The sequence below is a fragment of the Corallococcus sp. BB11-1 genome, assembly GCF_026626625.1.
GTDB lineage: Bacteria > Myxococcota > Myxococcia > Myxococcales > Myxococcaceae > Corallococcus > Corallococcus soli.
The window spans coordinates 114,456-168,252 of sequence record NZ_JAPNJY010000016.1; the positions used below are offsets into that span (position 1 = coordinate 114,456).

64 protein-coding genes (2 of these 64 only partly in view) are annotated in these 53,797 nt (G+C 69.3%); 22 read left to right on the forward strand and 42 right to left on the reverse strand.

The genetic code is table 11. The annotated features are described in order from the left end of the window. From secY to OV207_RS13810, 27 genes are all read right to left on the reverse strand, one after another. On the reverse strand, positions 1–9 hold the beginning of the coding sequence (gene secY / locus OV207_RS13680) for a preprotein translocase subunit SecY (protein WP_193430066.1). Its footprint begins 1,338 nt before the window's first position; 9 of the gene's 1,347 nt are visible here — the first part of the coding sequence; the start codon lies at positions 7–9; its stop codon lies beyond the left edge, outside the window. A gap of 131 nt (positions 10–140) precedes the next feature. Beyond that, positions 141–668 (reverse strand): 50S ribosomal protein L15, encoded by a 528-nt coding sequence (gene rplO, locus OV207_RS13685; protein ID WP_193430067.1) that lies wholly within the window; start codon positions 666–668, stop codon positions 141–143. A gap of 17 nt (positions 669–685) precedes the next feature. Continuing rightward, the gene (gene rpmD, locus OV207_RS13690) at positions 686–955 is read right to left on the reverse strand and encodes a 50S ribosomal protein L30 (protein ID WP_193430068.1); all 270 of its coding nucleotides are present in this window, start codon (positions 953–955) and stop codon (positions 686–688) included. A 2-nt stretch (positions 956–957) separates the two neighbouring features. After that, a complete protein-coding gene (rpsE, locus tag OV207_RS13695) occupies positions 958–1,479 on the reverse strand; it encodes a 30S ribosomal protein S5 (protein ID WP_014395877.1) in 522 nt (173 codons plus the stop codon). Between the two features lie 22 nt (positions 1,480–1,501). Further along, a complete protein-coding gene (gene rplR / locus OV207_RS13700; RefSeq protein ID WP_120532359.1) occupies positions 1,502–1,855 on the reverse strand; it encodes a 50S ribosomal protein L18 in 354 nt (117 codons plus the stop codon). 108 nt (positions 1,856–1,963) lie between these two features. Further along, a complete protein-coding gene (gene rplF, locus OV207_RS13705; protein ID WP_193430069.1) occupies positions 1,964–2,530 on the reverse strand; it encodes a 50S ribosomal protein L6 in 567 nt (188 codons plus the stop codon). 64 nt (positions 2,531–2,594) lie between these two features. Further along, complete coding sequence (gene rpsH / locus OV207_RS13710; protein WP_120532361.1) at positions 2,595–2,993, reverse strand: 30S ribosomal protein S8; 399 nt, start codon at positions 2,991–2,993, stop codon at positions 2,595–2,597. Positions 2,994–3,161: 168 nt separating this feature from the next. After that, a complete protein-coding gene (locus OV207_RS13715; RefSeq protein WP_014395873.1) occupies positions 3,162–3,347 on the reverse strand; it encodes a type Z 30S ribosomal protein S14 in 186 nt (61 codons plus the stop codon). Between the two features lie 26 nt (positions 3,348–3,373). Further along, a complete protein-coding gene (gene rplE, locus OV207_RS13720; RefSeq protein WP_120532362.1) occupies positions 3,374–4,030 on the reverse strand; it encodes a 50S ribosomal protein L5 in 657 nt (218 codons plus the stop codon). Positions 4,031–4,206: 176 nt separating this feature from the next. After that, positions 4,207–4,536: a 50S ribosomal protein L24 gene (rplX, locus tag OV207_RS13725; protein WP_120532363.1), complete on the reverse strand. Its 330-nt coding sequence runs from the start codon at positions 4,534–4,536 to the stop codon at positions 4,207–4,209. A 42-nt stretch (positions 4,537–4,578) separates the two neighbouring features. Beyond that, positions 4,579–4,947: a 50S ribosomal protein L14 gene (rplN, locus tag OV207_RS13730; RefSeq protein WP_014395870.1), complete on the reverse strand. Its 369-nt coding sequence runs from the start codon at positions 4,945–4,947 to the stop codon at positions 4,579–4,581. A 65-nt stretch (positions 4,948–5,012) separates the two neighbouring features. Continuing rightward, positions 5,013–5,327, reverse strand: a complete 315-nt coding sequence (gene rpsQ / locus OV207_RS13735) for a 30S ribosomal protein S17 (RefSeq protein ID WP_014395869.1) — start codon at positions 5,325–5,327, stop codon at positions 5,013–5,015. A gap of 97 nt (positions 5,328–5,424) precedes the next feature. Continuing rightward, complete coding sequence (rpmC, locus tag OV207_RS13740; protein ID WP_120532365.1) at positions 5,425–5,631, reverse strand: 50S ribosomal protein L29; 207 nt, start codon at positions 5,629–5,631, stop codon at positions 5,425–5,427. Between the two features lie 66 nt (positions 5,632–5,697). Then, positions 5,698–6,117 (reverse strand): 50S ribosomal protein L16, encoded by a 420-nt coding sequence (rplP, locus tag OV207_RS13745; protein WP_120543255.1) that lies wholly within the window; start codon positions 6,115–6,117, stop codon positions 5,698–5,700. A 63-nt stretch (positions 6,118–6,180) separates the two neighbouring features. Beyond that, positions 6,181–6,843, reverse strand: a complete 663-nt coding sequence (rpsC, locus tag OV207_RS13750) for a 30S ribosomal protein S3 (RefSeq protein WP_193430070.1) — start codon at positions 6,841–6,843, stop codon at positions 6,181–6,183. Between the two features lie 41 nt (positions 6,844–6,884). Then, positions 6,885–7,229: a 50S ribosomal protein L22 gene (gene rplV / locus OV207_RS13755; RefSeq protein ID WP_120532368.1), complete on the reverse strand. Its 345-nt coding sequence runs from the start codon at positions 7,227–7,229 to the stop codon at positions 6,885–6,887. A 35-nt stretch (positions 7,230–7,264) separates the two neighbouring features. Beyond that, the gene (gene rpsS / locus OV207_RS13760; protein WP_014395864.1) at positions 7,265–7,552 is read right to left on the reverse strand and encodes a 30S ribosomal protein S19; all 288 of its coding nucleotides are present in this window, start codon (positions 7,550–7,552) and stop codon (positions 7,265–7,267) included. A gap of 13 nt (positions 7,553–7,565) precedes the next feature. Beyond that, positions 7,566–8,411 carry a 50S ribosomal protein L2 gene (gene rplB / locus OV207_RS13765; protein ID WP_120532369.1) on the reverse strand — a complete coding sequence of 282 codons (846 nt, stop codon included), beginning with the start codon at positions 8,409–8,411 and terminating at the stop codon, positions 7,566–7,568. Positions 8,412–8,451: 40 nt separating this feature from the next. Then, complete coding sequence (locus OV207_RS13770) at positions 8,452–8,745, reverse strand: 50S ribosomal protein L23 (protein ID WP_120532370.1); 294 nt, start codon at positions 8,743–8,745, stop codon at positions 8,452–8,454. After that, the gene (rplD, locus tag OV207_RS13775; protein WP_193430071.1) at positions 8,742–9,365 is read right to left on the reverse strand and encodes a 50S ribosomal protein L4; all 624 of its coding nucleotides are present in this window, start codon (positions 9,363–9,365) and stop codon (positions 8,742–8,744) included. Before rplD ends, OV207_RS13770 begins: the two co-directional genes overlap by 4 nt. Before the next feature lie 51 nt (positions 9,366–9,416). After that, entirely contained in the window at positions 9,417–9,725 is a 309-nt protein-coding gene (gene rpsJ / locus OV207_RS13780) for a 30S ribosomal protein S10 (RefSeq protein ID WP_002633608.1), read from the reverse strand. 193 nt (positions 9,726–9,918) lie between these two features. Next, a complete protein-coding gene (gene tuf / locus OV207_RS13785; protein ID WP_267555691.1) occupies positions 9,919–11,109 on the reverse strand; it encodes an elongation factor Tu in 1,191 nt (396 codons plus the stop codon). A 139-nt stretch (positions 11,110–11,248) separates the two neighbouring features. Further along, entirely contained in the window at positions 11,249–13,324 is a 2,076-nt protein-coding gene (gene fusA, locus OV207_RS13790) for an elongation factor G (protein ID WP_267555693.1), read from the reverse strand. 152 nt (positions 13,325–13,476) lie between these two features. Further along, positions 13,477–13,947, reverse strand: a complete 471-nt coding sequence (gene rpsG / locus OV207_RS13795; protein ID WP_014395858.1) for a 30S ribosomal protein S7 — start codon at positions 13,945–13,947, stop codon at positions 13,477–13,479. A gap of 155 nt (positions 13,948–14,102) precedes the next feature. Beyond that, complete coding sequence (gene rpsL / locus OV207_RS13800) at positions 14,103–14,474, reverse strand: 30S ribosomal protein S12 (RefSeq protein WP_014395857.1); 372 nt, start codon at positions 14,472–14,474, stop codon at positions 14,103–14,105. Between the two features lie 220 nt (positions 14,475–14,694). Then, entirely contained in the window at positions 14,695–15,189 is a 495-nt protein-coding gene (gene rimI, locus OV207_RS13805) for a ribosomal protein S18-alanine N-acetyltransferase (protein WP_193430639.1), read from the reverse strand. Beyond that, on the reverse strand, positions 15,186–15,905 hold the full coding sequence (locus OV207_RS13810) for a hypothetical protein (RefSeq protein ID WP_267555705.1): 720 nt from the start codon (positions 15,903–15,905) through the stop codon (positions 15,186–15,188). Before OV207_RS13810 ends, rimI begins: the two co-directional genes overlap by 4 nt. Before the next feature lie 117 nt (positions 15,906–16,022). Here OV207_RS13810 and OV207_RS13815 point away from each other — a divergent pair, with 117 nt between their 5' ends. The 7 genes from OV207_RS13815 to OV207_RS13845 all read left to right on the forward strand — a co-directional run bounded on the left by OV207_RS13815 (position 16,023) and on the right by OV207_RS13845 (position 26,830). Further along, entirely contained in the window at positions 16,023–17,204 is a 1,182-nt protein-coding gene (locus OV207_RS13815) for a J domain-containing protein (protein WP_267555707.1), read from the forward strand. A 99-nt stretch (positions 17,205–17,303) separates the two neighbouring features. Further along, positions 17,304–18,032 (forward strand): HEAT repeat domain-containing protein, encoded by a 729-nt coding sequence (locus OV207_RS13820; RefSeq protein WP_267555709.1) that lies wholly within the window; start codon positions 17,304–17,306, stop codon positions 18,030–18,032. 114 nt (positions 18,033–18,146) lie between these two features. Then, positions 18,147–19,850, forward strand: a complete 1,704-nt coding sequence (locus tag OV207_RS13825) for a hybrid sensor histidine kinase/response regulator (protein ID WP_193430642.1) — start codon at positions 18,147–18,149, stop codon at positions 19,848–19,850. Positions 19,851–19,924: 74 nt separating this feature from the next. Next, a complete protein-coding gene (argS, locus tag OV207_RS13830; RefSeq protein WP_267555712.1) occupies positions 19,925–21,646 on the forward strand; it encodes an arginine--tRNA ligase in 1,722 nt (573 codons plus the stop codon). Positions 21,647–21,660: 14 nt separating this feature from the next. Further along, positions 21,661–24,216: a 1-acyl-sn-glycerol-3-phosphate acyltransferase gene (locus OV207_RS13835; protein ID WP_267555714.1), complete on the forward strand. Its 2,556-nt coding sequence runs from the start codon at positions 21,661–21,663 to the stop codon at positions 24,214–24,216. A gap of 79 nt (positions 24,217–24,295) precedes the next feature. After that, a complete protein-coding gene (locus tag OV207_RS13840) occupies positions 24,296–25,474 on the forward strand; it encodes a type II CAAX endopeptidase family protein (RefSeq protein WP_267555716.1) in 1,179 nt (392 codons plus the stop codon). Between the two features lie 108 nt (positions 25,475–25,582). Next, complete coding sequence (locus tag OV207_RS13845; RefSeq protein WP_267555718.1) at positions 25,583–26,830, forward strand: glycosyltransferase family 87 protein; 1,248 nt, start codon at positions 25,583–25,585, stop codon at positions 26,828–26,830. 76 nt (positions 26,831–26,906) lie between these two features. Here the strand turns inward: OV207_RS13845 and OV207_RS13850 are convergent, their stop codons facing one another. From OV207_RS13850 to OV207_RS13860, 3 genes are all read right to left on the reverse strand, one after another. Further along, a complete protein-coding gene (locus OV207_RS13850; RefSeq protein WP_193430646.1) occupies positions 26,907–27,122 on the reverse strand; it encodes a DUF5818 domain-containing protein in 216 nt (71 codons plus the stop codon). Further along, positions 27,119–28,933 (reverse strand): S8 family serine peptidase, encoded by a 1,815-nt coding sequence (locus OV207_RS13855; protein ID WP_267555720.1) that lies wholly within the window; start codon positions 28,931–28,933, stop codon positions 27,119–27,121. The genes OV207_RS13850 and OV207_RS13855 overlap by 4 nt, the downstream gene beginning before the upstream one ends. 156 nt (positions 28,934–29,089) lie before the next feature. Further along, complete coding sequence (locus OV207_RS13860) at positions 29,090–29,734, reverse strand: serine aminopeptidase domain-containing protein (RefSeq protein WP_267555722.1); 645 nt, start codon at positions 29,732–29,734, stop codon at positions 29,090–29,092. Positions 29,735–29,920: 186 nt separating this feature from the next. Here OV207_RS13860 and OV207_RS13865 point away from each other — a divergent pair, with 186 nt between their 5' ends. Genes OV207_RS13865 through OV207_RS13875 form a run of 3 tightly spaced genes read left to right on the forward strand, consistent with a single transcriptional unit; the run spans position 29,921 to position 31,840 of the window. Then, positions 29,921–30,871 (forward strand): hypothetical protein, encoded by a 951-nt coding sequence (locus tag OV207_RS13865; protein WP_193430649.1) that lies wholly within the window; start codon positions 29,921–29,923, stop codon positions 30,869–30,871. 29 nt (positions 30,872–30,900) lie between these two features. After that, on the forward strand, positions 30,901–31,326 hold the full coding sequence (locus OV207_RS13870) for a hypothetical protein (protein WP_267555725.1): 426 nt from the start codon (positions 30,901–30,903) through the stop codon (positions 31,324–31,326). Between the two features lie 7 nt (positions 31,327–31,333). Then, a complete protein-coding gene (locus OV207_RS13875; RefSeq protein ID WP_227028140.1) occupies positions 31,334–31,840 on the forward strand; it encodes a hypothetical protein in 507 nt (168 codons plus the stop codon). A 53-nt stretch (positions 31,841–31,893) separates the two neighbouring features. Here the strand turns inward: OV207_RS13875 and OV207_RS13880 are convergent, their stop codons facing one another. Genes OV207_RS13880 through OV207_RS13890 form a run of 3 tightly spaced genes read right to left on the reverse strand, consistent with a single transcriptional unit; the run spans position 31,894 to position 35,083 of the window. Next, a complete protein-coding gene (locus OV207_RS13880) occupies positions 31,894–33,090 on the reverse strand; it encodes a class I SAM-dependent rRNA methyltransferase (RefSeq protein ID WP_120537576.1) in 1,197 nt (398 codons plus the stop codon). Further along, positions 33,087–33,923 (reverse strand): HAD-IIB family hydrolase, encoded by an 837-nt coding sequence (locus tag OV207_RS13885; RefSeq protein WP_267555730.1) that lies wholly within the window; start codon positions 33,921–33,923, stop codon positions 33,087–33,089. The genes OV207_RS13880 and OV207_RS13885 overlap by 4 nt, the downstream gene beginning before the upstream one ends. Before the next feature lie 11 nt (positions 33,924–33,934). Beyond that, complete coding sequence (locus OV207_RS13890; RefSeq protein WP_193430652.1) at positions 33,935–35,083, reverse strand: hypothetical protein; 1,149 nt, start codon at positions 35,081–35,083, stop codon at positions 33,935–33,937. A gap of 88 nt (positions 35,084–35,171) precedes the next feature. On the opposite strand from OV207_RS13890, the gene OV207_RS13895 reads away from it, so the two are divergent. Genes OV207_RS13895 through OV207_RS13910 form a run of 4 tightly spaced genes read left to right on the forward strand, consistent with a single transcriptional unit; the run spans position 35,172 to position 37,650 of the window. Then, positions 35,172–36,116 (forward strand): magnesium transporter CorA family protein, encoded by a 945-nt coding sequence (locus OV207_RS13895; protein WP_193430653.1) that lies wholly within the window; start codon positions 35,172–35,174, stop codon positions 36,114–36,116. A 35-nt stretch (positions 36,117–36,151) separates the two neighbouring features. Beyond that, positions 36,152–36,937 carry an alpha/beta fold hydrolase gene (locus OV207_RS13900; protein WP_267555735.1) on the forward strand — a complete coding sequence of 262 codons (786 nt, stop codon included), beginning with the start codon at positions 36,152–36,154 and terminating at the stop codon, positions 36,935–36,937. Positions 36,938–36,981: 44 nt separating this feature from the next. Then, entirely contained in the window at positions 36,982–37,251 is a 270-nt protein-coding gene (locus OV207_RS13905) for a peroxidase (RefSeq protein ID WP_193430655.1), read from the forward strand. A gap of 60 nt (positions 37,252–37,311) precedes the next feature. Next, positions 37,312–37,650 carry a carboxymuconolactone decarboxylase family protein gene (locus tag OV207_RS13910; protein WP_267555738.1) on the forward strand — a complete coding sequence of 113 codons (339 nt, stop codon included), beginning with the start codon at positions 37,312–37,314 and terminating at the stop codon, positions 37,648–37,650. A gap of 61 nt (positions 37,651–37,711) precedes the next feature. Here OV207_RS13910 and OV207_RS13915 read toward each other — a convergent pair whose 3' ends face one another. The 4 genes from OV207_RS13915 to OV207_RS13930 all read right to left on the reverse strand — a co-directional run bounded on the left by OV207_RS13915 (position 37,712) and on the right by OV207_RS13930 (position 41,165). Next, positions 37,712–38,089, reverse strand: coding sequence for a hypothetical protein (locus tag OV207_RS13915; protein ID WP_193430656.1), 378 nt, complete (start codon positions 38,087–38,089; stop codon positions 37,712–37,714). 36 nt (positions 38,090–38,125) lie between these two features. After that, positions 38,126–39,133: a dipeptidase gene (locus OV207_RS13920; protein WP_267555741.1), complete on the reverse strand. Its 1,008-nt coding sequence runs from the start codon at positions 39,131–39,133 to the stop codon at positions 38,126–38,128. A 63-nt stretch (positions 39,134–39,196) separates the two neighbouring features. Next, positions 39,197–40,330, reverse strand: coding sequence for a serine/threonine-protein kinase (locus tag OV207_RS13925; protein ID WP_267555743.1), 1,134 nt, complete (start codon positions 40,328–40,330; stop codon positions 39,197–39,199). A gap of 211 nt (positions 40,331–40,541) precedes the next feature. After that, entirely contained in the window at positions 40,542–41,165 is a 624-nt protein-coding gene (locus tag OV207_RS13930) for a hypothetical protein (protein ID WP_267555745.1), read from the reverse strand. Positions 41,166–41,510: 345 nt separating this feature from the next. On the opposite strand from OV207_RS13930, the gene thiS reads away from it, so the two are divergent. The 6 genes from thiS to OV207_RS13960 are packed head-to-tail and all read left to right on the forward strand — an operon-like array spanning position 41,511 to position 46,289. After that, the gene (gene thiS, locus OV207_RS13935; protein WP_193430660.1) at positions 41,511–41,714 is read left to right on the forward strand and encodes a sulfur carrier protein ThiS; all 204 of its coding nucleotides are present in this window, start codon (positions 41,511–41,513) and stop codon (positions 41,712–41,714) included. Positions 41,715–41,740: 26 nt separating this feature from the next. Further along, positions 41,741–42,526 carry a thiazole synthase gene (locus tag OV207_RS13940; RefSeq protein ID WP_193430661.1) on the forward strand — a complete coding sequence of 262 codons (786 nt, stop codon included), beginning with the start codon at positions 41,741–41,743 and terminating at the stop codon, positions 42,524–42,526. Then, on the forward strand, positions 42,526–43,146 hold the full coding sequence (locus OV207_RS13945) for a thiamine phosphate synthase (RefSeq protein ID WP_267555747.1): 621 nt from the start codon (positions 42,526–42,528) through the stop codon (positions 43,144–43,146). The genes OV207_RS13940 and OV207_RS13945 overlap by 1 nt, the downstream gene beginning before the upstream one ends. 21 nt (positions 43,147–43,167) lie before the next feature. Further along, positions 43,168–44,211: a hypothetical protein gene (locus OV207_RS13950; RefSeq protein ID WP_267555748.1), complete on the forward strand. Its 1,044-nt coding sequence runs from the start codon at positions 43,168–43,170 to the stop codon at positions 44,209–44,211. Positions 44,212–44,217: 6 nt separating this feature from the next. After that, positions 44,218–45,108 (forward strand): DUF4129 domain-containing protein, encoded by an 891-nt coding sequence (locus OV207_RS13955; RefSeq protein ID WP_267555750.1) that lies wholly within the window; start codon positions 44,218–44,220, stop codon positions 45,106–45,108. Further along, positions 45,105–46,289, forward strand: coding sequence for a DUF4350 domain-containing protein (locus OV207_RS13960; RefSeq protein ID WP_267555752.1), 1,185 nt, complete (start codon positions 45,105–45,107; stop codon positions 46,287–46,289). Before OV207_RS13955 ends, OV207_RS13960 begins: the two co-directional genes overlap by 4 nt. A gap of 64 nt (positions 46,290–46,353) precedes the next feature. Here OV207_RS13960 and exoP read toward each other — a convergent pair whose 3' ends face one another. The 5 genes from exoP to exoL all read right to left on the reverse strand — a co-directional run bounded on the left by exoP (position 46,354) and on the right by exoL (position 52,135). Further along, positions 46,354–47,556, reverse strand: a complete 1,203-nt coding sequence (gene exoP, locus OV207_RS13965; RefSeq protein ID WP_267555753.1) for a spore coat polysaccharide biosynthesis glycosyltransferase ExoP — start codon at positions 47,554–47,556, stop codon at positions 46,354–46,356. Positions 47,557–47,634: 78 nt separating this feature from the next. Beyond that, positions 47,635–48,696 carry a glycosyltransferase family 4 protein gene (locus OV207_RS13970; RefSeq protein WP_267555754.1) on the reverse strand — a complete coding sequence of 354 codons (1,062 nt, stop codon included), beginning with the start codon at positions 48,694–48,696 and terminating at the stop codon, positions 47,635–47,637. Positions 48,697–48,727: 31 nt separating this feature from the next. After that, positions 48,728–49,258: a serine O-acetyltransferase gene (locus OV207_RS13975; protein WP_193430732.1), complete on the reverse strand. Its 531-nt coding sequence runs from the start codon at positions 49,256–49,258 to the stop codon at positions 48,728–48,730. Between the two features lie 103 nt (positions 49,259–49,361). Beyond that, positions 49,362–50,879, reverse strand: a complete 1,518-nt coding sequence (gene exoM, locus OV207_RS13980; RefSeq protein WP_267555756.1) for a spore coat polysaccharide flippase ExoM — start codon at positions 50,877–50,879, stop codon at positions 49,362–49,364. Beyond that, entirely contained in the window at positions 50,876–52,135 is a 1,260-nt protein-coding gene (exoL, locus tag OV207_RS13985) for a spore coat polysaccharide deacetylase ExoL (RefSeq protein ID WP_227028158.1), read from the reverse strand. Before exoL ends, exoM begins: the two co-directional genes overlap by 4 nt. 409 nt (positions 52,136–52,544) lie before the next feature. On the opposite strand from exoL, the gene ccmA reads away from it, so the two are divergent. Both ccmA and OV207_RS13995 read left to right on the forward strand, forming a co-directional pair. Continuing rightward, the gene (gene ccmA, locus OV207_RS13990; protein ID WP_267555758.1) at positions 52,545–53,204 is read left to right on the forward strand and encodes a heme ABC exporter ATP-binding protein CcmA; all 660 of its coding nucleotides are present in this window, start codon (positions 52,545–52,547) and stop codon (positions 53,202–53,204) included. Next, on the forward strand, positions 53,201–53,797 hold the 5' portion of the coding sequence (locus OV207_RS13995) for a heme exporter protein CcmB (RefSeq protein WP_193430671.1). Its footprint extends 102 nt past the window's final position; only the first 597 of its 699 coding nucleotides appear in the window; its start codon is at positions 53,201–53,203; the stop codon falls past the right edge of the window. The genes ccmA and OV207_RS13995 overlap by 4 nt, the downstream gene beginning before the upstream one ends.

Consider the following 53,797-nt stretch of genomic DNA (forward strand, 5'->3'; position numbering starts at 1 on the left):
CAAGGCCACGGGAAAGCCATCCTCTTCAAGAGGTTCTGCCAGCAACAACAAACGCCCCTCTCCGGTTCCGGAAAGGGGCGCGGAAGCCTACACAAGGCTGAAGGCGCGCACCACATCGCTGTGATGCACGCCTGTCACGCCTACGCCCGGGGCTGGCGAGGGGCCTTGACGCCCTTGCCGGAGTGGGCCTTCGCGGCCGACTCAGGCTTGTGCGCCACCAGCGGCAGCTCTTCCACGGAGCCACCGGCCTTCTCGATGTTCTCGCGAGCCGCCGCGGACACCTTGTTCACGCGCACGGTGAGCTTCTTGGCGAGCTCCCCGTGGGCCAGAACCTTCACACCGTCATAACGGCCCTTGACCAGGCCCGCCTGCTTCAATGCGGCCTCGTCCACCGTCGCGCCCGCGTCGAACACGTGCTCGAGGTCACCCAGGTTCACCACCGCGTACACGGTGCGATTGGGCGGGTTGAAGCCGAACTTCGGAAGGCGACGCTGCAGCGGGCTCTGACCGCCTTCGAAGCCTTCGAACCGCATGTTGCCGGAGCGGGCCTTCTGGCCCTTGCCACCGCGGCCTGCCGTCTTGCCGAGGCCGCTACCCTGGCCGCGACCGACGCGCTTCTTGCGGTGCCAGGAGCCCTCGGGACGCTTCAGGTTTGTCAGGATGCTCATGATTGGATCCTCGTTCCTCAGGCCTTGGCCTTGGCGGCCAGGCGCTCCAGGGCGCGGTCCCGGGCAACGATCTTCCGGGGCTTGCGACGCTTGGGCGCCGGGGCCTCCTGGCTGACCGTCTCCAGGGAGACCAGGTGCTTCACCTTGAACACCATGCCGCGCACCGCCGGGGTGTCCTTCAACAGCCGCTCGTCACCGAACTTCTTCAGACCGAGGCCACGGATGGTGGCCAGCATGTCCTCGGAAGAACCCGAGAAGCTCTTCATCAGCTTAACCTTGAGCGCCATGACTAGCCCCTCGCCTCGCCCGCGAGCTTCTGGGTTTCGACGTCCTTGCCACGCAGCCGCGCGACCTGCTCGGCGCTGCGCAGCAGCTTCAGGCCCGCCACCGTAGCCTTCAGCACGTTGTGCGGATTCCGGGAACCCTGGCTCTTCGTCAGGATGTTCCGGATACCCGCCGCCTCGAGGACCGCGCGCACCGCACCACCGGCGATGACGCCCGTACCTTCGCTGGCCGGCTTCAAGAGCACCCAGCCGGCACCGAAGTGCCCCAGGATCTCGTGCGGAATGGTGTGACCCATGCGCGGAACGCGGAACAGGTTCTTCTTCGCGTTCTCGCCGCCCTTGCGGATGGCTTCGGGGACTTCGTTGGCCTTGCCCAGGCCCACGCCCACGTGCCCGTTGCCATCGCCCACCACGACGAGCGCGGCGAACGAGAAACGACGGCCACCCTTAACCACCTTGGCCACGCGGTTGATGTTCACCACGCGGTCGGTCAGGTCCAGATCGTTCGGATTGATCGGAGTTGCCACTTGAGGAATTCCTTTCTGGTACCTAGAACTTCAGGCCGGCTTCGCGCGCGGCGTCGGCCACGGCAGCGATGCGCCCATGGTAGGGGAAGCCGTTGCGGTCGAAAACCACCGCGTCGACGTTGGCGGCCTTGCACTTCTCCGCGATGAGAGAACCCACCCGCTTGGCGTCGGACTTCTTGTCGCCCTCGTCCTTGCCCTTCAGCTCCTTGGACAGGGAGGAAGCATACGCCAACGTGCGGCCGGTGGAGTCATCCACCACCTGCGCGTAGATGTGCTTGAGGCTCTTGTACACCGTAAGCCGCGGGCGCTCGGTGGTTCCCGAGAGCTTCTTGCGGATGCGGTTCTTCCTCTTGAGACGCTGATCGACCTTGGACATGGCTGCTTCCTTTTCCGTCCGGCGGCGATGCGGCCTTCCACCGCCGGATGATTCCGCCTGGCCCCAGGGCCCGGCAGGGTTGAACTATTGGCGAAGACGGGGCGACGACTACGTCGTACCGGTCTTGCCCTCCTTGCGACGGATGCGCTCCTCGGAGTACTTGATGCCCTTGCCCTTGTAGGGCTCCGGCGGGCGCAGCGAGCGGATGTTGACCGCCGTGGCGCCCAGGGCTTCCTTGTCCGCCGAGCGGAGCGTCAGCCCCACCGTGGGAAGGCTGTCCTCGGTGCGCGAAGCCTTATCGACTTCGGCCGTCACGCCTTCCGGCAGGTTGAACACCACCGGGTGGGAGTAGCCGAGGGAGAAGTGGATCGCCTTGCCCTTCACTTCCGCGCGGAAACCAACGCCGCGGATGTCCAGGCGCCTCTCGAACCCCGTCGACACACCCTTCGCCGCGTTGGCGAGGATGGTGCGCGTCAGGCCGTGGAGGCTGCGAGCCTCGCGAGAGTCGTCCTCGCGCTGCACCGTCACCTGGCCGTCCTTCACCTCCACCTTCACCTTGGCGGGGAGCTTGACGGACAGCTTGCCCTTGGGCCCTTCGAAGTTGACCTGCTCGTTGGCGATGTTGACTTTCGTCTTGTCGCCAAGCTTGATCGCCAGTTTTCCAATCCGACTCATGATTGCCTCGTGCTCGGGTCGCCTGGGGCGCGCTCCTCGCGGGGCGCTACACCCAGACTCCTGGCTAGTAGACCTTGCAGAGCAGCTCGCCGCCGACCTTCTGCTTCCGGGCCTCGGTGTCCACCAGGATGCCGCGCGACGTGGAGAGGATGGAAATGCCCATGCCTCCCAGCACCTGCGGGATCTCGCGGACCGTCACGTAGCGGCGCAGACCAGGCTTCGACACGCGGTGGATACCGGTGATCGCCGGGCTGCGATCCGGGCCGTACTTCAGCTGGACGGAGATCTCGCTCTGCGGCGCGAGCTCGTGGATGGTGAAGTCACCGATGTAGCCCTCGTCCTTGAGGACCTTGATGACCTCGACCTTGAGCTTCGAGTGGGGGATGACGACCTTGTCGTGCCGCGCGCGCGAAGCATTGCGCAGGCGGGTCAGCATGTCGCCAACGGGATCATTGACCGGCATGAAACACCTTCCGAAGCGGCGTCCCCTTCAGGGCGACTCCGCGATCGCAACCACCCACGCCTGCCGGGCCCATCCCGGGGGTTCGCGGTGATCGCCACTGCCCTTCTACTTCGGCGGTGCACCACCCTACCCTCTTCAGGGCGGGGCTGGCACCGCGAATCCAGCGGTCTACCAGGACGACTTGGTGACGCCGGTGATCTCGCCGCGCAGCGCACGGTGGCGCAGGCAGATACGGCACATCTTGAACTTGCGCAGGAAGGCGCGAGGACGACCGCACAGACCACAGCGGTTGTACTGACGCACGGGGAACTTCAGCTTGCGCTTCGCCTGGGCAATCTTGGAGAGCTTGGCCATGATCGATGGGAGTCCTGAACTCGGTCCTACTGACGGAACGGCATGCCGAAGTGACGCATCAGCGCCAGTCCCTGCTCGTCGTTCGGGGCGGTGGTGACGAAGCTGATGTTGAGCCCCTTCACCTTCTCGATCTGATCGTAGTTGATTTCCGGGAAGATGATCTGCTCGCGCACTCCGAGCGTGTAGTTGCCCTTCCCGTCGAAGGCCTTCGGGGACACGCCCTTGAAGTCACGCACGCGCGGGAGCGCGACGGAGATCAGACGGTCCATGAACTCGAACATGCGGTCGCCGCGCAGCGTGACCGCAGCACCGATGGCCTGGCCCTGGCGCAGCTTGAAGTTCGCGATGGACTTGCGCGCACGCGTCACGACCGGCTTCTGACCGGTGATGGCGGCCAGCTGGTCCACCGCCGACTCCAGGATCTTGTTGTTGGCGAGCGCCTCGCCCAGACCCATGTTGACGACGATCTTCTCCAGCCGCGGCACTTCCATGGGGTTGTTGAGCCCCAGCTCCTTCATGAGCGACGGAACGCCTTCCTTGCGGAAACGATCCTTCAGACGCGCCGAGCGGGCCTTCAGGCCTTCCTCGATGTTCGCGGCGAAGCCGACCTTCTTGGCTTCTTCCTTGCGTCCGCGCTTCTTTTCCTTCTTGTCCTTCGGTTCGGCCTTCTTCTCGTCAGCCATTTTTCAATCCCCTGCTTCGGAACGCCGTTCTGAACCCAGCGCGCCCGATCAGTCCTTCTTCTGGAACCTGGAAACACCCGGAGAGGCCCACAATTTCAGCCCTCCAGGCGTGCACGCCCGCCTGCCCCACCGGAAGGTGGAGCAAGGGGCGCGCATACATGCCCGAACACGGACCCCTAGTCAATCAGGGCGTCACACTGCTTGCAGAACCGCTTGGAGGCTTCTCCCTCCTTGCGGATGCCGACGCGGGTCGGCTTGTCACACTTGGCGCACACCACCTGGACGTTCGAGAGCGCGATGGTACCCGGCTTCTCGATGATGCCGCCCTCGGGGCTCTGCGGCGTCTTGCGCATGTGGCGCTTGACCAGGCGCAGGCCCTCGACCGTCACGCGGCCCGCCTCCCGGTCGACCTTCAGCACCTTGCCGCGCTTCGTCGCCGGCGTCTTCTCCGAGCGCTCGGACCCGGAGATGACCTGGATCGTGTCACCGACTTTCAGCTTCTGCATGGCTTCCTCACTCTGGCTGTTCGCCGTCCGGCCTGCGTCCTCTTAGAGGACCTCGGGCGCCAGCGAGATGATCTTCATGAACTTACGGGCACGCAGCTCACGGGCCACCGGCCCAAAGATGCGCGTCCCGATGGGCTCCAGGTCCTTGTTGATGAGGACCGCCGAGTTGCCGTCGAACTTGATGTAGCTGCCATCCGCCCGACCCACCTCGCGACGGGTGCGGACGATGACGGCCTTGGCCACGTCACCCTTCTTCACCTTGGAGTTGGGCAGCGCCTCGCGGATCGACACGACAATGACGTCGCCGATGGAGGCGTACTTGCGCTTGGAGCCGCCGAGAACCTTGATGCAAAACACCTTCTTGGCGCCCGAGTTGTCGGCCACATCGAGCACACTCTGCATCTGAATCATGTGAAGTCTCCTCTTGCTCGAACCAGGCCGCCCGCTTCATGGCGTGCGGACCCGGTGTGGCCTACCTAGACGTTCTTGCTCTTCTCCAACACCTCGACCACGCGCCAACGCTTGTCCTTCGAAGCGGGCTTGGTCTCGGCGATGCGCACCCGGTCACCCTCGTTGATCGTGACCTTCTTCGGGTAGTCGTGATCCTCGACGTGCGCCTTGTACTTCTCGCGCAGGCTCATGATCTTCCCGTACTTCGGGTGGGGAGCGCGGCGCTGGACGGTGACGACCACCGTCTTCTGCATCTTGTTGGAGGTGACGATGCCCACGCGGGTCTTGGGACGACCCCGGGTGGAGGTCTCGGCAGCGGGCGTTTCGGTCGCTTCAGCCATGTTGGTTCTCACTGTCTGTCATGCACCCGGGCCCTCTGCCCGGATGGCCGCGGGCGCCCGGGTGAGCCCGGACGCCATCACGGATGCACTGCTACAACTACCCCGCCTTCGCGGCCCGGGCCTTCTCGCCCAGGACGGTGAGGATGCGGGCCAGATCGCGGCGATGCTGCACGCCCTCTGCAGGGCTGTCCAGCGAGCCGGTCCGGCGCTTCAGTCGATCCTGGACCAGCGTGTCGCGCAGTTCCTTCGCACGATTCTGCAGGTCATCCGTCGACAGGTCCTTCAGTTCCTTCGCAGTCGCCATCTTGTCTCCTCGGCGCGATGCGGACGCCCTCCCTGTTTCGAGGGGGGCGCCCGCCGCGGTGCGTGACTACAGCGAGAGGTCCTTGCGCTGCACGATCTTGGTGAGCAGCGGCAGCTTCGCCTGCGCCAGCTTCAGCGCCCCTCTGGCGATCTCGTTCGTCATGCCCTCCATCTCATAGAGGACGCGACCCGGCTTGACCACCGCGACGTAGTACTCCACGCCACCCTTTCCGGTACCCATTCGGGTCTCGGCGGGCTTCTTCGTGATGGGCTTGTCCGGGAAAATCCGGATCCAGATCTTGCCGCCGCGCTTCACGTGGCGGGTCATCGCGATACGGGCCGCCTCGATCTGTCGCGAGGTGATCCAGCCCGGCTGGAGGCTCACCAGGCCGAACTCACCATACGTGAGGTCGCTGCCCCGGTGGGCCGCGCCGCCCATGCGGCCCTTCTGCATCTTTCGGTATTTGGTTCGAGCAGGCTGAAGCATCGTCGCTGTCCTTCGTGCCTCACGGACAGGGCGGGTCTTTCAACCCGCCCTGCTGAGGGCGTCTTACCGGTTGGTGGGCATGGGGGCCTGGCCGCCCTTGCCCGGGAGGACCTCGCCCTTGCAGATCCAGACCTTGCAGCCAATCTTGCCGTAGGTCGTCTTGGCCTCGGCGAAGCCGAAGTCGATGTCGGCACGAAGGGTGTGCAGGGGCACGCGGCCCTCGCGGTACCACTCGTAGCGCGCCATCTCGGCGCCACCCAGGCGCCCCGAGCAGGCAATACGGATGCCCTTGGCCCCGAACTTCATCGCCGTCTGCAGCGCCTTCTTCATGGCGCGGCGGAACGCGATGCGGCGCTCGAGCTGCGTGGCGATGTTCTCCGCCACGAGCTGCGCGTCCGTCTCGGCCTTGCGGACCTCGACGATGTTCAGGAAGACCTCGTTCTTGGTGAACTGCTGCAGGTCCTTCTTGACGGTCTCGATGCCCGCGCCGCGCTTACCGATGACGATACCCGGTCGAGCGGTGTGGACGTTGACCTTCACCTTGTTGGCGGCGCGCTCAATCTCCACCTTGGAGACGCCCGCATGATTCAGTGACTTCTTCACGAACTCGCGGATGCGAATGTCCTCGTGGAGCCACTGGGCGTAGTTCTTGTGCTCGAACCACTTGGAGTCCCAGGTCTTGATGACGCCGAGCCGGAACCCGATCGGATGTACTTTCTGTCCCAAACTGATTCTCCTTGGTGCGTCCGGGCAGGGCCCGACGGGTCCTACTTCTTGGCGTCTGCCAACACGACGTGGACGTGGGCGGACTTCTTCTGGATGGGCGTCGCGCGCCCCATGGCGCGCGGCATAAACCGGCGCTGGGTGGCGGCCTGATCCACGGAGATGGTCTTGACGTAGAGGGTATCCACGTCGACCTGCCCCTTGGACAGATCCGTCGCGTTGGCGACGGCGCTCTTGATGAGCTTCTCCACCGGCCGCGCAGCAGCGCGCGGGGTGAACTTCAGGATGTTCAGGGCAGCCTCAACAGGCTTGCCCCGGATGAGCGCCGCGACGAGGGACAGCTTTCGCGGGCTCATGCGCAGGTGACGCAGATGTGCAGTCGACTCCATGGTCATCTCCTCAGGCTCTCAGGCGAACGAACGGGCTACTTGCCCGGGGCCTTGGCGACCTTCTTCTCCGCCGAGTGGCCACCGAAGGTACGCGTCGGGGCGAACTCGCCGAGCTTGTGGCCCACCATGTTCTCCGTGACGAACACCGGAATGAACTTCTTGCCGTTGTGCACGGCGAAGGTGTGACCCACGAACTCAGGGAGAATCGTGGAGCGCCGGGACCAGGTCTTGACGACCGCCTTCTTGTTCGCCGCGATCATCCCCTCGATCTTCTTGAGGAGGTGATCATCGACGAACGGACCCTTCTTGATCGAACGAGCCATGTTTCAAATCCTCTTACTGGCTGCGCGCGCCCTGACGGCGGCCGCTCACGATGAATTTGTCGGTGCGCTTGTTGGTGCGCGTGGTGAGGCCCTTGGTCTTCTTGCCCCACGGAGACACCGGGTGCGGGTTACCCTGGCCGGACTTGCCCTCGCCGCCACCGTGCGGGTGGTCAACGGGGTTCATCGCCAGACCGCGGACGGTGGGACGGATGCCCAGCCAGCGGCTCTTACCCGCCTTGCCGATGCGAATGATTTCGTGCTCGATGTTGCCCACCTGGCCCACGGTGGCACGGCACTCGATGAGCACCTTGCGCACGGCACCCGACGGCATGCGGACCTGGGCGTAGCGCTCTTCCTTCGCCATGAGCTGGCCGGAAGTGCCCGCGGAGCGGATGACCTGGGCGCCACGGCCCGGCTTCAGCTCCACGTTGTGGATGACCGTACCCACCGGGATGTTCTGCAGCGGGAGGCTGTTGCCAGGCCGGATGTCGGAGGAGGCGCCGGCGAAGACGGTGTCGCCCACGCTCAGGCCGACGGGGGCCAGGATGTAGCGCTTCTCGCCGTCCGCGTAGTGCAGGAGGGCGATGTTCGCGGTGCGGTTCGGGTCGTACTCGACAGCGACGACCTTGGCCGGCACGCCGTCCTTGTCCCGGCGCTTGAAGTCGATGGTGCGGTAACGACGCTTGTGACCGCCACCCTGGTGACGACGGGTGATGTGCCCGTGAACGTTGCGGCCACCCGAGCGCTTCAGCGGCTCGGTGAGGGCCTTCTCGGGCGAGTCCTTGGTGATGTCCGCGAAGTCGGACACCGTCATCAGACGGCGGGCGGCGCTGGTCGGCTTGTACTTCTTGATGCCCATGGTGTGTTCCTCGTCTCAGGCTGATCTGTCGCCAGTGGCGTCAGACCGCCCCCCCTTCGAAGAGTTCGATCTTGTCACCTTCCTTGAGGGTGACGACCGCCTTCTTGAAGTTGGGGCGCTGGCCGATGCTCTTGCCCACCCGCTTCGTCTTGCCGCGCACGATGTTGGTGTTGACACCCTCGACCGTGACCTTGAACAGGGCCTGCACCGCGCGGGACACGTCGTGCTTCGTGGCCTTGCGGTCCACGATGAACGAGTACTGGCGGAACTTCTCGCGGGCCTTGTCCAGCTTCTCCGTGATGAGCGGACCCTTGATGACGTCGTTCAGATTCATGACAGGGACCCCTCAAGCGCCTTCGCGGCCGCGGAAGTCAGGACGAGGTGCGAGTGCTTGAGCACGGACTCGAGGTTGAACCCCTCGGGCGGCAGCACGTCGAACTTCGCCAGGTTGCGCACGCTGCGGTGCAGGTTGGTGTTGCCGCGCTCGTCGATGACCAGCGCGTTCTGGAGCTTCAGCCGGCGGGTGAGGACCTCGAAGGCCTGCTTGGACTTCGGGGCATCCAGCTTGAACCCGTCCAGGATGATGAGCTGCTTCTCCTTGGCGCGCAGGGACAGGACGGCGCGCAGCGCCCCCCGACGAACCTTGCGCGGCGGACGGTAGAAGTAGTCACGCGCCTTCGGAGCCATCGCCTTGCCGCCGCCCACCCAGTGGGAAGCGCGGATGGAACCCTGACGGGCCCGGCCGGTGCCCTTCTGCTTCCAGGGCTTCTTGCCGCCACCGCTGACGAGCGAGGTGTTCTTCACCCCGACCGTACCCCGGCGCCGGTTGATCTGCTGCATCTTCGCCACCTCGTAGAACAGGTGGCTGTTCTGCTCGGCACCAAAGATGTCGTCGGAGAGTTCGATCTCCGAAACCTTCTTCAAATCCAGGTCGACTACGTCAAACTTCGCCATGGCACTTTCCTCGGGGGTCAGAGTGAAACCACTCCGACGCCATCCCGCTTCCTAGGACTTGATCTCGACGTCAACGCCGGCAGACAGATCCAGCTTCATCAGCGCATCCAGCGTCTGCTGGGTCGGCTCAAGGATATCGAGCAGGCGCTTGTGCGTGCGGATCTCGAACTGCTCGCGGCTCTTCTTGTCCACGTGCGGCGACCGCAGCACGGTGAACTTGTTGATGCGCGTCGGCAGGGGGATCGGACCGGCCACCTTGGCGCCCGTGCGCTTGGCCGTCTCGACGATCTCCCCAGCACTCTGGTCCAGGAGCTTCGAGTCGTACGCCTTCAACCGGATGCGGATCTTCTGTGTCGCCATTCGAAAGAACCTCTTTGAACGACCTCTGAACCGAGAGGCGGTACGCCCGTCAACGCCTGGATTTCAGAGAACCGTTTCTTCGGAACGAAGGGGCGCGGTGTGTACCACCACACCCCGTGGGTTGCAACTGGATTCCCACCTGCCCTCCGGGAGCGCCCTGTTGGGCCTTCCGGAGAGCCTGGTGGCCTGAGTGCTACGCGATGATTTCCGCAACGACGCCCGCGCCCACCGTACGGCCGCCCTCACGAACGGCGAACCGCAGCTCCTTCTCCATGGCCACCGGGGTGATGAGTTCCACCTCGATCGCGATGTTGTCGCCCGGCATCACCATCTCGACGTTGTCCGGCAGCTTCACCGTCCCCGTCACGTCCGTCGTGCGGAAGTAGAACTGCGGGCGGTAGCCCTTGAAGAACGGGGTGTGGCGCCCACCCTCTTCCTTCGACAGCACGTAGATCTGCGCCTTGAACTTCGTGTGCGGCGTGATGGAGCCCGGCTTCGCCAGCACCTGGCCACGCTCCATGTCCTCGCGCTTGAGGCCGCGGACCAGCGCGCCGATGTTGTCGCCCGCGCGGCCCTCGTCCAGCAGCTTGCGGAACATCTCCACGCCCGTCACCACCGTCTTCTGCGTCGCGCGCAGGCCGACGACTTCGACTTCCTCGCCCACCTTGATGATGCCGCGCTCGACGCGGCCCGTCGCCACCGTGCCACGGCCGGCGATGGAGAAGACGTCTTCCACCGGCATCAGGAAGGGCTTGTCCGTCGCGCGCTGCGGCGTCGGGATGTAGCTGTCCACCGCCTCCATCAGCTTCAGGATGGCCGGCTCGCCGATGTCGCTGGTGTCACCCTCGAGCGCCTTGAGCGCCGAGCCGGGGATGATGGGGATGCTGTCGCCGGGGAACTCGTACTTCTTGAGCAGGTCCCGCACTTCCATCTCCACGAGCTCGCGCAGCTCGGGGTCGTCCAGCATGTCCACCTTGTTCAGGAAGACGACGATGTAGGGCACGCCGACCTGGCGCGCCAGCAGGATGTGCTCGCGCGTCTGCGGCATCGGGCCGTCCGCCGCGGAGACCACCAGGATGGCGCCGTCCATCTGCGCCGCTCCGGTAATCATGTTCTTCACGTAGTCCGCGTGCCCCGGACAGTCGACGTGCGCGTAGTGGCGGTTCTTCGTCTTGTACTCCACGTGCGCCGTGGAGATGGTGATGCCGCGCTCCCGCTCTTCCGGCGCCTTGTCAATCTGGTCGTACGCCATGAACGTGGCGCCGCCCGTCTTGGCGAGCACCTTCGTGATGGCGGCGGTCAGCGACGTCTTGCCGTGGTCCACGTGCCCAATCGTTCCGATGTTCACGTGGGGCAGGCTGCGATCGAACTTTTCCTTGGACATGAACCACTCCTCACGACGGCACCGGTGCAACCCCGGCGGTCTGGAACCTTGGGAGAACTCCCGAGCGGTGCTGCGTGTGCTTCAAAGCCGCTGGAACGTCAATACAATTCGCCCGGCGGCTTCCCCCACGAGCGAGGCATCAGCGGTTGAGGGCGGACTTGGGCGCTGCCGCGTAGTGCTTGAACTGCATGGTGTACGTCGCCCTTCCCTGGCTCTTGCTGCGCAGGTCGGTCGAGTAGCCGAACATGGCCGCCAGGGGCACCTCTGCCTGGATGGCCTGCACTCCGCCGGGCCGGGGCGTCATCCCCAGGATCTTCCCCCGACGGGCGTTCAGGTCGCCGATGACGTCGCCCATGGCTGCCTCGGGGGTGAGGACCTCCGTGGCCATGATGGGCTCCAGCAGCACCGGCTGGGCGGCGCGGACCGCGTCCTTGAAGGCCAGCGAGCCGGCGATCTTGAACGCCATCTCCGAAGAGTCCACGTCGTGCATGGAGCCGTCGTAGGCCTCCACCTTCACGTCCACCATGGGGTAGCCGGCCACCGGGCCGTTCTGCATGGCCTCCCGGGCGCCGTCGCGCGCGGCGTCCACGAACTCCTTGGACACGGCGCCGCCGGTGATGCTGTTGATGAACTCGAAGCCCTTGCCGGGCTCGTTGGGCGACACGCGCAGCCAGATGTGGCCGTACTGTCCCTTGCCGCCCGCCTGGCGGATGTACTTGCCCTCCGCCGTCTGCGTCGTCGTCACGGTCTCGCGGTAGGCCACCTGGGGCTTGCCGATGTTCGCGTCGACCTTGAACTCGCGCAGGAGCCGGTCGACGATGATCTCCAGGTGCAGTTCGCCCATGCCGGCGATGAGCGTCTGGCCCGTCTCCTCGTTGGTGCGCACGCGGAAGGAGGGATCCTCCATCGCCAGCCGCTGCAGGGACTGGATGATCTTGTCCTGGTCGGCGGTGGACTTCGGCTCGATGGCGATATCGATGACCGGCTCGGGGAACTCCATCCGCTCCAGCACGATCTGCTGCTTGTCGTCGCAGAGCGTGTCACCCGTCGTCGCGAGCTTCAGGCCGACCACGGCGCAGATGTCACCGGCGTAGCACTCGGTGAGCTCGTCCTTCTTGTCCGCGCGCATCTGCACGAGCCGGCTGACGCGCTCACGCTTGCCCTTCACGGAGTTCCACACCGCCGTGCCCGCCTCCAGCTTCCCCGAGTAGACGCGCAGGAACGTCAGCGTCTGCGAGGAGAACGACGGGTCGTTCATGATCTTGAACGCCAGCGCGCTGAAGGGCGCGTCGTCGCGTGTCTCGCGCACCGCGTCCTCGCCCTTTGGCGTCTTGCCCTGGATGGGCGGAACCTCCAGCGGGCTGGGCAGGTAGTCCACCACCGCGTCCAGCAGCGGCTGCACGCCCTTGTGTCGGAACGCCGAGCCGCAGAACACGGGGAACAGCTGCAGGCCCACGCAGCCCTTGCGGATGGCGCGACGCACCTCCTCCTCGGTCAGCTCCTGGCCCTCAAGGAACTTCTCCGTGAGCGCGTCGTCCTGTTCGGCCGCGGCCTCCAGCAGCTCCGCACGCGCGGCCTCCGCCGCGGCCCGGAACTCCTCCGGGATCTCCACGACGTCGACCTTGCTGCCCTGCTCCTGCTCCTGGAAGACGAGCGCCTTCATGCGGACCAGGTCGATGACGCCCTTGAGCTTGTCCTCGGAGCCCAGCGGCAGCTGCATGCGCACGGGGCGCGCGCCCAGCTTCTCGCGGATGGTGCCGACGGACATCTCGAAGTCCGCGCCCACGCGGTCCATCTTGTTGATGAAGCAGATGCGCGGGACCTTGTAGCGGTCCGCCTGACGCCACACCGTCTCCGACTGCGGCTCGACACCGTTCACGGCGTCGAACACCGCGATGGCGCCGTCGAGCACGCGCAGCGAGCGCTCCACCTCGATGGTGAAGTCCACATGCCCGGGCGTGTCGATGATGTTCACGCGGTAGCGGTGGCCCTCGCGCTCCCAGAAGGCGCTGATGGCCGCGGACGTGATGGTGATGCCACGCTCGCGCTCCTGCACCATCCAGTCCGTGGTGGTGGTGCCTTCGTGCACCTCACCCATCTTGTGGATGGCGCCTGTGTAGAACAGGATCCGCTCGGTGGTGGTCGTCTTGCCGGCATCGATGTGCGCCATGATGCCGATGTTGCGGTAGCGCTCGAGGGGGAACTCGCGGGCCATGAGTCAGTTCCTTCCAGGGAGGCGGGAGGAACCGGGAGCGGCCCTCTCCACCGACCGTTCGGACATCTCAGAGAATCTGCCGTGCTGACAAACAAAACCGCCCGGACGCTGGCAGCGCATCCGGGCGGCAACCGCGAAGCCCCTGAGGGGACCTACCAGCGGTAGTGCGCGAAGGCCTTGTTCGCCTCCGCCATCTTGTGCGTGTCTTCACGCTTCTTCACCGCGTTGCCGCGGTTGTTGGCGGCGTCCATGATCTCGCCGGCCAGCTTCTCCTGCATGGTCTTCTCACCGCGCGCCTTGGCGTAGGAGATGATCCAGCGCATGCCCAGCGCGACGCGGCGATCCTGACGGACCTCCACGGGCACCTGGTACGTGGCGCCACCGACGCGACGGCTCTTGACCTCAAGCACCGGCTTGACGTTGTCCAGGGCCTTCTTGAAGGTCTTGAGGGGGTCTTCCTTCGCGCGCTCCTCCATGAGGGCGAAGGCGCCGTAGCACACGCCCTCCGCGATGGACTTCTTCCCCTTGCGCATCAGGTCGTTGACGAACTTGGTGACGAGCCGGTCCTGGAACTTCGGATCCGGGAGAATCTTCCGCTTGGCGACTACGCGACGACGAGGCATCTCTTCCCTTACGCCCCACTCCCCTCATCGAGGGAAGCCTGATGGGGCTTCAAGACTTGGACTTCCAGGGACACTCCCCAGGGTGTGGGGCCAGCGTCCAACACTGCTTCAAGGACAGCGAAGGTGTTCCGCGCCAACGACGCGCGGGGGACCGACTAGCTGGGACGCTTCGCGCCGTACTTCGAACGGCTCTGCTTGCGACCGGCAACGCCCACGGAGTCCAGCGTGCCGCGGATGATGTGGTAGCGAACGCCCGGGAGGTCCTTCACACGGCCACCGCGGATCATCACCACCGAGTGCTCCTGGAGGTTGTGGCCCACGCCGGGGATGTAGGAGGTGACCTCGATCCCGTTGGTCAGACGAACGCGAGCCACCTTGCGGAGCGCGGAGTTCGGCTTCTTCGGAGTCGTGGTGTAGACGCGGGTGCACACGCCGCGCTTCTGGGGGCACTCCTTCAGGGCAGGGCTCTTGCCCTTGATGTTGAGCTTCTCGCGGCCCTTGCGGACGAGCTGGCTGATGGTCGGCACTGAAACCTCTTCTTCGATGGGAACCGCTTCCGGATACACGAAAGCGGAGCATATCTACCTACAGGCTACAGAAAGGCCCGCGAGTATAGGGAGGGCCCCCCGGGTGTCAAGCATGGCTTGCCCCTGGGCCTGAACCGGCCAGAGGACCCGGGTTGATTCCACCAGACACCCGAAAAACCTGGGACTGAGACAACGGCCGGACGCTCTACTCCGCGCAACCCTAGAAGTCGAGGACCATCACGATCGCATCCTCGCCCTCGTCCGCGTAGTAGTTCGGGCGGACGCCGACCGGCCGGAAGCCCAGCGAGCGGTAGAGGTTGAGCGCGGATTCGTTGCCCCGGCGGACCTCCAGGGTGGCCAGCGAGCAGCGGCGCCCCACGCCCCGGCGCAGCACCTCCTCCATCACCGTGCGCGCGACGCCCCGGCGACGGTGGACGGGGGCGGTGGCCACGTTGAGCACATGGACCTCGTCGTGGACGATCCAGAAGATGGCCAGGCCCAGGAGCTCCACGCCGCCTTCGGGCCGGGGCTCCTCCACGAGGAGGATGGTGGACCAGTCATGCTGGAGTTCGCGCCCGAGCAGCTCGTGGGACCACGGGTTCTTGAAGGACGCCTTCTCCAGCGCCATCACCGCCGGCATGTCCTCCACGGTCATCTGCCGGATGATGAAGCCCTGCCCCTTTTCGGGAGTCCCGTCCTCCCGCAGCCGTCTCATCGCCGTGCCTCCCGCGCGAAGGGCGCCACGCGCCGCACCTGCGCCGACTTGCGTACTTCAGCCAGGGCCTGGGCCGCCAGCTCCCCGTAGCGCGCTCGCACCAGCTGCTCGCGGATGGCGGTGCGCGCCGCCTGATCGAAGTCCCCGGGGTAGAGGTCCCGGTGTTCGTCGTAGTGGTGACGCACCTCCGCTTCGCTCACCTGTGCCTTCAACCGGACCCGGCTGTCCAGGATTCGCTCCGCCCGGAGGCCGCGCGCCAACACCGCCGCCAGCGCCTCGCGGCTCACGTCGTGACGGGCGAGGAAGCGCCGCAGCCCCTCCTCCCCTCCCAGCCTGGCCCGCAAAGCGTCCAGGCGGGCCTCCACCTCCGAGGGCTCGGCCGGGAAGGCCTGGAGCCGGTCAGCGCTCAGGACCTGGAGCCGCTGGTTGATGGACAGCTCCAGCGCGCCCTGGAGCGTCTGCTCGTCCAGCGGCAGGGCGGCGACCTGCACGGCCCCTCGCTGGATCAGCGCCACCCGGGCCTCCATCTCCAGCTCGCTCTGGGTCAGGACCTGCCCCTCGATGACCGCCACGACGCGGTCCACCACCCTGCCCTCCTGCCTGGGGGCCTCCGTGGGGGGCGCGGCGTGGGCGGTCGCCCCCGACCCGAGGGAGGCGCCCAGGAGGCAGCACGCCAGCCACAGGGGGACCTTCCGACGCCCGCGCGGTGCTGGCATGGCCTTCCTCATCTTCCGGCGACTGTAACCATCCCGGCCCTGTCGCGACATCCCGTGCTGGCGCTCACCAACCCACTGGTTACGTTCTTGGCTGTCGGGTACTGCACGGCGAGAACTATGGCGGACGACTACTACCAGATTCTGGGCGTGCCACGGACGGCGTCCGCGGACGAGCTCAAGAAGTCCTTCCGGAAGCTGGCGCGCCAGCACCACCCGGACGTCAACCCCGGGGACAAGGCGGCGGAGGAAAAGTTCAAGCGCATCAACAGCGCCTTCGAGGTGCTGGGAGACCCGAAGAAGCGCGCGCTCTACGACGAGTTCGGCGAGGACGCGGAGAAGATCGGCTTCGACGAGAAGAAGGCCACGGCCTATCGCCAGTACCGGGCGGCCCAGGCGGCCGGGGGCAGTGGTGGCGGGGGCATCCCCTTCAGCACCGAGGGCGTGGACCTGGGCGACCTGTTCAACGACATCTTCGGGCGCTCGGGCAGTGGAGGGCATGGCGGCGGCTTCGACGTGGGCGACCTCTTCGGCCGGGGGCGGGGCGGCAGCCGGTCCACGGCGGCCGAGCGCGGCGACGACCTGACCACCAGGGTGCAGATCTCGCTCGCCGAGGCGGTCTCCGGCACCGAGCGAACGCTGTCCCTCCAGCGCCCGGGCCGCTGCAGCAAGTGCCAGGGCGAGGGCCACACCGGGAAGCTGATCAGCTGCCCCACCTGCAACGGCACGGGCCGGGCGCGCCGGGGCGGGGCCATGTTCGGCGGCTCGGGCGTGTGCCCCACCTGCCGTGGCAGCGGCCGGGCGCCGGAGCCCTGCTCGCAGTGCGGGGGGCGCGGCATCCAGGAGGAGACGACGCGGCTGACGGTGAAGATTCCCGCCGGCGTCCTGACGGGCTCCAAGGTGCGGCTCGCCGGCCAGGGCGCGGCGGGCGTCCAGGGCGGGGCCCCTGGCGACCTCTACATCGAGACGGAGGTGGCCGAGCATCCCCTGGTGCGCCGCGAGGGCGACGACCTGTACCTGGACCTGCCGGTGACGGTGTCCGAGGCCCTGCTGGGCGGCGAGGTGCGCGTGCCCACGTTCCAGGGCGAGGTGACACTGAAGGTGCCCGCGGGCTCGCAGTCCGGCCGGAAGATGCGACTCAAGGGGCGGGGCGTGCCGTCGCTCCGGGGCGGGACACCGGGAGACATGTACCTCCTCCTCCAGGTGAAGGTGCCCGAGGACGCCACCGACGAGGTGCGCGCGGCCGCGGAAGTCCTGGCGAAGGCCTACCGGGGTGACGTGCGCCGGGAGTTGAACCTGTAGTGTTGTTGCCGCGTGGTACCTCTTGTTGCCTCTTGTCCTGGAAGGCGCACCGTCCTACATCGCGCCTCCACCTTCCGAATCCGGAGCGGGTACGTACCTATGGGTCTCTTCGATTTCTTCACGGGCGGCTCGGGCCCCGAAAAAGCCCTCAAGCTCAAGTCCAAGGTGACCCAGAAGTATGGGGAGCCTTCCACGCGGCAGAAGGCCCTGCAGCAACTGGGGGAGATGAAGTACCCCGAGGCCGTCACGGTGCTGCTCAGCCGGTTCACCATCACCGTGGACCCGCTCACCACCGACGCGGATGAGAAGGAGCACACCTTCGAACTCATCAAGGGCTTCGGCCAGGACGCCGTCGCCCCGGTGAGCGCCTTCCTCAAGCAGAGCGAGCACGCCACGTCCTGGGCGCTGCGCGTGCTGCAGGAGCTGCTGCCGGAGGACGCGCTGCTGGGCGTCATCGTCGACACGCTCCAGCACCTGTCGTCCCGCTACACGCGCGACCCGGAGAAGAAGGTCGTCCTCCTGCACCACGTCGTGGGCAAGCAGGATCCGCGCGTGGCCCCCGCCGTCCTCCCCTTCCTGGAGGACATGTCCGACGACGTGAAGATCGCCGCCATCAACCTCCTGGGGCCCCTGAAGTACGAGCCGGCGCGCGAGCCCCTGCTCCAACTGCTCACCAACGAGGACACCGCCCGGCGCGTGCAGACCGCCGCCCTGGCGGCCCTGGCGGAGAGCGGGTTCGGGGTGCAGGGCTATCAGGAGAAGGTGCAGTCGGCCCTGGTGGAGCCCTACAGCCTGGACAAGGACGGCCGCGTCCAGCGCCGGGCCTAGAGAGCAGGCGGCGACCGCCCTTGCTGTCGGGCACCTGACACGGCCCCCCTCCCCGGGGGCTGGCGATCACGAGGGCGGTTCCCTCCCACGCGAGACATGAAGCAGGATTCAGGCGTGCCCTCGAAGAAGAAGGATCCGCAGCTCGCAGAGGTCGTGCCGCTGCGTCCCACCGCCACCGCCGCGAAGAAGTCCCCACCGAAGCGGGCGGCGAAGCCTCCGCCCCCCGTGGACACGGATTCCGCCGCGCAGGCGCTCCTGGAGATGGGCCGGCAGCTGACGGACAACGCGGGCCCCACCGAGGCCCTGCGCGCCCAGCTCCAGACGCTCCACACGCTGCTCAAGCCCAAGGTCTGCTACGTCGCGCGCCACTTCCCGTCGCGCAACCAGCTGCACGTGGAGCACGTGCGCGGCCGCTACGACGAGCGCGTCACCGCCGCCGTCCCGGGCGAGGGCGTCGTGGGCCGGTGCTTCACCGACAAGGTCCTGCTGCGCGAGGACGACACCGTCGCGGTGCCGCTGGAGGGCCCGCAGGGCGTGACGGGCGTGCTCGTCGTCCTGGGCGCCCGGCGCAAGGCGTCCGACATCCTGATGCAGTCGCTGGCGTCGCAGCTCACCGCCGCCTACGAGGTGGCCCGGCTGCGCGACGACAGCGCCCGGCGCAACAAGGACCTGCAGACGGCCATCGCGGGCCTCAAGAGCCTGGAGCAGAACCGCGAGGAGCTGCTCGGCAACGTGTCCCATGACCTGAAGAACCCGCTCACCACCATCAAGGCCTACCTGGCCATGCTGGGCCGGGAGAAGCTGGGCGCCCTGACGGACGGCCAGCGCCGCGCGGTGCAGATCTGCGACCGCAACTCCGACCGGCTGCTCCAGCAGGTGAACGACCTGGTGCTGATGTCCCGGCTGTCCTCCGGGAAGATGCAGCTCAACCAGCGCCCCTTCGGCCTCAAGGCCGTGGCCGAAGAGGTGGTGCGGGGGCTGGGCGCCGTCGCCGAGCACAGCCGCGTGCGGGTGGTGATTCCGCCCTGCCCGGAGGTGTTCGTCCGCGGCGACCGCGAGCGCATCTCCGAGGCCATCCACAACCTCGTCGAGAACGGCATCCACCACAGCGAGACGGACGACGTCGTCGAGGTGCGCGTGGCGTCCGGCGAGGGCCTGGGCACCCTCACGGTGAAGGACTCCGGCCAGGGCATGTCCGCCGAGGCGCTGGAGCACGTCTTCGACTCGTTCTACCGCGCGCAGCCCGGCATGCCGCGTCCCCCGGGCGCCGGCCTGGGCCTGCCCCTGGTCGCCAAGATCGTCGCGCTGCACGGCGGCCGCGTGGACGCCTCCAGCGTCCTGGGCGAGGGCAGCACCTTCGAGATGGTCCTGCCCCTGTTCGCGAGCGCCGTCAGCGCCCCGGACCTGAGCCAGGCCGCGCCCAAGGCGGGCGGCATCCTCCTGGTGGAGGACGACGTGGACTGCCGCGAGGTGCTGGAGCAGGTGCTGGAGCAGGAGGGCTACCGGGTGATGGCCACGTCCGGTGCCGCCGAGGCGCGCTCCATCCTGTCCCACATCCGGCCGGCCATGGTGCTGCTGGACCTGCGGCTGTCCGGCGAGGACGGGCGCTCCGTGCTGCACTTCATCCGCACCACGGAGTCGCTGGCGGACGTGGTCGTCTACATCATCTCCGGCGCGAGCGACGTCGCGTCCCTCACGTCGGGGGAAGGGCCAGATCGCATCGACGGGTTCTTCGAGAAGCCCCTGAAGCTGCCCAAGCTGCTGGACACCGTGGCCGCCGTCGTGCGTCCCAAGAACCGCGGCCCCGCAGTGCCCTGAACGACGGCCCGACGCCTTCCCCACAGAAGAGGTGGCAGGAAGGCGCCCCGCCTTGGGTAGTATCCGCGCGGCCCATGAGCACTTCCGTCCATTCCCGCTACCACGCCGCTTTCGCCCAGGCTCTCGCCGGGGCCCTGGGCGTCCCCGCCGCCGACATCGAATCGCAGATCAAGCCCGCGGATCCCGCGCACGGCGATCTGAGCTTCGTCACCTTCGCCGTCGCCAAGGCGCAGAAGAAGGCGCCCCCCGCCATCGCCGCGTCGCTCGCGCAGTCGCTCCAGGTCCCCGGCCTGGAGGTGAAGGCCGTGGGCCCGTACGTCAACGCGCGCTTCCTCCCCCTGCCCTTCACCCAGGAGGTCATCGACAGCGTGCGCCTGGCGGGCGCCGCCTACGGCAGTGACGCCGAGGCGGGCAAGGGCAAGACGGTGGTCATCGACTACTCGTCGCCCAACATCGCCAAGCCCATTGGCTTCCACCACATCCGCACCACGTTCCTGGGCCACTGCATCGCGAACCTCTACCGCGCGCTGGGCTGGCGCGTGGAGGGCATCAACTACCTGGGCGACTGGGGCAAGCAGTTCGGCCTCGTGGCCGTGGGCTTCCAGGAGTACGGCGACCCGGCGCGCATCGACGACATGGCGCACCTGGTCCAGGTGTACGTGCAGGCCAACAAGCGCGCCGGTGAGGACCCCGCCTTCGACGAGAAGGCCCGCGAGTTCTTCCGCCGCATGGAGGCCAGCGAGCCGGAGGCGATGAAGCTCTGGAACCAGTTCCGCGAGACGAGCCTCAAGGGCTTCAAGCGCATCTACAAGCGCATGGGCATCCACTTCGAGCACATCGAGGGTGAGAGCCGCTACCAGGACCGGATGGACGCCGTCATCGACGCCATCGCGAAGAAGCCCGGCGTGAAGGAGTCCCAGGGCGCCATCATCGTGGACATGCCCTACGCGGAGAACGAGCCGCCCGTCCTCCTGAAGAAGAACGACGGCAGCACGCTCTACGCCACGCGCGACCTGGCCGCCGCCGAGGACCGCCACGCGCGCTTCCATTTCGACAAGTCGCTCTACGTCGTCGCGCAGGACCAGGCACTGCACTTCCGGCAGGTGTTCCGCACCCTGAAGGAGATGGGGCAGCCGTGGGCGGACCAGTGCATCCACGTGCCCTTCGGCCGCATCCACGGCATGAGCACGCGCAAGGGCCAGGTCGTGGAGCTGGATCAGGTCCTGGACGAGTCGAAGGAGCGCGTGCGCAAGCTCGTGGACGCGAACATCGCCTCGGGCAGCCTGGTGACGGAGGATCCCGACGGGCTGGCGGAGCAGATCGGCCTGGGCGCCATCGCCTTCGGCGACCTGAAGCACAACCGCACCAGCGACTACACCTTCGACTGGGACGAGGTGACGAGCCCCGAGGGCCACACCGGCCCCTATCTCCAGTACGCGCACGCGCGCAGCGCGACCGTGCTGCGCAAGGGCGGCGGCGTCCCGGCGAGCTACGATCCCGCGCTGCTGACGCTCCCCGAGGAGCAGGCCCTGGTGCGCCAGCTGGCGCGGCTGCCGGACACGGTGCGCGCGGCGGCGGAGCAGTACGAGCCGAGCCTCGTCGCGCGGCTGCTGCTGGACGTGGCGGCGGCCTACAGCCGCTACTACACGGCTGGCAACAAGGACCGTGAGAAGCGCATCCTCGTGGAGGACAACGACGCCGTGCGCGCGGCGCGCCTGGCCCTCACGGACGCGACGCGCATCACCCTGGCGGCGGGCCTGACCCTCTTGGGCATCCCGACGCCGGAAAACATGTAGCCTGGGGGGCTGCCTTGGAAACCGCGCTGGCGCAGACCGTGACGCAAGGAGAGGCCTTGAAGGAGGAATTCGGTCCCATGTCCCGGGTGCTCGGGGCACGGTACTTCGACGGGGTGCACTTCCCCCCCGAGGCCGAGAACGAGCTGCGCGCGCTCAGCGCCCGGGGCTTCGTGGTGCACGTCATGCGCACCACGGCCTGGATCAACTTCCTGTACCTCGCGTGGGCGATGGTCCGCCGGACGCTGCCGCCCATCCGCGCGGTGGTGAACCTGCGCCCCTGGTTCACCCGTCCCTGGCGGCAGACGGCGCAGGGTGGCGCGGTGGAGGAGCGCTTCCGCTACGCCGGCCAGCAGGGCGGCAGCGGGCTCGTCTTCCTGCGCCGCACGGCGCTGCTGCACGCCTCCGGCAAGGAGACGCGCGAGGACCCCTTCCCCGCCCTGGTGCGGCTGGCGCGCGGCGCCGACAAGCCGGTGTTCCTGGTGCCGGAGCTGTTCGTCTGGGAGAAGCGCGCCGCCAAGCTGAAGCCGGGCTGGCGCGACGTGGTGTTCGGCAGCCCGGAGGCGCCGGGCTTCGTGCACTCGATGGTGGCGTTCTTCCGCAACTACAAGCGCGCGCAGTTCCGGGTGGGAGAGCCCATCGACCTGCGCCGCTTCATCGAGGAGAACCCCCAGGCCACCGACGAGGTGCTGGCGCGCAAGGTGCGCAGCGCGCTGCACGTGTACCTGGCGCGGGAGACGCGCGCGGTGTTCGGCCCGCCGCAGAAGCCCACCGACCGGCTCATCGAGGAGACGCTGCGCGACCGTCAGCTGCGCAAGGTGCTGGACGAGCACGCGGCCGCCACCGGCCGCAAGCCCGCGAGCGTGCAGCGCGAGGCCAAGCGCAACCTGGAGGCCATCGCGGCCAAGCCCAACCCGTCCGTGCTGGCCCTCATCGCGCCGGTGCTGGAGTGGGTGTTCAACCGCATCTACGACGGCATCGGCGTGGACGAGGCGGGCCTGCACCGCGCGCTCAAGGCCGCGGGACGCGCGCCGGTGGTGCTCTGCCCCAGCCACAAGAGCCACGTGGACTACCTGGTGATGAGCTGGGTGCTGTGGAACCGCGGCTACGCGGCGCCGCTGGTGGCCGCGGGCGCCAACCTGTCCTTCTGGCCGCTGGGCCCGCTGTTCCGCCGCTGCGGCGCGTTCTTCCTGCGCCGCTCGTTCAAGGGCGACAAGGTCTACGCCGCGTCCTTCAAGGCGTACATCAAGAAGCTGGTGCACGACGGCCTGCACCAGGAGTTCTTCCCCGAGGGCGGCCGCTCGCGCACGGGCAAGCTGCTCACGCCCAAGCTGGGCATGCTCACCTGGCAGGTGGAGGCGGTGCTGGACGGCGCGCGCAACGACCTCTACTTCGTGCCCGTCTCCATCGACTACGAGAAGGTCGTGGAGTCCGACAGCTACTCGAAGGAGCTGGCCGGCGGGGAGAAGAAGCCGGAGGACCTGAAGGCCCTGCTGAGCGCCCCCAAGGTGCTGGCGGCGCGCTACGGGCGCATCCACCTGACGTTCGACGAGCCCCTGTCGCTGGTGGAGTTCATGAAGGCCCGCGGCCTGTCGCCGCAGGAGCCGGTGACGGACGAGCAGAAGAAGGGCCTGGTCCGGGCGCTGGGCAACCGCGTCATGTACGGCATCAGCAAGGTGTCCACCATCACGCCGCATGCGCTGGTGAGCGCGTCCCTGCTGGCCCACCGCCGGCGCGGCCTCACCCAGCGCGAGCTCACCGACCGCATCAGCCTGCTGCGGCGCATTGCCCGGGAGGACGGCGCGCGGCTGTCCGCGGAGCTGGCCAACGCGCCCAGCAATCCGGAGACGCTGGGGCCCATCCAGGACGCCATGCGCGAGTTCATCTCCGATGAGATCGTGCGCACGAAGGAAGCGCGCAACGAGGTCAGCTACCAGGTGGAGGACGCGCGCCGCCCGGAGATGTCCTTCTACAAGAACACGCTGATGAACCTGGTGGCCGCGCGCAGCCTCGTGGCCAACGCGCTGCTCGCCGGCACGCCCGCGCCGTACGACACCGTCAAGGCGCGCGCGCTGTTCCTGTCGCGCCTCTTCAAGGTGGAGTTCATCTACCGGGTGGGCGCGTCGTTCGACACCCTCTTCGCCGAGTGCGTGGAGGGGCTCGTGCGCATGGGGCTGGTCATCCACGAGGGCGACACGCTCAAGCAGGCCCCGGAAGCGCACGCGCAGCCGGAGCTGGAGTTCCTGGCGGACCTGCTGCGCGACTTCCTGGAGGCCTACCTGCTGGCCGCGATGACCCTGCCCGACGTGGCCGCGGGCGTCGCCACCGACCGCAAGACCTTCGTCAAGCTGGCGCTGGAGACGGGGCGCGGCGAGTACAACGCCGGGCGCATCACCGCCTCCGAGTCGCTGGCGAAGACGACGCTCGAGAACGCGGTGGAGTACCTGTTGGATCAGCGCATCCTCGTGGAAGAGGACAAGAAGCTGAAGCTGGGCGACCCTGCAGCGGCGGCCGAGCTGCCCCGGAAGAACCCGCTCGCGGATGCCATCCGGGGCTACCTGCACCGGGCCTGAGCCGCGTCACCCGAGACACCCGAAGCGAGAACGCGGCACCCAGCCCCCCGCCCCCCGCGGAGGGTCAGGAGACGACACGGTGGATGAAGGCTTGCCTCCCAGCGACCCGCAGCCGGTAGGACCCACCGTGCCGCCGCCCCTCACGCCACCCCACCCGCTGCTCGCGGTGGTGCTGGCCTTCGGCCTCTACCTGACGCTCGGGGCCACCACCCAGTTGCTCAACCCCGCCTTCGGCGTGTGGTTCACGGAGGTGTTCCTCTTCCTGGGCCTCGCGTGGGTGATGTTGCGCCGCGCGGGCCTCCGGCCCGCCGCGTACACCGGCCTCACGCCCTTCGAGGGGAAGCCCGCCCTGTTCGGCTTCCTGCTGGGCGTGGCCAACTTCTTCGCGGTGGTGGTGCCCATCCAGTTCCTGGCGCAGCGCCTGGCGCCCCCGTGGCTGCGGGAGATGTTCGACGCCTCGCGCCTCTTCGAGGGGCAGACGTCCTTCGAGCTGGCGCTGCTGCTGGGCGGCGTGTCGGTGGCCGCGCCGCTGTGCGAGGAGTTCTTCTTCCGCGGGCTCGTCCAGCGCGCCATGACGCCCCCGGCCCCGGCCTCTCCCTGGCGTGCGTTGATCATCACGTCGGTGGTGTTCAGCGCCTTCCACCTGGATCCGGTGGGCTTCCTCGCGCGCGTGGAGCTGGGGCTGCTCTTCGGCTGGCTGCTGCTGCGCACCGGCTCGCTCTGGCCGAGCATCGCCGCGCACGCGGCCAACAACATCGTGTCGTCGGTGCTGTTCCTCATCGCCACGCATTCAAGCGCGGCCAAGGACACGGGGACGGACGACGTGACGGACTGGCGCGCCGTGCTGGGGCTGGCGCTCGTGGGCTGGACGGTGCTGCTGGGCCTGCGCGCCGCGTCCCGGCACGTCCCTGCCGTCTGGGGGCGCGGCACTCCGCCGGACGACGAGGCGGCGCGTGCCACGAAGCCCGTGCCCCTGTTCGCCGTCCAGTTGCTGCCGTGGGTGGTGGCGGCGACGCTGTCCGTGGGGGCCCTGGCCCTGCTGGACGGCCGGGGCGTGTCGCTGAGCGTCTATGACGTCCAGCACCCCGTGCCGCCGCTGTCGAAGGACGCGCCCCCCGGCTTCCAGGCGGAGCGCAAGGCCCTGCAGCAGTTGCGCAAGGCCGTCCGCAAGGGCGAGATGCCCATGGAGCTGTACGAAGAGGAGCGGGTGCGGCAGGCCGAGGCCCATGCCCCCGCGAGCAAGGGCGAGCCCCGCTGACCGCCCAGGACAACCTCGGGGCCGCGAGGCCCTGAGGAGAACGCGACAAGCTCTGCCCGCCGCGCCTCCAGCGGCTCCCGCGCCACATGCCCTCTTCGGAGGATGATCATGCAAGTTCCGCCGACGGTTTCCAGGCTCACCCTGTTCCTGGCGTATGCCTTCCACCTGATTGTCCCCCTCATCGTCGAGGTCGGCTTCCGCCCTCCGTACATGGGAGAGGGTGGAGACTTCCCGACGTACTACTACGCGCTCCGGCAGGCGCTGCTCGGCGGCAGTCCCTACGACCTCCAGGCCCTGCAAAGGCTGTCGCCGTGGTCGGTCGCGCCCTTCCTGTATCCCCCACCCTTCCTCCTGAGCATGCTCTGGACGCTCCCCCTGTCACCGAGGGCGGGCCTCGTCGGCATGTTCGTCCTCAACGAGGTGCTGCTGCTGGGGGTGCTGGGCTTGATGCGCAAGCACCTGGGGCTGTCCCGCGGGGGCATGGCGCTGTTGCTCGTCACCTTCTTCCCCCTCTGGGACAACCTGCTCTGGTACCAGGTGAACCTGGTGCTGCTGCTGCCGGTGGTGGTGGCCCTTTTCTGGGCGCGACGGCGACCGCTGGGCGCTGGCGCGCTGGTGGGTGCCGCCGCCGTCATGAAGGTGCTTCCCGGGGCGCTGGCGCTCTACTGGCTGTTGCGGCGCGAATGGCGGCCCCTGGCTTCGGTGGCGGCCTCCGTCCTGGGGCTCACCCTGCTGTCCCTGCCGTTGATGGGCCCCATCCAGCAGTGGAGCTATTACACGGGCACGCTGCTGGGCGTCGCCGGGGGGCGCATCCACGACATGGGCATCCGCGTGTCCATCAGTTCCGAATACAACCACTCCGTGCTCGGGGTGTTCAGCCACGTCTGGCCGGGCCCGAGCCCCATCGCGCCCTCGGGTCTGGCGGTGGCCGCCACGGGGCTGTTCATCGTGTTCCTGCTGGCCGCATGGGCCCTGCGCGTTCACCGGGGGTGCCCCCCCGAGTTCGGCATGGCGTCGATGCTGGGAATCATCAGCATCGCCTCCACCTATGCGTGGGAGCACTACCTGGTGTTGCTGCTCCCCGCGGTCGTCCTGGCGGCGCGCGGGAGCGCCCCGCGGTGGCTCCTGGGGACGCTCTATGCCCTCACGGTGTTCCCGCTCGGGGTGTTGCTGTTCGTGTATGGGCGTCTGCCGGGGCAGCCATCGCCCCTGGCCCTCACGCCGTGGATCGCCGGCGGCAAGATGGTGGGCGCGGCGGGCATCAGCCTGCTGTGCGTGTGGTTCGCGAAGGCCCCGGACAGCGCCTCCGCCCCGGCACTGGAGCCCAAGGGACTGGGCAGCCCCCAGGCCCTGTAGGCCCGTCGCCTCCGGCAGGCCGTGCTGGATGGAGCGACTGCCCGCGCGGTGGAGCGCGGGCGGAAGCGCCCCTTCGTCAGTCCGCCGTGTACGACGTGACGTGGAACACCGGTCCCACCATCGCCGCGGTGACGGTGTCCCGCTGCACGCTGCCCTCGGCGGAGATGCGCTGACCGTCCTTCTTGATCTTCCGGTCGCCGCCCGCGAGCTGGTACGTCCTGCCGTCGTCGGCCTTCAGGACCCACACGCCGCCTTCCAGGTCCTGGTACTGCACCGTGCCGGAGAGCTTCACGCGTCCTCCCGCTTGAGCATCGCGCGGGCGATGACGAGGCACACCACCGAGTTGATGCCCAGCCACGGCTTCGCCAGGAAGGTGAAGGGCATCCACGCCAGCGCCGGAGCACCCACCCACGCCGCGTAGGTCAGGAAGCCCGCGAAGCCGAGCGCCAGGCCGCCCACGGCCGGACGGAAGCCCCGCCAGGTGATGGCCGGCAGCGAGAGCACCAGGGGAATCAGCGCGCTGTAGAACAGCGGGCTCACCGTGGCCCGCCCGAAGATGATGCGCTGCCAGTCCGGGATGGGCAGGGAGGCCACGCTCACCACGTCGCCAGCCGCGCCCGAGGCGCCCGAGAACCACGAGCGCAGGAAGAAGAAGCCCACCGTGGACAGGACCAGCGGCACGAAGAAGGCCGGGCGGAAGAGGACGTTGAGGAAGCCCGGACGCTCGCGACCGCGCAGCGTCAGCAGCACCAGCGCCAGCAGCGCCGCGGCCCACCCGAGCGCGGGCCAGCGAGGCCCGCCGCCCGTGAAGGCCTGGAGCGACGCGTTGGCGTTGAGGATGCCGTGGCCGTACTGCTCGGACCAGGCCTGGTCACCCACCGCCTTCGCCCCGGCGTAGAGCGCCTGCTCCACCTCATCCGGCCCGCTGGCGCCCGCGCCGTAGAGCATCGCGGCGACCGCGGCGACGTGCGGGGCGGCCATGCTGGTGCCCTGGTACCAGGCGTAGACGGAGCGCGACGGGTCGCGCGGGTCGATGGTGTTCTGCAGGATGCCGCCCGAGTCGCCCTGGCGCTTGTCCCCACCCGGCGCCGCGATGTCCAGCTCCTTGCCATAGGAGGAGTACGGGGTGCGCGAGCCATCCGGCCCCACCGCGCCCACCGCCACCGCGCCCGGGTACGCCGCGGGGAACTCCACCCGGCCCTGCCCGGTGTTGCCCGAGGCGGCCACCACGGTGACGCCCTTCTTGCGCGCGTACTCCACCGCGCTGGCCATGACCTGGGAGTACAGGCCACCGCCCAGCGACATGTTGATGACCTTCGCGTCGTGGTCCGCCGCGAAGCGGATGGCGTCCGCGATGTCCGCCGACGTGCCGCTGCCGAAGTGGGTCAGCACCTTGAGGGGCATCAGCGTCGCGTCGAAGGCCACGCCCGCCACGCCCTCGCCGTTGTTGGTCGCCTGCGCGATGGTGCCCGCCACGTGCGTGCCGTGGCCGTGGTCGTCGTTGGCGTGCTCGTCGTCGTTGACGAAGTCGTAGCCCTTCACGAACGACACGCCCTTGAGGTCCGGCACCTGCTTGAAGTCGTCGTGGTCCTCATAGGCGATGCCCGTGTCGATGACCGCCACCACCACGCCCTTGCCCCGGTTGCCGTCCCAGGCCTTCGGCATGTCGATCATCCGCAGGTTCCACTGGGAACCGAACTGCGGATCATTGGGCGTGTAGCTGCTGCGCACCTGCATGAGCGGCTCGGCGGACTCCACCGCCGGGTGCTGCCGGATGCGCTGGAGCACGTCCTCCACGTCGTCCACGCCCACCGCGAGCGTGACGCCAGTCCGGGGGCCCTCCAGGGAGTTGAACTCCAGGTCCACGCCCCATTCCTGCTCCCAGGCGTCGAACTCCGCCGGGGTGGTGCCGTCCTTGAAGTCCACCACGATGGCGCCCGACACCACGTCGTCCGAGCCCCCCCGCACGGCTTGCGCCACCTCCGCCTGGGCCACCGCCACGTCAGGCCCCACCGGGGCCTCCGACTCCCGCGACGCGGAAGCACACGCCGAGGCCGACAGGGCCAGCGCCGCGAGAACCACGTTCCATCGCCTCATCCGCATCGGGACACTCCTTGAACGAAGACGCCTCGAAGACCCACTACGAACGCACGGCGGGACGATTGGGTCTGCCCCGCCAGTCTGTTCGCCCCCCGGCCGGCCATGCAAGGGTACGAGGACAAAGAAATGTGAAGAAGTCCGCAGGTTTGCGCGCCTGCCCTACCCGCCCGACAGCCGCTGGAGCCACGCCGCCGCGGCCCGGCCCACCTGGGGAAGATTGCGGTGGAACGTGGTTCCGGCATCGTCGATGACCTCTAAATCGCCCCCGGCCTCGGCGACAGCGGCGGCCAGCGCCGCGCGGGGCAGGCGGGTGTCCTGCGCCCCGACAATCACCAGCAGCGGACACGACAGTCGCACGAGCGACAGCGGATCCACGTCCGGCGACACCAGACACAGTCCGCCCACCGCCGGGTGCCGCTCCTGGAGCGCCAGCGCCACGCGCGCCCCCCCGTGCAGCGCGGCCACCGCCAGCGCGGACGTCCCCGCGTTCTCCAGCGCCACCCGCATGGCGGCCTCCGCGTCCTCCACCAGCGCGCCCCCGGAACCCCGGGCGCCCTGGCTGGCCCCCACGCCCCGGTGGTTGAAGCGCAGGGTGGGAAAGCCCGCCCGCGCCGCCGCGAAGGCCACCTCCGCCGCCAGGACGTGATCCATGCCGCCCCCCTCCTCCGGCCGGGGCGGAAGGATGAGCAGCGGCGGCGAGCGCTGGCCCCGGTGCACCGTGCCCTCCATCACCAGCGGGGCCCCCTGCCCCCCACCGACGGGGATGAGCGTGGAGCGCTCCAGGAACTGACCTTTCTGGACCATGAAACCACCTTAATCCGCCCCACCCGGCGCGGCCGGACCGTCTTCGACGCCGCCCCAGCGCCCCGCTGCGCAGTGCGTCACACACATTCCGCGACCCCCTCGCAACTTTTGGGCGGTTGCGGTGAGAATGGATCAAGGCCTCAAGCTTTCCTTCCCCCTTCAAAGAATCCGCAGGAGCGTCAAGCCATGGGAACCATCGGGAGCGGTCGCAACTCCATCAACAACGCCACGCGCACCACGGCGACGACGCCGACCACCACGCCCGCGGTGGCGAAGCCCGCTCCGGCCGTGACGGCCAAGCCGGCCAACCTGGTGAAGGACGGCTTCGACACGCGCTCTCCGAACGGCGCGGCCCGCACCGTGGCGCCCACGGGCGTCTTCACCGCGCCCTCCGGCTCCAAGGACAAGGTGTTCGACGGCAAGCTGGTGGGCGCCGGCGGCCAGACGTTCGACGCCAGCACCCCGCTGAGCCAGGTCCCGGCCTACACGCCCAAGGACGGCGTGAAGACCGAAGGCACCGTCATCTACGTCAACGGCATGATGACGGACATGGCGGGCCAGAAGGAGACGCTGCAGGCCATCGCGGACAAGACGGGCCAGAAGACCATCGGCATCCACAACTCCACCGAGGGCTTCTTCAAGGACCTGGGCCAGTGCATCACGGACAAGATGGACAAGGGCAAGAACCCGGCCGTGGACACCCTGGCGGACTCGCTCTACACGGAGCTGAAGGCCGGCCGTGACGTGCACCTGATGGCGCACAGCCAGGGCGGTCTCATCACCTCGCGCGCGCTCAACGACGTGGCCAAGCGGCTGCGCATCGAAGATGGGCTGTCCCCGGCGCAGATCGAGGCGAAGCTCGGCAAGGTCTCCGTGGAGACCTTCGGCGCCGCCGCGGCGACCTACCCGGACGGCCCGAAGTACGTGCACTACGTGAACGACAAGGACCCCGTGCCGGGCCTGTTCGGCCTGGGCACCAGCGGCAAGGGCCCCCTCGACCTGATCCGCAACGCGGGCAAGGACGCGAAGATCCACTACTTCTCCGAGAAGAGCATCTTCTCCGGCGCGCACAACATCAACGACACCTACCTGAACCAGCGCGTCCCGTTCGACCAGGCGCGCGAGGGTAAGTTCTAGTCAACGGACGGTGTGATATGACTGCACGTATGACGCTCGAAGAAGCCCAGCGACTGGTGCAGTCATTCATGAGGGCCCACGGAGACACGGAAGGCTCCGGGCTCAACGCGAAGGGATTTGGCGGCGCCGCTCTTGGCGAGGCGCAGATCTACTTCGAACATGCGAAGGACTCGGGGGCGCTGAAGTGCAGCGCCCTCATCTACCGCTTCCGCGATGCGCCCCGTCCGGGCGTCATCGACGGTTTCCGTGCCGAGGAGAAGGCCGGCACGGACACCGGCGGCGGCAAGGTGGACTACGAGACCGAGAACAAGAGCCTCTTCCTGAGCCGCACGTACGGCGTCCTGCCGGCGGAGCAGCAGTTCAAGGAAGACCTCGACCGGCTCGTGGAAGCCAGCCTCAACTGGGGCGAGGAAGTCTTCAACCGCGTCGCGGATCGCGTCGTCCCCGCGAAGTGAAGCGCCCATGAGCCGCTCCCTTTCCACCGGCCTGCAGTGGCTGCTGTCCACCATCGGCATGGCGCGTCCAGCGCCGGCCGCTGGCGGCCCGATGACGCGGGACGCGGCCCGTCAGCTGGTGAAGTGGTACCTGCAGTCGCAGGGCGCGGGCATGACCGAAGGCCTCAATGAGCAGGGCCTGGGCGGCATGATGAATGGCGAGGGGCAGTTCGCCTTCGAGCACATCGAGTCCCCTCCCTCCCTCAAGGCCAGCGCGCTCATCTACCGGTTCCGCGAGCCGCCCAAGCCCGGCATCATCGAGGGCTTCCGGCAGCAGCAGGAAGAGGGCACGGACACCGGCGGCGGCAGCGTGGACTTCGAGCCGGAGAGCGGCAGCCTCTTCCTGAGCCGCACATACCCCGTCATGCCGGACGGCCGCGAGTTCGCCCGCGACCTGGACCGCCTGGGCAAGGCCAGCATCGTCTGGGGCAAGGACGTGCTGGACCGCGTTGCCCACCGGGTCTTCGGCACCTGACGCCCCCGGGGAGGCGCCCTGGACGGGGCGCCTCCTGTTGGCTGAGCGGCGCGCTACACCGCCTGCATCACGTAGAACTTCAGGTACTTGCCTTCCGGGAACTGCAGGCGCACGGGATGGTCCGGCGGCTGGTAGCGCTCCTCCACCAGCGCCAGGTCCACGCCTGCCTTGAAGCCCGCCTCGCGCACGGCGCCCATGAACATGTCCCCGTTCACGCGCGCGGAGCACGACGCCGTGGCCAGCAGGCCCCCGGGCCGCAGGAGCGCCAGGGCCTGCCGGTTGAGCGACGCGTAGCCGTCAATGGCCGCCTCCACCGCGCGCTGGCTCTTCGCGAAGGCGGGCGGATCCAGGATGATGAGGTCGAAGGTGCGGCCCTCCTCCTTGAACGACTGGATGAGGGCGAAGACGTCCGCCGCGAGGAAGTCGTGCTTCTCCGCCGGCAGCCCGTTGCGCGTGAAGTTCTCGCGCGCCAGGGCGATGGCCTCCGGGTCCTGATCCACGGAGAAGACGCTCTTGGCGCCGCCCAGCGCCGCGTTCACGGAGAAGCCTCCGCTGAAGCAGAAGCAGTTGAGGACGTCCCTGCCCTGCCCCAGCCGGCGGATGAGGTGGCGGTTCTCCCGCTGATCCAGGAAGAAGCCCGTCTTCTGTCCGCGCCACGCGTCCACCATGAACACGGCGCCGCGCTCGCGGATGGGGATGAGCTCCGGCGCCTCCTCGCCCCAGAGCATGCGCCCGGTGCCGCGCCCGTCGTCCTCTTCCACGTCGTCGCGGCCCACCTCGTCGCGACCGATGATGCCCTTGAGGCCCGGCACGCCCGCCTTCAGCGCCTCCACGATGAGCGGCCGGTAGGGGGTGAGCCCCGCCGAGTACAGCTTCATCACCGCCCAGCCCGCGTACAGGTCCACCACCACGCCGGGCAGGCCGTCACCCTCGCCGTGGATGAGGCGGTAGCTGTCGGTGTCCTTCAGGTCGATGAGCGACGTGCGCGCGGCCAGCGAGCGCTGCACGCGCTGGGTGATGAAGCGCGAGTCCACCGTCTCCCGCGAGTCCCGCGTGAGCACGCGCACCGCGATGGCCGAGTGCGGATCATAGTAACCGCGCGCGACGAACTTCCCGTTCTCCGTCAGGTCCACCACGCTGCCAGCGGGGATCCGCGGCGGGTGCTCCAGCGCCTTGCGGAACACCCACGGGTGGCCCGCGCGCAGGTGACGCCCCAGGCCCCGGGCCAGCTCCAGCTTCACGACATTCACGTTGAGACTCCTCGACTGCGGGACGGCCGGCGGCGGGCGAGGAGGGCGCGTGCCAGCTCCTCGAATCCCCGCCCCTCGGGCGCCCGGGTGATGAAGGCCGGGGGCGCGTCGATGCGGTCCAGCACCGCGCGCACGTTGGCCACGCCCACGCCCAGCTTGAACGCCTGGAACATCGGAGCGTCGTTGAAAGAATCCCCCGCGTAGACGTACTGCCCGTCCTCGGGGTCCAGCTTCTCGCCCCACGCCACGCGCGCGAAGCGGCGGGACGCGGACAGCTTGTCGAACCGGCCCAGCCAGCAGTTGACGTGCACCGACGAGCGCACCGCCGTCACGCCCCGGGCCCGGAGCAGCGTTTCAATGGCGCTCGCCCCCGCGTCGCCCAGCCGGGCCTCCTCGTTGTAGTCCACCGCCAGGTCCACTTCCGTGTAGCGGCTGTCCACCGACAGGCGCGCCCCGGGCACCTGCGCCAGCACGCCGTGCACCTCCGCCTCCAGGCGCTCGCGGTTCGCCTCACGCTGGCCGGGCGGCTCCAGGTACACCTTGCGCAATTCGCCCTTCTTCCCCTTGAGGAAGAACAGCCCGCCGTTCTCCACGATGACGCCGTCCACGGGGAGCTGCCGGGCCCACGCCTCGCCCCACCCCGCCGGCCGGCCGCTCACCAGCACCACGCGCAGGCCGGAGGCGGAGAGCTGTTCGAGCGCCCGCACCGTCTGGCTGCGCAGCTTGTGGCCGGTCGTCAGCGTGCCGTCCACGTCGGTGAAGACGCCGCGCACCCGGGACAGGTCCGCCTGCTTCAGGGGGCTGGGTTCGGCCCCCTTCGGGAGGCCCTTCACGGGACGGGCCTTCACATCACGTCCAGTTGCGCGAGCTGCCCCTGGAAGGACTCGATGGTGGAGAGCAGCTCCGGCCCGGTGAGCGTGGCGAGCTTCAGCTTGCGCGCCTTGCGCAGGAACGCGTCCATCGTCGCGTCGCGGCCGTAGAGCGCCTGGGCGCTGACCGCGGCCTCCGCGAGCGCCTTGGCCGACGCGACCGGATCCTTCTTCGACTGCATCAGGGCGCGCTCCAGGCGCACGCCGCACGCGGCCCACACCTCGCGGTCATGGAGGATGAGCAGCTGGCGCTGGTTCACCGCGGACAGGCTGCGCACCAGCGCATCCAGGCCCTCCGCGACGGTGAGCAGCTCCCGCTGGTCCGGCGCGGTCTGGATGGCGAGCGCGCCCACCTCCGCGCGGGCCTCGACGATCTTCCGCTTGTCCTGCGCGCGCAGGTTCCGGTACGCGGCGGTGCGGCCGAAGGCGTCCAGCTCCGTCTGGAGCTGCTGCGCGTTCCAAAGCACCTCCTCCGGCTTCGCGTCGCGCACCTTGCCCAGCCGCGCCGCCACGATGCGCGACAGGTCGGAGGTGATGGCGCGCACGGTGACGGCAGCCTTCACCTCCGCCTCGTAGCCCGGGACGACCTGGGCGCGGGACACCTCGCCGAAGGCGCTCGCGGACTCGAAGACGAGCTGGCTCATCTGTTCGCGGTAGTCGGCGCGGAAACGTTGGATTTCCGCCAACAGCTGCCAGCGGTCGCTCACCACGGCCGGGTTGCGCATGGCCTCGCCCAGTTGGGTGATGCTCTGGGCCAGCCGCCCCATGCCCGCCTGGAGCAGGCCGGGCACGTCACCGGAGCCCGGGCGGGACGGCGGTGGGGACGCTGGAGGGGCGCCGGGGAACTGCTCCCGGATGACGTTGAGCAGCGCGTTGACGTCCATCACCGTGTCGCGGATGACGGGCGCCATCTCCTCCCACAGCGACAGGTCGGGGCTGGCGTCGACGACGGGCGTCTCGTACTTCACCAGGTCCAGGTCGCTCAGCCGGGAGATGGCATGGGCCGCGGCGAGATACACCGCTCGCAGCCGCGCGGCGAAGGCGCGGTCGGGCAGCGACTGGAGGATTTCTTCGAGCCTCGGGGTGAGGGAGGCCGGCGGGGGACTCTCGGCGGCAGCGGACACGTTGCCCCCACTCTACCCCTCGACATCGCGTCCGGGGAGTTCTAGCAAGCATCCCGGGCCAGAAGGACGGCCGGGGAGCCGACTCGCGATGATCCAGGTCTGTCTGTGGGAGGACGGCAAGGTGGTTTCGGGCGGGGAGGAGCTGCTCGACCGGCCGGGCCCCAAGTGGATCGACGTCCTGGAGCCGGACGCGGAGGTGCTGGGGCGGCTGGCCGAGCGCTTCCAGCTCCACCGGCTGGCCGTGGAGGACTGCCTGCACCTGGACCAGCGGCCCAAGCTGGAGGAGTACCCGCACCACCAGTTCATCGTGCTGCAGGGCTTCAGTTGCAACGGCAAGGACGTCACCGACCTGACGTTGCACGAACAGCACTACTTCCTGGCGAACGACTGGCTCATCAGCGTGCACCAGCTGCGGCTGCCCGGCCATGACGCCATCCTCCGGCGCGTGAAGGACGACCCCGCGGGCACGCTGGGCCGGGGCGTGGACGTCATCCTCTACCTGCTCGCGGACTCGCTCGTGGACGCGCAGTTCCCCATCCTGGACGACTTCGGCGACGAGCTGGACGACCTGGAGGACGCCATCTTCGCGCAGCCGGAGCCGGAGCAGCTCCAGCGCATCTTCCAGCTCAAGCGCGCGCTCGTCACGCTGCGCCGGGTGCTGTCCCCCCAGCGAGACGTGGTGGGCATGCTGTCGCGCCGGGGCATCCCGCAGATCCAGGAGAAGACGACGCTGTACTTCCGCGACGTGTACGACCACCTGGTGCGGCTGTACGAGCAGCTCGACTCCGGCCGCGACGTGGTGGGCAACGTGATGGACGGCTACCTGTCCATGGTGGCCAACCGCACCAACGACATCAGCAAGCAGCTCACCATCTTCGCCACCCTCTTCCTGCCCCTGTCCTTCATCGTCGGCTTCTTCGGGCAGAACTTCGACGCGTTGTCCGGCACCGGCTGGTACTACGCCATGTGGGCCACCATGGTGGGCTTCCCGCTGGGGCTCATCGGTTGGTTCAAGTACAAGAAGTGGATCTGACGCCCATCCCCTGACGGGGCTCGCTGGGAGGACGCATGCTGACGGTCACCGTGGATGGAATCCCGCTCCACTACCGGGACGTGGGCCAGGGGTTGCCGGTGCTGCTGCTGCACGCCTTCCCGCTGGACGGCTCCGCGTTCGACCGGCAGGTGGCGGCGCTGTCCGGGCGCTACCGCTTCCTCGTGCCCGACCTGCGCGGCTTCGGGCAGAGCCGCATGGGCGAGGGGCCCACGCAGATGCGCCGGCTCGCGCAGGACGGCCTGGCGCTGCTGGACGCGCTGGACATCGACGCGGCGGTGGTGGGCGGCGTGTCCATGGGCGGCTACGCGGCCATGGCGCTCCTGCGCGAGGACGCGGGCCGGGTGCGCGGGCTGGTGCTGGTGGACACGCAGTGCACCGCGGATGACGACGCCGGCCGGGAGAAGCGCGAAGCCACCGCGCTTCAGGCCCTGTCCGAGGGCACGCCCTCCATCATCCAGGGGCTGGTGCCCAAGCTGGTGCACGCGGGGCCGGACTCTCCCGTGGGCCGCGAGGTGATGGCCCTGGGCCTCGCCGCCTCCCCCCAGGCGCTCGCCGCCGCCCAGCGGGGCATGGCGCTGCGGCCGGACAGCAAGGACATCCTCGCGCGCTTCGCGGGGCCCACGCTGGTGGTGGTGGGCGAGCACGACACCGTCACGCCCGTGGCCAGGGCGAAGCAGATGGTGGATCTGGTGCAGGGGGCTCGGCTGGAGGTCATCACCAACGCCGCGCACCTGCCCAACCAGGAGCAACCCGAAGCCTTCAACGCGGTGCTGGACGCGTTCCTCGCGTCGCTGTCCTGAGCGTCGTCTTTCTCCCTCCGTCGTCCTGAAGCAGGAAGTGCGCGATGAAGAAGCCCCCCGCCCCGGAGCCCATGTACCTGCCGGACGTCGAGTCCCACGAGTCCGACGGTCACTACGGACGGATGATCGCCATGGCGCGGGAGTCGGGCTTCGCGCCGCCGCAGATCTGGCACCTGTTCGCCTTCAAGCCGCGCATGACGGACGCCCTGTCCGCGTTCACCCACGAGGTGATGCGGGGACCCTCGCCGCTGTCGGCCGGGTTGCGGGAGCTCATCGCCGCGTACACGTCGCGGCGCAACGCCTGCGTGTTTTGACTGGGTTCTCACGCCGCGGTCGCGGCGGAATTGCTGGGCAGCACGGAGCGCGTCCAGGCTGTGCTGGACGATGTGGCGACGGCCCCCATCCCGGAGGCCGAGAAGGCGCTGTTCGCCTTCGTGGACCGACTCAACGACGCGCCCGGAGACGTGCGCAGGCAGGACGTGGAGCGCTTGAAGCAAGCGGGCTGGTCGGACGAGGCCGTCTACGACGCGGTGTCCGTCTGCGCCCTCTTCAACTTCTACAACCGGTGGATTGACGGCACCGGCGTCCACGGCCTGTCGCCCGACCTGTACGCGAAGTCCGCGAAGCGGATGGCGGCGGGCGGCTACCTGCCCGGCCCGCCGCCCCGGAGCGCCCCGCCCTCCTCCGACGGCGGAGGCGAACCGGAGCGCTGAGAGCCCCCGCGCCCCGGCCGGAAGCAAGTCCTGCTTCCGGCCCCGGCGGCGCGGTGGAACCTCAGGGCGCGCAGACAGCCTGGTCGCCCTGCGCGGTGCACGACGAGCAGTCGGCCTGCTTCTTCAGCACGCCGCCCTGGCACACCAGCAGCGCGGCGCCGTTCGGGCTGCACACGCCCCGGCCCTCGGCGTCCTGCGCGCACGCGTCGTTCTCCACGTTGAGGGACGTGTCGCACCGCACGCTGTCGGACAGCTCACGGCAGCCCAGCGGCCCCCGGCAGGCCAGCGAGCGCCACGTCCCGGCCCGGCACTCCAGCGCCTGCGCGTCGTCCAGGCACACGTAGTCCCCGCCGTCACACGAGTCACCCGAGCCCGGCCCGCCACAGCCGGAAAGGAGGAGGAAGCCGAAGGACAAGAGCGCGAGAGAAAGACGGTTCATGGGTGGCGGCGACTCTTCGCGACCGGTTTTTCGCTGTCAACCGCCGCCGAGCGTCTCCCGAAAGTAACGCCGGAAGTTGCCACCCATCACACGTTCCACCCACGCCTCCGGGTGTCGCCGCAGCAGGGCCTCCGTGAGGCGGGGCAGGTCCGTCACGTCCCGCATGCCCTTGGGCAGCGCCACCATGCCGTCGTAGTCCGAGCCCACGCCCACGCCCTCCACCCCCATGACGTCCACCGCGTGCTCCACGTGGCGGACCACGTCGTCCATCGTGTCGCCGCCCAGGTACACCGGCGCCAGGATGATGCCCACCACGCCACCGCGCTGGGCGATGGCGCGCAGCGCCGCGTCGGACAGGTTGCGCCAGCCCCCGCCCGCCGCGCGCACGCCGGTGTGCGAACAGAAGTAGCGCACGGACGGGTGCGCGAAGAGGTCCGTGAGCGTCTGCTCGGAGGCGTGCGCCACGTCCACGCTCAGCCCCAGGTGGGCCATCTCCTCCATCACCTGCTGGCCCAGCGGCGTCAGCCCCCGGTTGCCCATCATCGGGAAGGACGAACCGCCCAGGTCGTTGTTGGACAGGTGCGTGAGCCCCATGAAGCGCACCCCGCGCCGGTGCAGCTCCGCCAGGCGCTCCACCTTGCCTTCGATGGCATGCCCCCCCTCCACGCCCAGCACCGCCGACAGCCGCCCCTGGGCGAGGTTGTCCTCCAGCCCCGCCCCGGTGGTGGCGACGCGCACCGTGTCCCCGGAGCGGGCGCAGAAGGCGTCCAGCCGCTCGATCTGCCAGAGCGCGCGCAGCCACTCGCCGCCGCGCGCCTCGCGGGGCCACTTGCGCCACGCGGCGAACAGGGGGAAGCCCCCAATGAAGGGGAAGCCCCGGGTCACCAGCGTGAAGCACTGCAACTTCACCCCCGCCTCGCGAAGGCGGGGGAAGTCCACGTGCCCCTGCGTCGACCGTTCACACAGGTCGCGGTTCCACATCAGCGAATCCGCATGACCGTCCGCGATGCACCAGCGCTGGTGCAATTCCTTCACGTCACCCATGCCAGCAGTCTTCGCCACCGCCTCCCGCGATGACAAGCACCCGCGCCCCCGGAAAAGCGCGCTTCAGGTCCAGTCCGCGCCGCTGTCGTCGTCTTCGGGCCAGCGTTCATCCTCCAGGGGAAGGCCGGCCTCCGCGTTGCCACCGGGGCCCACGAGGGCCGCCGTGCGCACCTCCGCCACCTCGCGAAGCGCTTCCGCCGGGCCATAGGGCCGGCCCGCCGCGCCCAGCAGGTCCCGGAGCGCGTCCCGCAGCTGGGCACCCGTCTGGAAGCGCGCGTCGCGCTCCCGCCGCAGCACCCGCTGGAGCACCGCCCGCATGCCTTCGGACAACCCCCGCGTCGCATGCTCCACATGGGACGGCTCCAGGCACGCCATGCGCGCGGCCATCAGCGGCGCCGGCAGCCAGCTGGGTGTCTCCGCGCACAGCCCCTGCGCGCCGGGCAGGGGCTGTGCCCGCTGCGCCGCGCGCTCCACGTCCTCCAGGTCCAGCAGGTGCAGTCCGGTGAGCAGCTCCAGGAGCACCATCCCCAGGGAGAACAGGTCCGCCCGTCCATCCAGGGGCTGGCCCTCCAGGGCCTCCGGCGAGGCATAGGCCACGTCCCCGCGCACCAGTCCCGGCTCCGTCACCACGCGCCCGGGCAGCCTGGACCAGGCGAGCGCGAAGTCCGCCAGCCGCACCCGCCCGTGCACGTCCACGCGCACCGAGCGCGGACTGACGTCCCGGTGCACCACGCCCACCGGAAATCCGCGCGCGTCCTCCAGCGCGTGCGCATGGTGCAGCGCGTCCGCCACCTCCGCGCCCACGTACGCGGCGAACGCCTCCGAGAAGGGCCTGCGCCGCAGCGCCGCGAAGCTGGAAAGCGTCTCCAGGCACGGGCCGTCCACGTACTCCATGACGAGGTGGGGCGCGCCGTCGTGCACCCGCACCAGGTACACCGGGGCGATGGCCGGGTGGCTCAGCCGCATGAGCAGCTTCACCTCCTCGCGCAGCCGCGCGCGCCCCACGTCGTCCCCGACGTCGCGCAGGCGCTTGATGAGCACCAGCCCTCCCGGCGTCCGCGCGTAGTGCCGGCGGGCGAGCAACAGCTCCCCTCCGGCGCGCGACCCCAGGTAGCGCACCAGCTCATAGGACGTGGCCCCGGTGGAGAAGAGGATGAAGGGCCGGGACGCGGACTGCGCGGGGGGATGGGTGGCCATCGTGGATGACGCTCCTTCGGGAGGCGCTTCCCGGGGGTGGGAAGGCATGAGGAAGACCTCACGCCCGCGTCCTACCACCCGGGTCAGACATTCCCGTCCCACCCCACCGGGTGTTTCCCCGACTAAAAAGGAAACGGCCCCCGCGCGAACGCGGGAGCCGTCGCCTTCAAGCCGTGTCCTGCCCGCGTGATGACGCGTGCGAGGCGTGAGGCTACTGGTCCAGCTTCTTCGTGGCGGCCACCAGCGTCACGTCACGGGCGACCATGTCCTTGCCGTCCATCACGTACGAGGCGCGCACCTGCGAGCCTTCCTTGATGTCGTCCAGCTTCACCGCGCGGCTGCCGTTGTCCATCAGCGCGGTCTTGTCGTTCGTCTTGATCTTCAGCTCGCGGTGGTTGCTGTCCACCACCGTCAGCGTGTCACCCGACTTCGACAGCACGCGGCCGTTGATGGTCGTGGCCGCGGCGGTCGCGCCCGCCATGCCCGAGCCACCCTGGGCCAGGTCCTCGTTCAGGTCCTCGTTGCGGTTGGCCTGCGCCTCGGCCAGGTCCTGCTCCTCGTCACGCACGTCCTCATTGGCGCTGGCGATCTTGTCGTTGGCGTCCTGGCGCGCCTCGGCGACGTCCTCGTTGGCGTCCTGCCGCGCGGAGCCGATCTCCTCGTTGGCGTCCTGCTGCGCCGCGGCCAGCTTCTCACCCTCGGCCTGACGCGCCTCCGCCGTCTCCTGCGCCGCTTCCTGACGAGCCTCGGCGACGTCCTGACGCTGCTCCTGGACGTCGTCCTTCTTGCAGCCCGCGACCATCGTCAGCCCCGCCACCGTCGTGACCGCAATCATGAGCTTCCGCATGTGACTGCCCCCTGTGTGAGATGTGTTCTGGAAGCCGAAGGATTTGTTCCCCGGCGTTGGGCAGAAACTGGTCGCTCCCCCCGTACCTGCACAGGGGTTGTCAGCGACGGATCCAGGACACAGGGGGCCCTTTCCAAGGAAAATGGCCCTGGCCGCCTGCCTGCTGGGGAAGCGGAACAAAAGCATCCGCGCACGAAAAATCCGTCCCGGCGCGCTGTTTCAGGCCTGTTGCGTGAAGGAGCCTGTGCGTTGACAGGGCAGAACCGCCCTTGTACTGGCAGCGGCGGTCCCCGCGAGGCAGAGGAAGCGGGCTTGGGAAGGAGTCGTGACGCCGTGACGGTGTGGGTCAACGGAGAAGCGCGAACGCTGCCGGAGGGCGGCACCCTTTCGTCCCTGCTGACGCTGTTGGGGTTGAGCAGCGGACCGGGGGTGGCGGTGGAGGTGAACGCGGAGGTGGTGCGCCGCGCCCGTCACCCCGAGCACCGGCTCCAGGACGGGGACCGGGTGGAGATCGTCACCTTCGTGGGTGGCGGGTGAGTGCAGGCCTGAAAGAGGACACGGTCATGAGCGGCATCGCGGACAAGCCTTTCACGCTGGCGGGGGTGACGTTCACCTCGCGGCTCATCGTCGGGACGGGGAAGTACCCCAGCCACGACGTGATGAAGCAGTGCCACGACGCATCGGGCGCGGAGCTGGTCACGGTGGCGGTGCGGCGCCTGGACCTGAAGGCCACGGGCGAGGCGTCGCTGATGAACTGGATTGATCGCAACAAGCTGCGCCTCTTGCCCAACACGGCGCTCTGCTACACGGCGGACGACGCGGTGCGCACCTGCCGGCTCGCCGAGGAGCTGGGCATGAGCAAGTGGGTGAAGCTGGAGGTCCTGGGAGACGAGAAGACGCTCTACCCGGACGTCGAGGAGACGCTGAAGGCGGCGCGCATCCTGGTGAAGGAGGGCTTCACGGTGCTGCCCTACACCAGCGACGATCCCATCACCGCGCGCAAGCTGGAGGACGCGGGCTGCGCGGCGGTGATGCCGCTGGCGGCCCCCATCGGCAGCGGGCTGGGCATCCGCAACCCGCACAACCTGCGCCTCATCCGCGAGGTGGTGAAGGTGCCCGTCATCGTGGACGCGGGCGTGGGCACGGCCTCCGACGCGGCCATCGCGATGGAGCTGGGCGTGGACGCCCTGCTCATGAACACCGCCATCGCCGGCGCGAAGGACCCCGTGCGCATGGCCGTCGCCATGAAGAAGGCGGTGGAGGCCGGCCGCGACGCGTACCTGGCCGGACGCATCCCCAGGAAGGCATACGGCTCCGCGTCCAGCCCCATCGAAGGGCTCGTCGAGTAGTGCCCGCCCTGCCCCGCCTCGTCGTCGTCACCGACTGGCGCCTGCCCCGGACGCGGCTGTTGTCCGCGCTGGAGCGGGCGCTGGAGGCGGGGCCCGACGTCGCCGTGCAGCACCGCCACCCGGAGGCTTCGGGCCGCCTGTTCCTGGAGGAGGCCCGGCTCGTCGCGGACGTGTGCCGGGCCCGAGGGCGGGCGTTGTTCGTCAACGGGAGGCTGGACGTCGCGCTGCTCGTGGGCGCGCACCTGCACCTGCCCGCCTCCGGTCCCTCCCCCCAGGACGTACGCCCGCACCTGCCGTCAGGTCGGCTCGTCAGCGTGGCCGTGCATGACGCGAACGAGGCGGAGGCGGCGCTGGGAGCGGACCTGGCGCTGGTGAGCCCGGTGTTCGCGCCCGGCTCCAAGCCAGGGGACACGCGCTCCCCGCTGGGGCCGGAGGGCTTCCACGGGCTCATGGCGCGGCTGTCGTGCCCTGCGCTGGCGCTGGGAGGCATGACGGCCGAGCGCGCGAAGACGGTGCGCGGGGCCTGGGGGGTCGCGGTCATCTCCGCGGTGCTGGAGGCGGACGACCCGCGCGAGGCGGCGCGGGCGTTGCTGGATGCATGCGCGGCCCCTCGCGGTTGAGGCGCGCTATGCTGCGCGGCCGTGAATCCCTCCGCGACCTCCGCTGAACTGCGCCCGCTCGCCATCGGGGAGCTCATCGACCGCGCCGCGACGTTCTGGCGCGCGCACCTGAAGCCCCTGTTCGTGCTGTGTCTGGGGTTCGACCTGCTCAACTACATCGCGGTCAAGGTCTTCACCTTCGCGTTGACGCGGGTGGTGGGCGTGATGCCGGGCTTGCAGGGGCCCCGCCCGGGGGAGGACCCGTCGGAGACGCTTGCCCAGTCGGGCCTCATGTTGGGGATGATGGGCGTGCTGTATGTGTTCCTCATCTGGAACTTCTGGGTCGCGACCACGGCGGCGGCCCGCTACGTGGTGCCCGCCCGCCTGGGCGACCCGGTGCGCCCCATGGAGGGGCTGCGGCGCGCGGTGTCCCGGCTGGGCACGCTGACGGCGACCTACCTGCTGTCGCTGGCGTGGTCGCTGGGCGTGACGTTGCTGCTGTGCCTGCCGGGCTCCATCGTCATGGGGCTGGGCGTCGTGGCGGGCGTCACCGGCAGGGGCTCCGGCGGAAACGCGGCGGTGACCGTGGCGCTGATCATCATCGGCGCCATCCTGCTGGGGGTGGGCGCGCTGGCCGCGGTGCTCTGGTACTTCCTGCGCTTCATGCTGCTGCCGCCCGTGCTGGCGATGGAGGACGTGGGGGCGTGGGCCGCGTTCAAGCGCTCCGGGGCGTTGCTGGCCGGCCGCGTGGAGCCGGGCTTCCTGGGGCGCGGGACGGTGCGGGCCATGGTGCTGTCCACGGTGGTGGGCGGCATCCTCGTGGCGGTGAGCCTGGTGTCGGGCCTGCCCGCGTGGATCGTCCGGCTGAGCCATGGCGGCAACCTGTTGGATCCGGCGGCGCAGGCGGCCATCCCCCAGGCGCTGCTGGTGCCCGCGGAGCTGTTGCAGGTGGTGGGGCAGTCCCTCTTCACGCCGCTGAGCTTCGTGGTGTCGGCGTTCTTCTACGTGGACATGCGCGTGCGCCGCGAGGGCCTGGACCTGGAGCGGCGGCTGGCGGCCCCGGAACCGACGACGCCGTCCCCCTGACGCCCCGTGCCCGCCCTGCCCCTGCTCCTGCTGTTGTCCGCCCTGCCCTGCGCCGACCGCGCCGCCGTCGCCCAGCGGCTGGAGGAGACGGCGCGCGCCCGGCCCCAGGACTTCAACGCGGAAGTGAACCGGCTGGTGGAGCAATTGGAGGGCGTGCCGCTGCCCCCCGGAAGCTCCGGACAGTCGCCCGTCGACCGGGCCCGGCAGCTCACGGTGTACCTGGACGCGGTGTGCGCGCTGGAGGAACAGCAGGGCCAGGACGTGGCCCCCCAGGTCGAAAGCGAGCCGGAGCGGCTTCGCGCCATCCTCGACCGGCCGGAGTTCGCGAGGGCGCGGCAGCGCAACAGTGACGTGGTGACGCGGCTGCTGCGCGAGCTGGGGCTCTGGCTGGAAGGCCTCTTCGAGTCCCGGGGAGCACAGGGCTTCGCCGTGGCCACGCGCGCGGTGATGCTGGGCGTGGCGCTGGCGGTGGTGCTGTTCGGCGTGCTGCGGGTGCGCTGGCGCAGGGGTCGGAAGCGCGCCGTCACCGCGACAGGGGCCCCGGGCGAAGCACCGCCCCTGGAGCTGGACACGCCCGGCGAACACCTGGGCCGGGCCCGCACCGCGCTGGAGACGGAGGACGCACGCGAGGCCATCCGCGAGGGGCTCCTGGGCCTGCTGTCCACGCTGGAGCAGCGCAGGCTGGCAAGGCCGGACCGCGTGAAGACGAACCGCGAGCTGGCCGCGGAGCTGCCCTCGCGAGGCGCCCCCCCGCGGGTGACGGGTGAGGTGGAGCGGCTGGTGGGTTGGTACGACCAGGCCTTCTATTCGCTGGAGCCGGTGCCCCGCGACGAGGCCGCGCGCTTCGTGGAGTCCGTGGAGCAGTTGCACGGCTCGCTCGCGGAGGGCCGGCCATGAAGAACGCGCGCGTCGCGGCGGTCCTGGGCCTGCTCATCGCGGTGGCGCTGGCGGTGGGACTTGCCTCGCGGGAGGCCGCGCCGGACTCGCCCGTGCCGTCCATCACGAACCCCGGGCCGCTGGGCCTCAAAGCCCTCTTCGTCTACCTGCGCGAGGGCGGCCGGGACGTCAGCGCGCAGCAGTCGTCCCTGGAGTCGCTCCCCGCCGACACGCGAACGCTGGTCATCGCCGCGCCCCAGGCGCAACCGGTGACGAAGGAAGAGGTCGCCGCGCTGGAGCGCTTCGTCCAGGGCGGCGGCACGCTCGTGTACCTGTCGCCGCACACGCTGGGAAAGGAGCAGCCGGGGCTGGAGGAGTGGCTGGGGTTGGCCCCGGGCCCCCTGCTGGGGACGAACCACCAGGGGCTCGACTCCGAGTGGGTGGACCCCGCGGGCGTCACCGTGGATGTCTGGCTTCAAGCGGGCGCGCTGCGGGGACTGTCGGCCCTGCGCGTGTCGCGCGACCGGAGCCTGCGCATGGAGCGCGAGGACGCGGTGCCCCTGGCGGGCCGGGCCGGGGCCAGCGTGGTGTGGCGCTGGGCCAGCGGCAAGGGCGAGGTCTACGTCGTCGCGGGCGCGGACCTCGCGGAGAACCGGCGGCTGGAGCTGCTCGACAACCTGCGCTTCTGGGATGCGCTCGCCGCGCGCGGCCCGCTGCGCTTCGACGAGTTCCACCACGCCGCCGTCACCCGCCCTCCCCTCTCCCATGGCCTCTGGGTGTTCATCGCGCAGGCGCTGGCGGTGGGCCTGGTGTACGTCGTCTCCCGGGGCACGCGCTTCGGTGCCCCCCGCCCCGTGCGCGTGGAGCGCCACCGTTCGTCGCGCGAATACGTGCGCTCGCTCGGGTGGCTCATGCGCCGCGCGAAGGTGGAGGCGGAGCTGTTGCCGGAGCTCGACGGCGCCCTGCGGTGGCTGATGCAGGAGCGGCTGGGCATCGCCTCCTCCCTGCCGGACGCGGAGGCCGCGCGGCTGCTGGAGGAGACCTGCGGCGTGCCCGCGCGCGACTACCTGGACGCGAAGGAGGACCTCCTGCGCACGCGCGAGCGAACGCCCGTGAAGCCCGCCGACTACACCCGGCTCGCCCGCCGCTACGCGAACCTGGAGCGACAGGTGACGGGACGCGCGGGCGCCTCCCCGGAATGACGAAGGCGCGGTGCCCGGCACCCGCCGGACCCGCGCCCCCTTGTCGCCCGGTACCGGACCGGACCTACAGCTTCTTGCCCGCGGCGAGCATCGCCTCACCGACGTGCTGGCGGATCTCCGCGACGCGCGCCTCCCAGCTCTCGTGGAAGATCTTCTCCGCGCGCTCGCGGTTCGGACCCGGGTTGTCCGCCAGCGCCGCGTTCACCTGCTTCACGTAGTCCTCCGGCGTGGTGGCGATGCGGCACAGGCCCACCTTGCGGACCTCCGGCAAGTCGGACGACACCACCGGCAGGCCGGACGCCAGGTACTCACGCACCTTCAGCGGGTTGGAGTTGAGCGTCAGCTCGTTGATGACAAACGGGTTGAGCGCCACGTCGAAGGCCTTGTTGTAGCCCGGCAGGTCCGCGTACGGCTTGCGGCCCAGCATGTGGATGTTCGGCTGCGCGCGCAGCTTGGAGTCGTCGCAGTCCGGCGTCGTCTTGCCCACGATGACCACCGAGCCTTCAGGGTGCGCCTTCGCGCACGCCACGATGGCGTCCTGGTCGATCCAGTCCGCCACCAGGCCGAAGAAGCCGATGATGGGCTTGGGCAGCTTCGCGATGTCCTCCGGGACCTTCGTCTGCGCGTCGCACGCCTTCACGAAGTGCGTGAAGTCCGTGCCGTGACGCACCAGCACCGTGCGCGCGTTCAACTTCTTCTTGTTCTCGTACAGGCGCTCCGCGGACGTGATGCACATGTCCGCGCGGCGCAGCAGCCGCTCCTCCAGCTCCGCGATGTGCTTGCCGTTCGTGTCGCTGAACGCGGAGAACTCGTCCACGCAGTGGTACACGACGAAGTCCTCGCCCAGCGTGCCGGACACCGGCGCGGAAGCGGGCAGGAAGCTCCAGGAGATGGGCCGCTCGAACTTGAGCTGCTTTATCGCCCGCAGCACCTGCAGCCGCAGCAGGTGCCGGTTCGCGTGGCGCACCGTCTCCGAGCCGTAGAACGGAATCGCCAGCGGCGCCAGCACGTGCAGGTTGGGCTCCACCTCGCGGATGCCCTCGCTGAAGGACTTCAGCTTCCGGATGATCCGGTTCGCGTCGTGCGCGTTCACCTTGGGCGCCCGGTTGCCGATGCTGTTCACCCACAGCACCCGGTTGTCCCGGGAGAGGATCCGCATGATGTGGACCTTCGACAGCGGATCTCCATCCCAGTCGTTGGAGAACACCACCAGGTCACGCCCGCGAAGGGCCCGCTTCGACAGATCCATCTCGTCACTGCGCCGCATCGTCTTCTCCTGAAGTCAGAATCCAGATTGCGAAACCATGAAGCGCTCCCGTTGCCGGAAGCCCCACCACCTGCCCCATCACGCCGCGTTCACCGTTCCTGCACCTGCCATGCCGGACGACAGCAGCTCCGCGTACACGTCCAGCAACACCGGCCCCACGTCCGGGGCCATCACCTTCGCCGGGCCCGCCTTCAGCGCGTCACGCACCGACGCCGCCAGCGCGTGCTCATCCCCGGCCTTGAACAGCCGCGTCCCGTCCGGGCGCGAGCACACGTCGCTCGCCACGCAGGGCACCCCCAGCGCCAGCGCCTCGCGCACGGACAGCGAATCCCCGTCGTGCGTCGTGGGCCGGATGAAGACGTCGCTCTGGGACAACAGCCCCAGCGCCTTCGCGTGCTCCAGCTCGCCCAGGTCCTCCAGGAGCCCCGCGACCCCCAGCTCCCGCGCGTCGCGGATGAACTCCTCGGAGCGCGTGCCCGGCCCGAACAGCGCCAGCCCCACGCCCGGGTGCGTCCGTGACAGCAGCTTCAGCGCGCGGAACATCTGCTTGCGCCCGTACACGGGCGACGGGTGGTGCGCCATCACCAGCAGCGGCTGCCGGCGCGACCTCGCGGCCTCCACCTCCGGCGTCACCGGGCCGGGCTGCACCTGCGAACCGCAGAAGGCCGGATGCACCAGGACCTTCTCCTCCGGCACGCCGCACGCGACCACGGCCGCGCGCACCGCCGGGGAGACGGCCACCACCCGCGCGTACCCCGCGAGCGCCGTGCGGGCGAACACCCGCCGGGCCTGCGACGCGGCCAGGTAGTCTGGAATCAGCCCCGAGTGCAGCGTGATGACGCGCGGCGAGCGGGGACCGGGCATGGTGCCCACCAGCGCCGCCAGCACCCACGCCTTCGGGTTGTTGCCGCTGGTGTGCAGGTGGGTCACCCAGCCCGCGGAGGTGAATCCCGCGAGCCGCAGGCCGAACGCGGCGGCGCCCTGAACGGGGAGGACGTCCGGAGCCGGCCGGCCACCCTTCCCGATGTCGAGCACCTTCGTTTCGATCCCACGGCCGCGAAGAAATTGATGGAGTTGTCGGACGTGGATGGACACGCCGCCGTAGGGCGGCGGGTAGTCTCCGACGAGCAGCACGCGCATGGGCAAGCCCCTCTTTCCGGACCGGACGACCCTAGCGGGAGGAGGCCTGCGCGGCGGGGCGCGGAACCTGGGTGAGCTTCGGCGCCGGACGGCGGGGCAGCAGCCCCATCTCCCGCTGGTAGGTGGTGAGCGGATCCGAGTCCTGACGGATCACCTTCGCGGGCACGCCCGCGACCACCGCGCCCGCGGGCACGTCCTTCACCACCACCGCGTTGGCGCCAATCACCGCGAAGTCGCCCACGTGGATGTTGCCCAGCACCTTGGCCCCCGCGCCGATGCGCACGTAGTCGCCAATCACCGGCGCGCCCTCCAGGCCGGAGCGGCCACCAATGGTCACCTGCTGGGAGATGAGGACGTGGCGGCCCACCTTCGCCGCCTTGTGGATGACGACGCCGATGCCGCCGTAGCCCAGCTGCGTGCCCTCACCCAGCTCCGCGTCCTCGGGGATGTAGGAGCTGTGGAGGTAGTAGATGGCCTTGCGAAGCACGGCCGGCAGCAGCGGAACACCGCGCATCCGAAGTCCGTGCGCCATCCGGTACAACGTCATCGCATCAAAGCCCATCACGCATCTCCCTCGCCCACGCCCGTACTTCGTGACGCCGGGAAACTAAGTACCCACGCGTGGAGAGGGAAGTCCTCCCCACGCGTCGGATTCCAGACGACGTTCACACCGCCCGGCGGGGCCGCAGGGACTGCAGCGCGCTCAGGGGACGAACCCCCTGCGCATACAGGCCCACCACATAGCCCACGACGAAGAGCACCCCCGCCACCGCCAGGGGAAGCACGCGCCACAGGAAGCCCGCGGGCAGGTTCACCCACGCGTCGTGCGCCCCGGAGCGCAGCAGGAAGATGCTGCCGCCCGCGATGACCGCCGCCAGCGACGCCTGTCCCAGCTCCCGCCAGGGAATCACGTCCACCAGGCCCAGCTTCCGCTCGGGGGTGGACAGCGCCGCGGGCACGCGGGACAGCAGCATCCCCTTGCCCACGAGCTCCGCCAGCGCCCACGAACCGATGCCGCCCATCATCCCGAAGTGCTTCACGCCCAACCACAGCAGCGGCACCGTCACCAGCGCCTTCACCAGGTACGAGGCGAAGATGGCGCGCGTCTGGCCCCGGGCCCGCAGCGTGCCGTCCATGGGCAGGATGGAGAGCACCACGCCCAGCACGCTCACCCGGAAGATGGGGACCGCGGGCAGGAACTTCTGGCCGAACATCGCCCCCACGAACTCCGGCGCCGCCGCGAAGAGGAACGCCGCGAAGGGCAGGAACACATACGCCAGCTTCCCGGCCGCCTCCCGGAACGCGTCCACGCCCTCCTCCATCCGGCCCTCGCGCTCCAGCTCTCCCAGGCGCACCATCAGCACCTCGCTGGTGGGCGTGTAGAGCAGATCCACCACGGGAAGCTGGAAGCAGCCCACCCGGTAGAGCGCGTATACCGCCGGGGCCACCACGCCCGCGACCGCGTACAGGTGCGCGTTCTGCTGGGGAATGGCCAGCAGCATGGCCGCGCCGAAGGGCGCCGAGTACAGCAGCTGCTCCCGGAACAGCTTGCGGTCCACCAGCGGGCCCGTGGCGCCGCGCAGCGACACCCCCCACGTCGCCGCGTAGCGGAGCGCCGCGAACGCGGCCACCGCGATCATCATCCCGTGCAGGGAGAAGCCCATGAGCGGCGGCAGCACCATCACGCCCGCGCGCACCGCGTCGGACACCAGGTACACCACCGCGGACGCCTTCGTCCTGCCCTGGCTGGTGAGTGAAATCTCCAGCGGGTAGCTGCCCAGGAAGAACGCCGTGTAGAGCGCCAGCGACGCCCGGTACTCCATCAGCGCCGGGTTGTTGAAGTAGGCCGCCACGTGGCCCAGGAAGGCCCACACCAGCGCCGCCGCCACCAGCCCCGCCCCCGACACGAACAGGAGCGCGTGACCCAGGAAGGGCCGCTTCGCCTCCGCGCGGGGCAGGAAGTAGTAGAGGCTCTGCGCCACCCCGAAGGGCAGCACGTAGGAGAGCGTCGTGGCGATGAGGAACAGCTGGTAGTACGTGCCGTACTCGTCCAGGTGCAGCACCCGGGCGAGCACGAGCGGAATGGACAACGTCAGCCCGGCGGTGAACAGCCGGGCCAACACCAACGGGCCGGCGCGCCCCAGGAACGACGGGGTCGCGACCGGCTTGGGTGATGCACTCACTGGAGCTCCTCCGGCTGCGCCGCCTCCGAGGCCAGGGCCACGTCCGACGCCACCACCACCTGGGTACCCCCGACCACCGGGGCAACCCGCGTGTCCGTCACACGCACCGGCTCTGTCACCTCCACGACTTCCACCGGCGTGACCTTGGTCAGCGTTGCCTGCGGCAGGACAGAGTCCTGGATGAGGACGTTGGCGCCCGCGGTGCCCCCGACGACGGACGACAGCGAGTGCGGCCGGCGCCCCAGCACCGGGCGGCTCATGCCCAGCACGCCGAAGCAGTCATCGAACTGGCACACCGTCAGCGCGGACGAGTAGTCCCCCATCATGCCCAGGCTGAAGTTCTCCCACATCACCTTGCGCTTGAGGGTGAACGGGTCGCCCGCCACGCGGTTGGGCAGGTCCTCCGTGGTGACGCCCGAGCGGAAGCCGTTCTGGCTCAGCACCCGGATGATCTCATCCGAGTACCAGCCGTTGCAGTACGCGAAGTCCTTCACCTGCACGCCGACCTCGCGCTCGATGGTGCGCTTGGACTCCACGATTTCGTGCTCCACCACCGACGTGGGCTCCTGCGTCAGCACCGTGTGGCCCAGCGTGTGCGCGCCGAACTCGAAGCCGTCGCGCGCCATGGTGCGCACCTCGTCCCAGCTCATCACGTCGCCCTGCTCGGGCATCAGGTCCGCCCCGCCGCCCAGCTGCTTCTCCAGCGCGTCGATGATGCCGGTGAGGATGCGCGTGGGGTGCTCGCCGATGAAGTCGTCCAGCGCTGCGGACACCGTCTTGTGGCCGGAGAGGATGGGGCCCAGCAGGTCCAGGGACGGCCCGGGCATCGTCTCGAAGTCCGGGCGGAAGCGGCGCTCCTGCACCCGGCGCAGCAGGTGGAAGAGCCGGTCGTGGTTGAAGCGCTTGTCCGTGTTGATGAACGCCGTGGGCAGGTAGGTGATGGCCGGCACCCCCATCCGCTTCATCACCGGGTACGCATACCGGTAGACGTCGCGGTAGCCGTCGTCGAACGTCACCACGCACAGGTCCTTCTTCGCCGTGCGCCGGCCCGCCATCACGTCCACCGCGTCACCAATGCTCGCCAGCTCGTAGCCCGCCGCATGCGCCTCCTCCAGGTGACGGCGGAAGGTCTCTTGCGAAATCAGCAGGCCCGGGATGGAGCGCTGCAGCTCCCCGGTGAAGTCCCCCACCACCCGGTGATAGCTCACGATGAGGATTCGCCGCCCCCCCGACTGGGAACGCCGGTACGCCGCCATCGCCTTGCGCACGCCGCTGTAGTGCATCACCCCCGCCGCCGCCGCCTTCGCCGCCCGCCGAAACACCTTGCCTGCCATCACGACTCCCTCGCGGATCCCCGCCGCCCGCCCGCTCCCCCCAATGGAACAGGCCCCGCGCACCAGCAGTGCATGGTGGATGCCAGCACGTCAGGGCAGGGAAACTCTCCGTAAACCACTGATTCCATGTGAGAAAAGGGGGACCGGGGTGCCCCTGGGTGTCGTACCTGGGTGCACCAGGGCAGTCCTCCGCCCACCAGTGGCGAAAACCTTTCAGCCTCGCGAGCAGGGGACAGGCGAAGCAGGCGTAAAAACTTCCTGTCCTCCTGCGGCCGGGTCCAGGGGTTTCACTGGTGAACAGCGGGTTTTCCGGCTACGAAACGCCCCGCCGATGTCCCCTCCCCCCCCTGGATCAGCGCTCGCCCTCCATGACGTGAGCAAGCGCTATGGGCGTCGCTGGGCGGTGGCGCGCCTCACCTATGCCCTGCCCCCGGGACGCTCGCTGCTGCTGACCGGCCACAACGGCTCCGGGAAGACGACGCTGCTGCGCCTCGTCGCCACCGCGCTGAGCCCCACCGCGGGCCGGGTGGAGGTGCTGGGCCGGGACGCCGTCGCGGATCGTGACGCGGTCCGGCACGACGTGGCGCTGCTGTCCCACGCGAGCTTCCTCTATGAGGACCTCACCGCGCACCAGAACCTCATGGTGCTCGCGCGCCTGCTGGGCATGGACGCGCCCCGGGACGTCACCGACACGCTGCTCACGCGCGTGGGGCTGACGCGCCGCACGGACAGCCCGGTGCGCGGCTTCAGCGCCGGCATGCGCAAGCGCCTGGCCATCGCGCGGCTGTTGATGAAGGCCCCCGCGCTGGCGCTCCTGGACGAGCCCTTCGGGGAGCTGGATCCGGCCGGCATCCGCGACATGGAGGCCGTCATCGCGGAGCTGAAGGCGAGCGGCACCACGGTGGTGCTGGCCACGCACCTCATCGAACAGGGCCTGAGCCTGTGCGAGGAGCGGCTGCACCTGCAGGACGGCCGCGCGGTGGCGGCATGAGGCGGACGACGCGCCCCCTGGGCCTCCTGGCGTCGACGCTCGTCCTGCTGCGCAAGGACCTGCTCATCGAATGGCGCACCCGCGCCCGCCTCAACGCGCTCATCTTCTTCGCCATGGCGACGCTGCTGCTCTTCTCCTTCGCCCTGGGGCCGGACACGAAGCTGCTGGAGCGCAACGCGGGCGGCTACCTGTGGCTGGCCATCCTCTTCGCCAGCGTGCTGTCGCTGGGCGAGTCCTTCCGGGTGGAGACGGAGAACGCCTGCCTGGACGGCGTGCGGCTGGCCCCCGCGAACGCGCGCGCCATCTTCCTGTCCAAGGCGCTCGGCAATGCACTCCTGCTGCTGGCGCTGGGCGTGGTGCTGGTGCCGGTGATGATCGCCCTCTATGGGGTGAAGGTCGTCACCGGGTTCGGGGACCTGGCGGGCATCCTGGTCCTGGGCTGCCTGGCGCTCAGCGCCCCGGGGACCGTGTACGCGGCCATCTCCAGCAATGCCCGGGCGCGGGATGTGCTGCTGCCTCTGCTATTGTTCCCGCTCGTCATTCCGGCCCTCCTCGCCGCGGCCAAGGGGACCACGCTCGTGCTCCAGGGCGAC

Bases quoted from the DNA above. Each gene is read 5' to 3' on its own strand.
- rplO (WP_193430067.1), bottom strand. From the start codon at position 668: ATGAGCATCCTGACAAACCTGAAGCGTCCCGAGGGCTCCTGGCACCGC.
- rpmD (WP_193430068.1), bottom strand. From the start codon at position 955: ATGGCGCTCAAGGTTAAGCTGATGAAGAGCTTCTCGGGTTCTTCCGAG.
- rplR (WP_120532359.1), bottom strand. From the start codon at position 1,855: ATGTCCAAGGTCGATCAGCGTCTCAAGAGGAAGAACCGCATCCGCAAG.
- rplF (WP_193430069.1), bottom strand. From the start codon at position 2,530: ATGAGTCGGATTGGAAAACTGGCGATCAAGCTTGGCGACAAGACGAAA.
- rpsH (WP_120532361.1), bottom strand. From the start codon at position 2,993: ATGCCGGTCAATGATCCCGTTGGCGACATGCTGACCCGCCTGCGCAAT.
- OV207_RS13715 (WP_014395873.1), bottom strand. From the start codon at position 3,347: ATGGCCAAGCTCTCCAAGATTGCCCAGGCGAAGCGCAAGCTGAAGTTC.
- rplE (WP_120532362.1), bottom strand. From the start codon at position 4,030: ATGGCTGACGAGAAGAAGGCCGAACCGAAGGACAAGAAGGAAAAGAAG.
- rplX (WP_120532363.1), bottom strand. From the start codon at position 4,536: ATGCAGAAGCTGAAAGTCGGTGACACGATCCAGGTCATCTCCGGGTCC.
- rplN (WP_014395870.1), bottom strand. From the start codon at position 4,947: ATGATTCAGATGCAGAGTGTGCTCGATGTGGCCGACAACTCGGGCGCC.
- rpsQ (WP_014395869.1), bottom strand. From the start codon at position 5,327: ATGGCTGAAGCGACCGAAACGCCCGCTGCCGAGACCTCCACCCGGGGT.
- rpmC (WP_120532365.1), bottom strand. From the start codon at position 5,631: ATGGCGACTGCGAAGGAACTGAAGGACCTGTCGACGGATGACCTGCAG.
- rplP (WP_120543255.1), bottom strand. From the start codon at position 6,117: ATGCTTCAGCCTGCTCGAACCAAATACCGAAAGATGCAGAAGGGCCGC.
- rplV (WP_120532368.1), bottom strand. From the start codon at position 7,229: ATGGAGTCGACTGCACATCTGCGTCACCTGCGCATGAGCCCGCGAAAG.
- rpsS (WP_014395864.1), bottom strand. From the start codon at position 7,552: ATGGCTCGTTCGATCAAGAAGGGTCCGTTCGTCGATGATCACCTCCTC.
- rplB (WP_120532369.1), bottom strand. From the start codon at position 8,411: ATGGGCATCAAGAAGTACAAGCCGACCAGCGCCGCCCGCCGTCTGATG.
- OV207_RS13770 (WP_120532370.1), bottom strand. From the start codon at position 8,745: ATGAATCTGAACGACGTCATCAAGGGTCCGCTCATCACGGAGAAGCTG.
- rplD (WP_193430071.1), bottom strand. From the start codon at position 9,365: ATGGCGAAGTTTGACGTAGTCGACCTGGATTTGAAGAAGGTTTCGGAG.
- rpsJ (WP_002633608.1), bottom strand. From the start codon at position 9,725: ATGGCGACACAGAAGATCCGCATCCGGTTGAAGGCGTACGACTCGAAG.
- tuf (WP_267555691.1), bottom strand. From the start codon at position 11,109: ATGTCCAAGGAAAAGTTCGATCGCAGCCTGCCCCACGTGAACATCGGA.
- fusA (WP_267555693.1), bottom strand. From the start codon at position 13,324: ATGGCCCGCGAGTTCCCCCTCGAGCGCTACCGCAACATCGGCATCATG.
- rpsG (WP_014395858.1), bottom strand. From the start codon at position 13,947: ATGCCTCGTCGTCGCGTAGTCGCCAAGCGGAAGATTCTCCCGGATCCG.
- rimI (WP_193430639.1), bottom strand. From the start codon at position 15,189: ATGAGACGGCTGCGGGAGGACGGGACTCCCGAAAAGGGGCAGGGCTTC.
- OV207_RS13810 (WP_267555705.1), bottom strand. From the start codon at position 15,905: ATGCCAGCACCGCGCGGGCGTCGGAAGGTCCCCCTGTGGCTGGCGTGC.
- OV207_RS13815 (WP_267555707.1), top strand. From the start codon at position 16,023: ATGGCGGACGACTACTACCAGATTCTGGGCGTGCCACGGACGGCGTCC.
- OV207_RS13820 (WP_267555709.1), top strand. From the start codon at position 17,304: ATGGGTCTCTTCGATTTCTTCACGGGCGGCTCGGGCCCCGAAAAAGCC.
- argS (WP_267555712.1), top strand. From the start codon at position 19,925: ATGAGCACTTCCGTCCATTCCCGCTACCACGCCGCTTTCGCCCAGGCT.
- OV207_RS13845 (WP_267555718.1), top strand. From the start codon at position 25,583: ATGCAAGTTCCGCCGACGGTTTCCAGGCTCACCCTGTTCCTGGCGTAT.
- OV207_RS13855 (WP_267555720.1), bottom strand. From the start codon at position 28,933: ATGCGGATGAGGCGATGGAACGTGGTTCTCGCGGCGCTGGCCCTGTCG.
- OV207_RS13860 (WP_267555722.1), bottom strand. From the start codon at position 29,734: ATGGTCCAGAAAGGTCAGTTCCTGGAGCGCTCCACGCTCATCCCCGTC.
- OV207_RS13865 (WP_193430649.1), top strand. From the start codon at position 29,921: ATGGGAACCATCGGGAGCGGTCGCAACTCCATCAACAACGCCACGCGC.
- OV207_RS13870 (WP_267555725.1), top strand. From the start codon at position 30,901: ATGACGCTCGAAGAAGCCCAGCGACTGGTGCAGTCATTCATGAGGGCC.
- OV207_RS13875 (WP_227028140.1), top strand. From the start codon at position 31,334: ATGAGCCGCTCCCTTTCCACCGGCCTGCAGTGGCTGCTGTCCACCATC.
- OV207_RS13895 (WP_193430653.1), top strand. From the start codon at position 35,172: ATGATCCAGGTCTGTCTGTGGGAGGACGGCAAGGTGGTTTCGGGCGGG.
- OV207_RS13900 (WP_267555735.1), top strand. From the start codon at position 36,152: ATGCTGACGGTCACCGTGGATGGAATCCCGCTCCACTACCGGGACGTG.
- OV207_RS13905 (WP_193430655.1), top strand. From the start codon at position 36,982: ATGAAGAAGCCCCCCGCCCCGGAGCCCATGTACCTGCCGGACGTCGAG.
- OV207_RS13915 (WP_193430656.1), bottom strand. From the start codon at position 38,089: ATGAACCGTCTTTCTCTCGCGCTCTTGTCCTTCGGCTTCCTCCTCCTT.
- OV207_RS13920 (WP_267555741.1), bottom strand. From the start codon at position 39,133: ATGGGTGACGTGAAGGAATTGCACCAGCGCTGGTGCATCGCGGACGGT.
- OV207_RS13925 (WP_267555743.1), bottom strand. From the start codon at position 40,330: ATGGCCACCCATCCCCCCGCGCAGTCCGCGTCCCGGCCCTTCATCCTC.
- OV207_RS13930 (WP_267555745.1), bottom strand. From the start codon at position 41,165: ATGATTGCGGTCACGACGGTGGCGGGGCTGACGATGGTCGCGGGCTGC.
- OV207_RS13940 (WP_193430661.1), top strand. From the start codon at position 41,741: ATGAGCGGCATCGCGGACAAGCCTTTCACGCTGGCGGGGGTGACGTTC.
- OV207_RS13960 (WP_267555752.1), top strand. From the start codon at position 45,105: ATGAAGAACGCGCGCGTCGCGGCGGTCCTGGGCCTGCTCATCGCGGTG.
- exoP (WP_267555753.1), bottom strand. From the start codon at position 47,556: ATGCGGCGCAGTGACGAGATGGATCTGTCGAAGCGGGCCCTTCGCGGG.
- OV207_RS13970 (WP_267555754.1), bottom strand. From the start codon at position 48,696: ATGCGCGTGCTGCTCGTCGGAGACTACCCGCCGCCCTACGGCGGCGTG.
- OV207_RS13975 (WP_193430732.1), bottom strand. From the start codon at position 49,258: ATGGGCTTTGATGCGATGACGTTGTACCGGATGGCGCACGGACTTCGG.
- exoL (WP_227028158.1), bottom strand. From the start codon at position 52,135: ATGGCGGCGTACCGGCGTTCCCAGTCGGGGGGGCGGCGAATCCTCATC.
- ccmA (WP_267555758.1), top strand. From the start codon at position 52,545: ATGTCCCCTCCCCCCCCTGGATCAGCGCTCGCCCTCCATGACGTGAGC.